Origin of the sequence: Terrimesophilobacter mesophilus (genome assembly GCF_014200375.1) — a bacterium.
In the GTDB taxonomy this organism is placed as follows: domain Bacteria; phylum Actinomycetota; class Actinomycetes; order Actinomycetales; family Microbacteriaceae; genus Terrimesophilobacter; species Terrimesophilobacter mesophilus.
Window position 1 is genome coordinate 1 of the sequence record NZ_JACHBP010000001.1, and the last position, 57671, is coordinate 57671.

The 57671-nt window shown below is 66.7% G+C and carries 50 protein-coding genes, 1 tRNA gene and 1 other RNA gene (1 of these 52 running past the window's edge); 25 read left to right on the forward strand and 27 right to left on the reverse strand.

The window, feature by feature from the left end:
• The coding region (locus BKA04_RS00005) for an ATP-binding domain-containing protein (protein ID WP_183320688.1) at positions 1-502 on the forward strand (502 nt) is incomplete at its 5' end.
• Here BKA04_RS00005 and BKA04_RS00010 read toward each other — a convergent pair.
• A complete protein-coding gene (locus tag BKA04_RS00010; protein WP_104094576.1) occupies positions 499-1551 on the reverse strand; it encodes a hypothetical protein in 1053 nt (350 codons plus the stop codon). The two genes, BKA04_RS00005 and BKA04_RS00010, sit on opposite strands and share 4 nt — an antisense overlap.
• Positions 1552-1623: 72 nt before the next feature.
• On the opposite strand from BKA04_RS00010, the gene BKA04_RS00015 reads away from it, so the two are divergent.
• Together BKA04_RS00015 and BKA04_RS00020 are read left to right on the forward strand one after the other, a co-directional pair.
• Positions 1624-2769, forward strand: coding sequence for an acyl-CoA dehydrogenase family protein (locus tag BKA04_RS00015; protein ID WP_104094577.1), 1146 nt, complete (start codon positions 1624-1626; stop codon positions 2767-2769).
• 261 nt (positions 2770-3030) lie between these two features.
• Positions 3031-3885 (forward strand): NERD domain-containing protein, encoded by an 855-nt coding sequence (locus BKA04_RS00020; protein ID WP_104094578.1) that lies wholly within the window; start codon positions 3031-3033, stop codon positions 3883-3885.
• Positions 3886-3901: 16 nt separating this feature from the next.
• On the opposite strand, the gene BKA04_RS00025 is transcribed toward BKA04_RS00020, so the two are convergent.
• Positions 3902-4237, reverse strand: coding sequence for a hypothetical protein (locus BKA04_RS00025; protein ID WP_134542204.1), 336 nt, complete (start codon positions 4235-4237; stop codon positions 3902-3904).
• Positions 4238-4690: 453 nt separating this feature from the next.
• Here BKA04_RS00025 and BKA04_RS00030 point away from each other — a divergent pair, with 453 nt between their 5' ends.
• The 3 genes from BKA04_RS00030 (at position 4691) to BKA04_RS00040 (ending at position 7680) form a co-directional block, all read left to right on the forward strand.
• Positions 4691-4894: a cold-shock protein gene (locus BKA04_RS00030; RefSeq protein ID WP_104094580.1), complete on the forward strand. Its 204-nt coding sequence runs from the start codon at positions 4691-4693 to the stop codon at positions 4892-4894.
• 183 nt (positions 4895-5077) lie between these two features.
• Positions 5078-5917: a DUF1684 domain-containing protein gene (locus BKA04_RS00035; RefSeq protein ID WP_104094581.1), complete on the forward strand. Its 840-nt coding sequence runs from the start codon at positions 5078-5080 to the stop codon at positions 5915-5917.
• Between the two features lie 41 nt (positions 5918-5958).
• A complete protein-coding gene (locus BKA04_RS00040; RefSeq protein WP_104094582.1) occupies positions 5959-7680 on the forward strand; it encodes a bifunctional 3'-5' exonuclease/DNA polymerase in 1722 nt (573 codons plus the stop codon).
• 13 nt (positions 7681-7693) lie between these two features.
• Here the strand turns inward: BKA04_RS00040 and BKA04_RS00045 are convergent, their stop codons facing one another.
• A complete protein-coding gene (locus BKA04_RS00045) occupies positions 7694-8311 on the reverse strand; it encodes a PadR family transcriptional regulator (protein WP_104094583.1) in 618 nt (205 codons plus the stop codon).
• A gap of 208 nt (positions 8312-8519) precedes the next feature.
• Between BKA04_RS00045 and BKA04_RS00050 the strand changes: the two genes are divergently transcribed.
• Positions 8520-9023, forward strand: coding sequence for a DUF3145 domain-containing protein (locus tag BKA04_RS00050; protein WP_104094584.1), 504 nt, complete (start codon positions 8520-8522; stop codon positions 9021-9023).
• Here BKA04_RS00050 and BKA04_RS00055 read toward each other — a convergent pair.
• The 8 genes from BKA04_RS00055 to BKA04_RS00090 all read right to left on the reverse strand — a co-directional run bounded on the left by BKA04_RS00055 (position 9006) and on the right by BKA04_RS00090 (position 17791).
• Positions 9006-9575, reverse strand: a complete 570-nt coding sequence (locus BKA04_RS00055; protein WP_104094585.1) for a dihydrofolate reductase family protein — start codon at positions 9573-9575, stop codon at positions 9006-9008. The genes BKA04_RS00050 and BKA04_RS00055 overlap by 18 nt on opposite strands.
• Positions 9576-9605: 30 nt before the next feature.
• Complete coding sequence (locus BKA04_RS00060; protein WP_104094586.1) at positions 9606-10844, reverse strand: beta-ketoacyl-[acyl-carrier-protein] synthase family protein; 1239 nt, start codon at positions 10842-10844, stop codon at positions 9606-9608.
• A 91-nt stretch (positions 10845-10935) separates the two neighbouring features.
• Positions 10936-11184, reverse strand: a complete 249-nt coding sequence (locus tag BKA04_RS00065; RefSeq protein ID WP_104094587.1) for an acyl carrier protein — start codon at positions 11182-11184, stop codon at positions 10936-10938.
• Between the two features lie 38 nt (positions 11185-11222).
• A complete protein-coding gene (locus tag BKA04_RS00070) occupies positions 11223-12227 on the reverse strand; it encodes a beta-ketoacyl-ACP synthase III (protein WP_104094588.1) in 1005 nt (334 codons plus the stop codon).
• Entirely contained in the window at positions 12224-13138 is a 915-nt protein-coding gene (locus BKA04_RS00075) for an ACP S-malonyltransferase (RefSeq protein WP_104094589.1), read from the reverse strand. Before BKA04_RS00075 ends, BKA04_RS00070 begins: the two co-directional genes overlap by 4 nt.
• 129 nt (positions 13139-13267) lie before the next feature.
• Entirely contained in the window at positions 13268-14479 is a 1212-nt protein-coding gene (locus BKA04_RS00080; protein WP_104094590.1) for a PucR family transcriptional regulator, read from the reverse strand.
• A gap of 13 nt (positions 14480-14492) precedes the next feature.
• On the reverse strand, positions 14493-17219 hold the full coding sequence (gene aceE / locus BKA04_RS00085) for a pyruvate dehydrogenase (acetyl-transferring), homodimeric type (protein WP_104096531.1): 2727 nt from the start codon (positions 17217-17219) through the stop codon (positions 14493-14495).
• 131 nt (positions 17220-17350) lie between these two features.
• Positions 17351-17791: a DUF1003 domain-containing protein gene (locus BKA04_RS00090; protein ID WP_104094591.1), complete on the reverse strand. Its 441-nt coding sequence runs from the start codon at positions 17789-17791 to the stop codon at positions 17351-17353.
• 69 nt (positions 17792-17860) lie between these two features.
• On the opposite strand from BKA04_RS00090, the gene BKA04_RS00095 reads away from it, so the two are divergent.
• The 5 genes from BKA04_RS00095 to BKA04_RS00115 all read left to right on the forward strand — a co-directional run bounded on the left by BKA04_RS00095 (position 17861) and on the right by BKA04_RS00115 (position 22782).
• Positions 17861-17933: transfer RNA gene (locus tag BKA04_RS00095), tRNA-Val, on the forward strand.
• Positions 17934-18008: 75 nt separating this feature from the next.
• Positions 18009-20726, forward strand: a complete 2718-nt coding sequence (locus BKA04_RS00100) for a purine-cytosine permease family protein (protein WP_134542205.1) — start codon at positions 18009-18011, stop codon at positions 20724-20726.
• Positions 20727-20761: 35 nt separating this feature from the next.
• A complete protein-coding gene (locus tag BKA04_RS00105; RefSeq protein ID WP_104094593.1) occupies positions 20762-21598 on the forward strand; it encodes a Nif3-like dinuclear metal center hexameric protein in 837 nt (278 codons plus the stop codon).
• A 24-nt stretch (positions 21599-21622) separates the two neighbouring features.
• Positions 21623-22363: a zinc ribbon domain-containing protein gene (locus tag BKA04_RS00110; protein WP_232841904.1), complete on the forward strand. Its 741-nt coding sequence runs from the start codon at positions 21623-21625 to the stop codon at positions 22361-22363.
• Positions 22363-22782 carry a reverse transcriptase-like protein gene (locus BKA04_RS00115; protein WP_104094594.1) on the forward strand — a complete coding sequence of 140 codons (420 nt, stop codon included), beginning with the start codon at positions 22363-22365 and terminating at the stop codon, positions 22780-22782. The genes BKA04_RS00110 and BKA04_RS00115 overlap by 1 nt, the downstream gene beginning before the upstream one ends.
• A 35-nt stretch (positions 22783-22817) precedes the next feature.
• Here BKA04_RS00115 and BKA04_RS00120 read toward each other — a convergent pair whose 3' ends face one another.
• On the reverse strand, positions 22818-23552 hold the full coding sequence (locus BKA04_RS00120; protein WP_104094595.1) for a VIT1/CCC1 transporter family protein: 735 nt from the start codon (positions 23550-23552) through the stop codon (positions 22818-22820).
• Positions 23553-23706: 154 nt separating this feature from the next.
• Between BKA04_RS00120 and BKA04_RS00125 the strand changes: the two genes are divergently transcribed.
• Positions 23707-25596 (forward strand): FAD-binding monooxygenase, encoded by a 1890-nt coding sequence (locus BKA04_RS00125; protein ID WP_104094596.1) that lies wholly within the window; start codon positions 23707-23709, stop codon positions 25594-25596.
• Positions 25597-25620: 24 nt separating this feature from the next.
• Positions 25621-25985: RNase P RNA component class A (rnpB, locus tag BKA04_RS00130), an RNA gene on the forward strand.
• Between the two features lie 7 nt (positions 25986-25992).
• Here rnpB and ppgK read toward each other — a convergent pair.
• Both ppgK and map read right to left on the reverse strand, forming a co-directional pair.
• Entirely contained in the window at positions 25993-26739 is a 747-nt protein-coding gene (gene ppgK / locus BKA04_RS00135) for a polyphosphate--glucose phosphotransferase (RefSeq protein ID WP_104094597.1), read from the reverse strand.
• Complete coding sequence (gene map / locus BKA04_RS00140) at positions 26736-27611, reverse strand: type I methionyl aminopeptidase (protein WP_104094598.1); 876 nt, start codon at positions 27609-27611, stop codon at positions 26736-26738. The genes ppgK and map overlap by 4 nt, the downstream gene beginning before the upstream one ends.
• 32 nt (positions 27612-27643) lie before the next feature.
• Between map and BKA04_RS00145 the strand changes: the two genes are divergently transcribed.
• Positions 27644-27814, forward strand: a complete 171-nt coding sequence (locus BKA04_RS00145; RefSeq protein WP_104094599.1) for a methionine aminopeptidase — start codon at positions 27644-27646, stop codon at positions 27812-27814.
• A 50-nt stretch (positions 27815-27864) separates the two neighbouring features.
• On the opposite strand, the gene gdhA is transcribed toward BKA04_RS00145, so the two are convergent.
• Both gdhA and panB read right to left on the reverse strand, forming a co-directional pair.
• Positions 27865-29214, reverse strand: coding sequence for an NADP-specific glutamate dehydrogenase (gene gdhA / locus BKA04_RS00150; RefSeq protein WP_408646420.1), 1350 nt, complete (start codon positions 29212-29214; stop codon positions 27865-27867).
• Between the two features lie 72 nt (positions 29215-29286).
• Positions 29287-30120: a 3-methyl-2-oxobutanoate hydroxymethyltransferase gene (gene panB, locus BKA04_RS00155; protein WP_104094601.1), complete on the reverse strand. Its 834-nt coding sequence runs from the start codon at positions 30118-30120 to the stop codon at positions 29287-29289.
• Between the two features lie 73 nt (positions 30121-30193).
• Here panB and BKA04_RS00160 point away from each other — a divergent pair, with 73 nt between their 5' ends.
• On the forward strand, positions 30194-31534 hold the full coding sequence (locus BKA04_RS00160; protein ID WP_104096533.1) for a glutamine synthetase family protein: 1341 nt from the start codon (positions 30194-30196) through the stop codon (positions 31532-31534).
• A gap of 5 nt (positions 31535-31539) precedes the next feature.
• Complete coding sequence (locus BKA04_RS00165) at positions 31540-34527, forward strand: bifunctional [glutamine synthetase] adenylyltransferase/[glutamine synthetase]-adenylyl-L-tyrosine phosphorylase (protein WP_104094602.1); 2988 nt, start codon at positions 31540-31542, stop codon at positions 34525-34527.
• On the opposite strand, the gene glnA is transcribed toward BKA04_RS00165, so the two are convergent.
• Positions 34515-35939: a type I glutamate--ammonia ligase gene (glnA, locus tag BKA04_RS00170; RefSeq protein WP_104094603.1), complete on the reverse strand. Its 1425-nt coding sequence runs from the start codon at positions 35937-35939 to the stop codon at positions 34515-34517. The genes BKA04_RS00165 and glnA overlap by 13 nt on opposite strands.
• Before the next feature lie 142 nt (positions 35940-36081).
• Here glnA and BKA04_RS00175 point away from each other — a divergent pair, with 142 nt between their 5' ends.
• Positions 36082-36498, forward strand: a complete 417-nt coding sequence (locus BKA04_RS00175; RefSeq protein ID WP_104094604.1) for an RDD family protein — start codon at positions 36082-36084, stop codon at positions 36496-36498.
• Between the two features lie 18 nt (positions 36499-36516).
• Here BKA04_RS00175 and BKA04_RS00180 read toward each other — a convergent pair whose 3' ends face one another.
• Positions 36517-37242, reverse strand: a complete 726-nt coding sequence (locus BKA04_RS00180; RefSeq protein WP_104094605.1) for a DUF4191 domain-containing protein — start codon at positions 37240-37242, stop codon at positions 36517-36519.
• A gap of 109 nt (positions 37243-37351) precedes the next feature.
• Between BKA04_RS00180 and BKA04_RS00185 the strand changes: the two genes are divergently transcribed.
• The gene (locus tag BKA04_RS00185) at positions 37352-38905 is read left to right on the forward strand and encodes a protein kinase domain-containing protein (protein ID WP_167309621.1); all 1554 of its coding nucleotides are present in this window, start codon (positions 37352-37354) and stop codon (positions 38903-38905) included.
• Here the strand turns inward: BKA04_RS00185 and sucB are convergent.
• The 3 genes from sucB to BKA04_RS00200 all read right to left on the reverse strand — a co-directional run bounded on the left by sucB (position 38902) and on the right by BKA04_RS00200 (position 43484).
• Positions 38902-40458: a 2-oxoglutarate dehydrogenase, E2 component, dihydrolipoamide succinyltransferase gene (gene sucB / locus BKA04_RS00190; protein WP_104094607.1), complete on the reverse strand. Its 1557-nt coding sequence runs from the start codon at positions 40456-40458 to the stop codon at positions 38902-38904. The two genes, BKA04_RS00185 and sucB, sit on opposite strands and share 4 nt — an antisense overlap.
• Before the next feature lie 56 nt (positions 40459-40514).
• Positions 40515-41888, reverse strand: coding sequence for a dihydrolipoyl dehydrogenase (gene lpdA / locus BKA04_RS00195; RefSeq protein WP_104094608.1), 1374 nt, complete (start codon positions 41886-41888; stop codon positions 40515-40517).
• A 96-nt stretch (positions 41889-41984) separates the two neighbouring features.
• Positions 41985-43484 carry a leucyl aminopeptidase gene (locus BKA04_RS00200; protein WP_104094609.1) on the reverse strand — a complete coding sequence of 500 codons (1500 nt, stop codon included), beginning with the start codon at positions 43482-43484 and terminating at the stop codon, positions 41985-41987.
• Positions 43485-43608: 124 nt separating this feature from the next.
• Between BKA04_RS00200 and BKA04_RS00205 the strand changes: the two genes are divergently transcribed.
• Positions 43609-44544: a proteasome assembly chaperone family protein gene (locus BKA04_RS00205; protein ID WP_104094610.1), complete on the forward strand. Its 936-nt coding sequence runs from the start codon at positions 43609-43611 to the stop codon at positions 44542-44544.
• Between the two features lie 139 nt (positions 44545-44683).
• On the opposite strand, the gene BKA04_RS11890 is transcribed toward BKA04_RS00205, so the two are convergent.
• The gene (locus BKA04_RS11890; RefSeq protein WP_198413278.1) at positions 44684-45088 is read right to left on the reverse strand and encodes a hypothetical protein; all 405 of its coding nucleotides are present in this window, start codon (positions 45086-45088) and stop codon (positions 44684-44686) included.
• Here BKA04_RS11890 and BKA04_RS00210 point away from each other — a divergent pair.
• Both BKA04_RS00210 and BKA04_RS00215 read left to right on the forward strand, forming a co-directional pair.
• A complete protein-coding gene (locus tag BKA04_RS00210; protein WP_198413279.1) occupies positions 45057-46832 on the forward strand; it encodes an RNA polymerase sigma factor in 1776 nt (591 codons plus the stop codon). The two genes, BKA04_RS11890 and BKA04_RS00210, sit on opposite strands and share 32 nt — an antisense overlap.
• 6 nt (positions 46833-46838) lie before the next feature.
• Positions 46839-47537: a coenzyme F420-0:L-glutamate ligase gene (locus BKA04_RS00215; protein ID WP_104094613.1), complete on the forward strand. Its 699-nt coding sequence runs from the start codon at positions 46839-46841 to the stop codon at positions 47535-47537.
• 39 nt (positions 47538-47576) lie between these two features.
• On the opposite strand, the gene BKA04_RS00220 is transcribed toward BKA04_RS00215, so the two are convergent.
• Positions 47577-48602, reverse strand: coding sequence for a sugar-transfer associated ATP-grasp domain-containing protein (locus tag BKA04_RS00220; RefSeq protein WP_232841905.1), 1026 nt, complete (start codon positions 48600-48602; stop codon positions 47577-47579).
• Entirely contained in the window at positions 48603-48830 is a 228-nt protein-coding gene (locus BKA04_RS00225; protein ID WP_104096535.1) for a DUF7455 domain-containing protein, read from the reverse strand.
• 200 nt (positions 48831-49030) lie between these two features.
• Here BKA04_RS00225 and BKA04_RS00230 point away from each other — a divergent pair, with 200 nt between their 5' ends.
• Both BKA04_RS00230 and BKA04_RS00235 read left to right on the forward strand, forming a co-directional pair.
• Entirely contained in the window at positions 49031-51112 is a 2082-nt protein-coding gene (locus tag BKA04_RS00230; protein WP_104094614.1) for a DNA gyrase/topoisomerase IV subunit B, read from the forward strand.
• An 86-nt stretch (positions 51113-51198) separates the two neighbouring features.
• On the forward strand, positions 51199-52491 hold the full coding sequence (locus BKA04_RS00235) for an HNH endonuclease signature motif containing protein (protein ID WP_104094615.1): 1293 nt from the start codon (positions 51199-51201) through the stop codon (positions 52489-52491).
• On the opposite strand, the gene BKA04_RS00240 is transcribed toward BKA04_RS00235, so the two are convergent.
• Together BKA04_RS00240 and BKA04_RS00245 are read right to left on the reverse strand one after the other, a co-directional pair.
• Positions 52481-52921 (reverse strand): NUDIX hydrolase, encoded by a 441-nt coding sequence (locus tag BKA04_RS00240; protein ID WP_104094616.1) that lies wholly within the window; start codon positions 52919-52921, stop codon positions 52481-52483. The two genes, BKA04_RS00235 and BKA04_RS00240, sit on opposite strands and share 11 nt — an antisense overlap.
• 7 nt (positions 52922-52928) lie before the next feature.
• Positions 52929-55421, reverse strand: a complete 2493-nt coding sequence (locus BKA04_RS00245; RefSeq protein ID WP_104094617.1) for a DNA gyrase/topoisomerase IV subunit A — start codon at positions 55419-55421, stop codon at positions 52929-52931.
• 12 nt (positions 55422-55433) lie between these two features.
• On the opposite strand from BKA04_RS00245, the gene BKA04_RS00250 reads away from it, so the two are divergent.
• Positions 55434-56582 carry an alkaline phosphatase family protein gene (locus tag BKA04_RS00250; RefSeq protein WP_104094618.1) on the forward strand — a complete coding sequence of 383 codons (1149 nt, stop codon included), beginning with the start codon at positions 55434-55436 and terminating at the stop codon, positions 56580-56582.
• Positions 56583-56590: 8 nt separating this feature from the next.
• Here the strand turns inward: BKA04_RS00250 and sepH are convergent, their stop codons facing one another.
• Positions 56591-57671, reverse strand: partial view of a septation protein SepH gene (gene sepH / locus BKA04_RS00255; protein WP_104096536.1) — the 3' portion only. It continues 11 nt past the right edge of the window; 1081 of the gene's 1092 nt are visible here — the last part of the coding sequence; its start codon lies beyond the right edge, outside the window — the gene reads right to left on this strand; the stop codon is at positions 56591-56593.

The following is a 57671-nucleotide window of genomic DNA, read 5'->3' on the forward strand; positions in this document are numbered from 1 at the left end:
CATCGGCCACCGCGCGGAGGGAGACCGTTGGCGTCGTGAAGAGCTCACCGTCAACTACCGCACCCCCTCGCAGATCGCCGCAGCCGCGGAGTCGATGGCGATCGCGCACGGCCTGCCGGTCACGAAATCCGTGGCGGTGCGGGAGAGCGAATGGCCGATCGACACCGTCGCGGATGTCGTCGACGCGGTTCGACTGGCCCAGGAGACCCGCGGGACCGTGGCCGTGATCGCGACCGACGACCGTGCGCCCGTTCTGCTGGATACACTCGACAGCGCATTCCCCGGCGAAGTGGGGATCGGAGCGGAGGGGCTGGACTCCGCGATCACCGTCCTCGGAGCACACGACGCCAAGGGCCTCGAGTTCGACGCCGTCGTCATCGTCGATCCTGCGGCGATCGTCCACGCGACAGAGCGCGGTGCCGCGGCGTTGTTCGTGGCGATGACCCGGCCCACTCAGCGTCTGGTGTTCGCGGATGCCGAGGTCCTGCCGGCCGGCCTCTAGAGCCTGGAGAACAGCGGCGCGAAGTTCGCGATCCAGATGACGGCGATCGCGGCGACCAGGAGAACGCCCGCGATCGGCAATCCACGCTGCAGTCGCCTGCCGGGCCCGGCGACCACGTTGTGCGACATCCGCGCTGTCAACGGGGACGACGCGGGCGTGCTGTCGCCGACCCTCGAGTCCGCATAGCGCTCCGTGCGGTCGAGTGTTCTCGTGCCCACGGTGTCCACGATCCTGAAGATGCGCGCAAGCGTCGCCGGCTCCGCCAGGTCGAACGGCGATTCGGAGTAGAGGAACATCCAGTCGTCGACGATCTCCACATCGAGCGTGGCCGCCTCGTCGACGAGACGCGCCATGAGGTCCGGTGTGAACACGTAGAGCGCATCCGCCTCGTACTCCCTGGGGCAGTACAGCGTGAAATAGCGATCGAAATCGCCTTCCAGGCTGAGCTTCTGGTCGCGGGAGAACGTCACAGGAAGGTTGGTTCCCAGGAAGTTGTTCGAGGTCGCGTCCAGGACCATCTGCGGAAGCATCCGATCCAGGCGGATGGCGATGTAACCCCAATTGTGGACCTTGCGGTTCTTCCCGGAGCCCGTCGTGTATCGAAGATCTCCCACGTCGACCGTCGGCTTCGTGGCACGGGACAACCGTTCGGGGATGCTTCTGGCCGACCCGATCCCGAAGATCGCACCGGGGTAGTCGGGAACTCCCGCATTCACCGAATAGGCGAAGCCATTGGCCGCGGCGAATCGGCTCATCCGCACGAGGCGGATCGACAACGCCCGCCGGGTGATGAAGAAGAGCGCAACGACCGCCGCGGCGGCGATCGCGACCACGATGAGGATGGCCGGCGACGGCCCAGAGTCGGTAACGACGCTGGAGACCGCGGACATGACGAAGCTCACCATGAGCCCACCGACGACGAGGATCACGACCGCGGCGATGATCGTGGGAATGAGGGATGTCGGCGCCGGTCCTCCGGCCGCCCGGTGCTCACGGATGTCCTGAGTCGTCACGGAGGCGTTGAGCGCCGAGAAATCGAGCGTGGTCACCGAACCACCTTACGGCGGGCGCAGGGCGGATCCGCGCAGCGGCGGCCCTGCACCCCGTGAGACTCTAGAGGGGTGAGCATTCTGAGCGAATCGCTGCTGCAGTCCATCCACGACCGCGCGGCCGGATACGACCGTGACAATGCATTCGTCGCCGAGGATCTCGCAGAGCTTCGCTCGAGCGGATACCTCACCGCGCTGGTTCCGACGAGCATGGGCGGACTCGGGCTGTCCCTCCAGGACGTGGTCCACGAGCAGATGAACCTCGCGGCGGCTGCTCCGGCGACGGCACTCGCGGTCAACATGCATCTCGTCTGGACGGGTGTTGCGAAGACCATGCTGGATCGGGGCGATGACGCGCTCGAGTTCGTGCTGCGCGAAGCCGCGGAGGGGGAGTTGTTCGCCCTGGCCATCAGTGAGGCGGGCAACGACCTGGTCCTGTTCGGAAGCGCCACGGACGCTGCTCCTGTGCCGGACGGCGGGTACGAGTTCACCGGGACGAAGATCTTCACGAGCCTGTCCCCGGCCTGGACTCGGCTCGGACTCTTCGGCCTCGACACGACATCGCCCGATGCGCCCAAACTCGTTCACGCCGTCGTGGCGCGGGACGCGGCCGGCATCACCATCCTCGACGACTGGGACACCCTGGGGATGCGCGCGTCCCAGAGCAGCAGCACGCGGCTCGAGGGGGTGCGTGCTGAACCTCAGCGCGTCTTCCGTCGCCTCGACCCCGGCCCGAGCCCGGATCTGCTGATCTTCTCGATCTTCTCGAACTTCGAGACGCTCTTGTCGGCCGTATACACGGGGATCGCCAGGCGCGCACTCGAACTCGGCGTCGAGAACGCGATGCGGCGCAAGTCCGCGAAGAACGCCGGTGAAGCGAAGTCCCTCGACCCGGACATCCGGTGGAAGCTCGCGGACGCGGCCATCGCGTACGACGCGATCCTGCCGCAGTTGGATGCCGTGGCGGCGGACATCGACGCAGGAGTCGACCGCGGGGACCAGTGGTTCCGAGCTCTCGTCGGCCTGAAGCTGCGCGCGACCGATACCGCGAAGTTCGTGGTGGACCAGGCGATTCGGGTCTCCGGAGGTGGGAGCTACTTCTCCGGAAACGAATTGGGCCGCCTCTACCGCGACGTGCTGGCGGGCGGCTTCCATCCGAGCAATGAGGATTCGGCCCACGCGACGGTGGCGAGCGCGTTGCTCGGTCCGCTGCCCTGACGGCGGTCCGCCGGACAGACTCATCGCCCGGTGCGGCACTGAGTGCGGCTCTTCCGGGCGATGAGTTGTTCTTCCTCCAGACTGCGCCCAAATCCGCCGAAGTGCAACCCCATTTTTCCTCTGTCCCCGAACTCGCGGGCGGTTCTGCCCCCGGAATGGCCACATCCGAAAGGGGGGTCTCGATCCGAGTGAGGAATCGGTAACGTCGAAACGGTGGCGCCAGGGTCGGGATCAGGTGCCGATTCGAGGTCGACACAGCCGATGTCGACACACACGAACTTGATCGACGAGGGGGACGCGGCGTTGAAGAACGACGCACTGGCCACGCACGTGCAGAACATCACTCGAGCTCCATCCAGCGTGTGCGAGTTCGTCGACGAGATCGACGTTGCTCCACCGCAGCGGTTTCTCGCGCGCCTCTTCGGTCGCAATCCGATCCCGCCCGGGCTCCGCACGGCGTATCGCGAGGCCAGCGGCGATGTCGCGGTCATGGATGCTCTCGCGCAACTCGGGGGAGAGTGGATGGTGCTCCGCTCCGTGCCGGCTGGCGCCGACGCCCACGAGGTCGCCCATCTCGTGATCGGGCCGGCCGGCGTTTTCTCCATCGCCATTCGCCATCACCCCGGCGGTGTGATCTGGATCGACGGGAAGGTCTTCCTCGTCGACGGAGAACGGGTCTCACACGTGCGGGACTCCGAGTGGGAAGCGGTGCGCGTCACCCAGTTGCTGTCGGATGCGGTCGGCGTCCGGGTGGCCGTGACGCCGTGCGTCGTCGTCGTCGGGGCGCGCAGCCTCACGGTGGCCAGGCCTCCTCGTCGAGTCGCCGTTCTCACTCCCCGGGACGTGAGGGCATGGCTGAAGAGCATGCCGAGGGTCAATTCGCAGGAGGATCTCAAGGCGTTTCGGGTCGCAGCATCCGGGCAGCCGGACTGGAACGACGCCGAGTCACCGTCGCTGGAGTTCGCGCAGGATATCGAACGATTCCGGCGCGCGCAGTCTGCGGTCAGTCAGGCCAGGCATCTCCGGCTCACCTGGGTCACCGGGGTCCTGGTGCTCGGGTGGCTCATCGCCGTTGTGGGGCTCGGTGGAGTGACCACGAGCCTCCTCTTCAACTAGGAGCGGCCCCGAAGGCTCAGTGAGTCAGAAGCGAGACGATCCCGACGGCGGCAACGGATGCCGCCGCCAGAAAAGCGATGAGCCCGCCGATGAGCAGAAGGCGGGACTGGTCCATCCGCTGCATGGTGGTCGAGCTGTTCTTCTCATCGAGTCGGTCACGGGCTTCGGAGAGTGTCCGGAAGGAGCCGACCTTGCGGCCGCGCCTGTCGGTCGCGAGGTACTTCCCGCGTGGGGTGCGGTCGATCGCGCCGGCGACTTCGCCGTCATATTCTGCGACCCAGCGGGTCGGGAGGATGGGAACCCACTTCGGGTCCTCGTAGGGCACGATTGCCTTGTCGGTGATGGTGGTCATCTCACCTGCCTTTCTGGCCCATCCGATGTGGATGTCCATATTCAGGTCCGACGCGAACGCTCTGAGTTGATGCTCTGGGCCTGATTCCCGTGGGTGAACACGAGCTGTCCGCGGCGACCGGACGAGTATACCGGCCGAAACTGGCCGAATCCGGCAGCGCCGACCCACTTTCAGCGAACTTCGAGGCTCGATTCGCGATCCGGGGGAGCGGAATCCCCGCGAGGCCTGACCACATTTCGGTAAGTAACAATTCGAACCGACCTTGTGCATTCTCTGTATCTCCGTGGGGAAGTGCACTACTGTCTATATCGCAGTTGCAGTACCTCGCACATCTTGATTGCCAGGGAGCCAGTGATGGCGATCTGATCCTTTCGGGAGCGGACGATGAACACCGCGACGTGCGGCCTCGAAGGTCGGGGCCGCCGAGCAGGACTCCTGAAGGAGAAGAAGAAAATGGCAGTAGGCACCGTTAAGTGGTTCAACGCGGAAAAGGGCTTTGGATTCATCGCCCCCGAGGACGGAAGTCCCGACGTGTTCGCCCACTACTCGGCAATCGCCGGTAGCGGCTACAAGTCGCTCGACGAGAACCAGAAGGTCGAGTTCGACCTCGCACAGGGTCCCAAGGGCCCGCAGGCGGAGAACATCCGCCCGCTGTAGTCACAGCTTGAGCCGGCCCCGCGTCTTCGGATGCGGGGCCGGCTTTTTTGTTGCGACGACGGACCGGGCCGTGTGCGTCCCTGCGGCGCGATTGCGCCCGTTCGTCCGGGCGCAATCGCGCCAAACGGGAACAGTGGTGTGTCCTGACCGGTTACTGTCAGTGACCTCGACAAGGATGGAACGATGACCGACACCGCCACCACGACCCCAGACGCCCACAGTCCAGAAGGGCAGTTCGCGACCTTCCGCGAGCGTCGCGAACAGGCCGTTGTGCAGCCGAAGGGCAACCTCGCGCTCGTCAACACGCAATGGATCGACTCCGAGCAGACCGTGTGGAATGCGCCGGGGACCTGGGCGCCACTGCCCGCAGGCGAGTCCGGGTTGCAGCTGACGGCGAGTGCTTCCGATGGCATCCGCCTGAATGGCGAGGTCGTCGACGGCACGGTCATCGTCAGGGGCAAGGATTCCGATGAACCGGGCGACATCGTGTTCAGCGACACCGTGACGGGCTTCGTGATCGCCGGCGCGACGGGTGGCTACGCGCTGCGGGTGTGGGATGCCGATTCGGATGCCATCCAGAACTTCGGCGGCATCGACGCCTACCCCTACAACCCCGACTGGGTCGTCGAGGCGAAGTTCACCGAACTTCCCGGTGCCACGATGCCGTTCGAGCACACGAGGGACGAAGGCAGGACGCGGGAGGTCGAACTTCCTGGCGAGATCTCGTTCAGCAAGGACGGCGTCGACTACTCGCTCGCGGCGATCGAGTCCGGGCGCGCACTGCAGATCGTGTTCTCCGACGCGACGAGCGGGGTCGACACCTACAGCGTCGGCCGGTTCCTGTACGTTGCTCCGGATGCCTCCGGTCGCGTCACGCTGGACTTCAACCGCGCTGTGCTGCCACCGTGCGGCTTCTCGTATGCCTTCAACTGCCCCATGCCCCCGATGCAGAACCGATTCGCCGTTCCCATCGAGGCGGGCGAGAAGAACGTGCTCGCGAAGGACGGGTCGCTCCTGCACTGAAGGGGCGCCCGGATGTCCCGGGCACCGGGCAGACTGGTCACGTGTTCATCGCCCTGGCCTCGCACCCCGACGGCGTCCTTCTCTCGCCGCTCGACGATGCCGGGGAACCAGCGGGCGAGGCGACCGTCCTGGCACGCGCCGCTATGCCCGCCGAGGTCGCGCGCCGCGAGTTCACGGCTGCTGCTGCCGATCGTCCCCGCTGGGTCTGGGACGACACGACCACCTGGTACCCGCTTCTCCTGTCCGCGGGTGTTCGCGTCGAGCGCTGCGTCGACCTGAGGCTCTCGCACGCGATCCTGCGCAACTCGGAGCTGACGGCCCGGACCGCGCTTGCGCGCGCGGCTCGGAACGGCTGGGACGAGCCGACACCCGAGGACCGGGCGCACAGGCGGGAGGGTCACCGCGCGGCCAGCGATGGGCTGTTCGAACTGGAGCCGGACGCCGGAAGCGCAAGTGCCGTCGGGCCGCCCGACCCGGTCGCCGAGTTCCGGTTGCAGCGGGAAGCTGTCGCGGCATCCGCCGACCCCGCGCGCATCGGCCTGCTGCTCGCCGCCGAGTCGGCGGGCGCACTCGTCGCCGCTGAGATGCAGTTCGCTGGGTTGCCGTGGCGCGCCGAGTTGCACGACCAGTTGCTCACCGAGTTGCTCGGCCCCCGCCCCAAACCCGGTGAGCGCCCGGCGAAGCTCACCGCCGTTCTCGAACGCGTGCGCGATGCCCTCGACGCGCCCGAGCTCAACCCGGATTCCCCGGTCGAGCTCGTGAAGACCCTTCAGCGCGCGGGGCTCATGATCACTTCGACCCGGTCCTGGGACATCAAGAAGCTGCGGCATCCGGTCGTCGAGCCGTTGCTCGAATACAAGAAGCTCGCACGGCTGCTGAGCGCGAACGGTTGGCACTGGCTCGACGCGAACGTGCGCGACGGCCGGTTCCGTCCCGACTACGTGGTGGGCGGTGTCGTGACTGGGCGCTGGGCGAGCAAGGGCGGCGGAGGCGCGTTGCAGCTGCCGAAACAGGTGCGTGGTGCGGTCGTCGCCGATCCGGGTTTCAAACTCGTCGTCGCGGACGCCTCCCAGCTCGAGCCGCGCATCCTCGCCGCGCTCTCCGGCGACGCCGCGATGGCCGAGGCCGGCCGCGCGAAGGACATGTATGCGGCGATCGTGGCGCGCGGCGCGGTGAAGACCCGGGATCACGCGAAGGTCGCGATGCTCGGCGCGATGTACGGCGCGACGACGGGCGAGAGCGGGCGGCTTATGCCCGCGCTCGCGAAGGCGTATCCTCGCGCGATCGGGCTCGTCGAGAGCGCGGCGCGGGCGGGGGAGCGCGGCGAGGTCGTGACGACGCGGCTCGGACGAAGTTCGCCCAGACCCGGTGCGAACTGGCGCGAACTGCAGGCCGCGGCCTATGGAGAGAGTTCGACGGATGCCGACGCGAGCAAGGCGCGGGGCCAGGCGCGCTCCTGGGGCCGGTTCACGCGCAACTTCGTCGTACAGGGGACGGCGGCCGAGTGGGCGCTGTGCTGGATGGCGACGCTGCGTGGCGCGTTGCATGAACTCGGTGGCTCGGCCTGGCTCACGGACGCCCCGCACCTCGTGTTCTTCCTCCACGACGAGCTCGTCGTGCATTCGCCTGCGGCGATGACGGATGCCGTGGTCGCCGCGATCGAGTCCGCCGCGGTCGAGGCGGGTCGCCTGCTCTTCGGTGCCACCCCGGTCGAATTCCCCCTGAGCATCGCCGTCGTGGACAGCTACGCCGACGCGAAGTAGCCGCCGGGTCCGCTCATCGGGCGACCACCTTCGCCGGACGACCGCGTTTGGGCACCTCGGTGCTGAGCGGCAGGGGAGAGGCGAGGCCGGCGGCGGATGCGCGAGCCAGTCTCGCCTCCGAATGGTCGAGCCAGCGCACCTCCGCCTCCGCCTGGAAGATCATCGAGTCCACGACGAGCAGCCAGGCGAGTTCCTCGGAGGACTCCGGGTCTCCCGAGGCGTTCTTCGTCTTCGTGAGTTCCTGCAGCGTGCGCAGCGTCGCGGTGCGCTGCACCTGGATGACCTGAGCGATATCCACGCCCGGCAGGGTCACGGCGATCGCAAGCTTGATCGCGAGCTCGTCACGCGTGGCAGCGGACCGCTCGACGGGGGAGCCGAGCCAGCCTGCCACCTCGGCGCTGCCGGCATCCGTGATGCGGTAGTAGATCTGGCCGGAGCTGTCGGGGTCCGACCCCTCGACGTCGGTCTTCTCGACGAGGCCGTCGCGCTCGAGCCGGTCGAGCGTGTTGTAGATCTGGCCGACGTTGAGCGGCCACGTCGAGCCGGTGCGTCGGTCGAACTCGCTGCGCAGCTGGTAGCCGTAGCACGGCCCCTGGTCGAGGATGGCGAGGAGGCTCTGGCGGACGGACATGGTGGCCTTTCGGTAAAGAATTACCCGGTATGTATCAGCCGAGTATAGCTATACCGAGTATCTAGAACACAAGGTCGCCCGCGTGTCGGGAATCACACACTTGTCATTTGCCAGCTTCGTCGGTCATAATGCAAGGGAAACTTCATACGTTACGAATCTCGTTCCACAGGTCGATGGGGAAGTCGCACCTAACGGAAATGGAGATATCGTGACTGCTGCACCAGCGCGCGGAGTGCTGTACGTCCACTCATCGCCGAAAGCGCTCTGCCCCCACGTCGAGTGGGCGGCGGGAGGCGCACTCGATCGCGCCGTCAACTTCAACTGGGACGTCCAGCCCGTGCTCAAGGGCGCCATGCGCGCCGAGTACTACTGGGAAGGCGTCCAGGGGACCGGAGCGCGCCTCGCATCCGCCCTGCGCGGCTGGGAGCACCTCCGCTTCGAGGTCACCGAGGATCCGACTCCGGGCAGCGATGGCGGCCGCTGGCTGCACACCCCCGACCTCGGCATCTTCTACGCGCAGACCGACACCGTCGGCAACCTCGTGATCCCGGAGGATCGCATCCGGTACGCCATGGAGGTCGCCGGGTCGGATGCCTTCGAACTGCACCGCGAACTCCGGCTCGCCCTCGGGCAGGCCTGGGACGACGAGCTCGAGGCCTTCCGCCACGCGAGCGACGACAACCAGGTGGTGTGGCTACACAAGGTCGGCTGAGACCCGATACCCCAGGTGCACGAAGCCGCTTGCGAATCGGCGCTCCTCCGCGAGCTCCAGCTTTTGGGTGACCCCCTCGGGCAGCGCACGCTTCCCGCCGCCGACGAGGATGGGTGCGATGAGCAGGTGCACGTCGTCGACGAGGCCGGCGCGCAGGGCCAGCCCGGCGAGTTCGGCGCCGCCGATCGACAGGTCGGCATCCGCTTCGGCCTTCCAACGTCGGACGAGCTCGGGGTCGAAGTCCCGCACAAGACGCGTCCGCTCGCTCGATACTGCAGGGAGGCTCCGCGAGAACACGACCTTCTCGTTGGCGCGCCAGAGCTCGCCGTACTCGAGCACGAAGTCGGGCCCGCCGGCGAGGTTGGCCGGATCCTCCCAGAACACCATCGTCTCGTAGAGTCGGCGGCCGTAGAGGCAGAGCCCCACGGATCGCTCGAGGTCGTTGGCGAAGCGGTGCACCTCCTCGTCCGGCATGGCCCAGTCGAAGGAGCCCGCGGCATCCTCGATGTAGCCGTCGAGAGAGCAGATCGCGGTGTAGACGAGGCGTGCCATCGCCACACTCTACGCCGTGCCGATGGCGCGCTACACGCTCCGGAACGCCACCACCGCGTTGTGCCCGCCGAACCCGAACGAGTTGCTGATGGCGAGCTGTGGGCCGTCGCCGAGCGGCCGCGGCGCCGTCACGACGTCGAGCGGGATGGCCGGGTCCTGATCGTCGAGGTTGATCGTCGGCGGAGCCATCCGTTCGTGCACGGCGAGGATCGTGAAGATCGCCTCGAGCGCGCCGGTTCCGCCGAGCAGGTGACCGGTCGCCGCCTTCGTGGCCGACACCGGGATGTCGTGCAGCCGGTCGCCGAAGATGCGAAGGAGGGCATGGTACTCGGCGATGTCGCCGACCGGGGTGCTCGTGGCGTGCGCGTTGATGTGGGTGACATCCTCGATGGAGCCGCCGGCGTGTTCGACAGCCATGCGCATGGCGCGGGCGGCCGCATTGCCGTCCGGGTCCGGCGCCGTGATGTGGTACGCGTCGCTCGTCACCGATCCTCCGGCCAGCTCGGCGTAGATCCTCGCTCCTCGGGCGAGCGCGTGCTCCTCGGTCTCGAGCACGATCGAGCCTGCACCCTCGCCCAGCACGAAACCGTCTCGGTTGAGGTCGTAGGGGCGGGATGCCGCCGCCGGGTCGTCATTCCGCTTGGAGAGCGCCTGCATGGCTGCGAACGCCGCGATGGGCAGCGGGTGGATCGCCGCCTCGGCTCCGCCCGCGATGATGACGTCGGCGAGGCCGGCCTGAAGGTGGTCGTAGGCGTTGGTGATCGACTCCGTGCCGGATGCGCAGGCCGAGACCACCGTCCGTGCTCCGCCGCGTGCGGACAGGTCCATGCTGATGGCCGCGGCGGGCCCGTTGGGCATGAGCATCGGAACCGTCATCGGAAGGACGCGACGGGGGCCGCGCTCACGCAGGGTCTCCCAAGCGTCGACAAGGGTCCAGATGCCGCCGATTCCCGTGGCGTAGTCGACGGCGATGCGCAGCGGGTCGATGTCGGGGGAGCCGGCATCCGCCCAGGCTTCGCGCGCGGAGATGAGGGCGTGCTGGCTCGAAGGGTCGAGTCGCTTCGTCTCGACGCGCTCGAGCACGTCGGCGGGCGCCACCTTCGCCTGGGCGGCGAACGTCACCGGAAGCTCGTACTGCTCCACCCAGTCGGCCTCAATGGTGCGCACGCCGGATTCGCCCGCGAGAAGGGCGTTCCAGGAGTCGCGGGCGGTGCCACCGAGCGGGGAGCTCGCACCGATACCGGTGACCACGATCTTCTTGAGCGTCATTGGGGCATCCTTACTGCTGTTCTCTGCTCACACACTGCGCACGCTCTCGGCCGCCCGCATTCTCATCCGGACGGCCGAGAGAGGGACAACACTAGTTCTGGGCGTTGACGATGAAGCTCACGGCGTCGCCGACGGTCTTCAGGTTCTTGACCTCGTCATCCGGGATCTTCACGTCGAACTTCTCCTCGGCGTTGACCACAATGGTCATCATCGAGATCGAGTCGATGTCGAGATCGTCGGTGAACGACTTGTCCAGCTCGACCGTGTCAGTCGCGATGCCGGTTTCGTCGTTGATGAGCTCGGCGAGGCCGGCCAGAACTTCTTCGGTGGACAATGCCATTGTTAATCTCCTTGGGGTATTGATGACCGGGGACAAGTTTAGGGCAGGACGACGACCTGTGCCCCATAGACGAGCCCGGCGCCGAATCCGATCTGGAGAGCGAGCCCACCGGAGAGCTCAGGATGCTCCTGGAGCAGTCGGTGGGTGGCGAGCGGGATGGACGCCGCAGAGGTGTTGCCCGTCGTGGCGATGTCCCGGGCGATGACGACGGACTCCGGCAGCTTCAACTGCTTGGCGAACTCGTCGATGATGCGCATGTTCGCCTGGTGGGGGATGAACGCGGCGAGGTCGTCGGCGGTGATGCCGGCATCCGCGAGCGCCTTTTTGGCGACCTTGGCCATGTCCCAGACGGCCCAGCGGAACACGGTCTGGCCGTCCTGGCGAAGTGTCGGCCAGTTCGCGTCGCCCTCCCGGTAGTCGATGAGGGTCGCGTTCATGCCGACGGCGGATGCTTTGGATCCGTCCGAACCCCACACCGCCGGCGAGATGCCGGGGAAGTCACTCGGACCGACGACGACCGCGCCGGCGCCGTCCCCGAGCAGGAAGGAGATCGAGCGATCGGTGGGATCGACGACATCCGACAACTTCTCCGCACCGATGACGAGGGCGTAGTGGGCGGCACCGGAACGGATGAGGGCGTCCGCCTGGGTGAGCGCGTAGGAGTATCCGGCGCACGCTGCGTTCGCGTCGTAGGCAGCAGCAGGGTTCGCTCCCACACGATCGGCGACGACGGCCGCCATCGACGGGGTCTGCTGCACGTTGCTGATGGTGGCGATGATGACGAGATCGATGTCGGCGGCATCGACGCCGGAGACCGCGATGGCCTCCTTCGCAGCCTCTGTCGCCAGGTCGACGGCGAGTAGGCCGGTGGATGCACGGGTGCGTGTGACGATGCCCGTGCGCTGCTGGATCCACTCATCGCTCGAATCGATCGGCCCGATGAGGTCGTCATTCGGCACGATGCGGTCGCCGCGCGCGGCCCCGAATCCGTACAGGCGCGTGTACTTCGCCCCGGTGGACTGCTTCAGTTTCGGAGTGCTCATGAGTTCTCAATCATCTCGATGGCCGACTGGATGTCTTCTGGAGTCTTCACGGCGACCGAGGGCACTCCCTTGAGCCCTCGTTTCGCGAGCCCCACGAGTGCGCCGGCAGGGGCCACCTCGACGACGCCGGTCACGCCGGCCTCCGCGAAGGATTCCATGCAGCGGTCCCAGCGCACCGGGGAGGAGACCTGCCCGACGAGAAGGTCGAGGTATTCGCTTCCGCTCGAGACCCGATGCCCGTCCCGGTTCGTCCAGATCGGCAGGGTCGGTGAGGCAGCGGAGAGACCGGATGCCGCGGCCTCCAGCCGCTCGACGGCGGGTGCCATGTAGCGGGTGTGGAATGCTCCGGCGACCTGGAGCGGGATGACGCGGGCCCCCGCGGGAGGGGTCTCCCTGAGCTTCTCCAGGGCGTCGAGCGCACCCGCGACGACGATCTGCCCTCCGCCATTGAAGTTGGCCGGTTCGAGCCCGAGGTCGTGGAGTGCGGAGAGCAGCTCCGTCTCATCGGCGCCGATGACGGCGCTCATGCCGGTGGGGGTCAGGGCTGCGGCATCCGCCATCGCGCGTCCGCGCTCCGCGACGAGCGACATGGCCTCGGTCTCGGTCAGGATGCCGGCGGCGGCAGCCGCGGTGAGCTCGCCCACGGAATGGCCTGCGATGCCGCCGATCTGGTCGCGGCGACCCTGCAGGAGCACATAGAGGGTCAGAAGTCCGGCCGCGACGATGAGCGGCTGGGCGACCTTCGTGTCGCGGATGGTGTCGGCGTCGGAGACGGTTCCGTGGGTGGCGAGATCGATGCCGGCCGCATCCGAGTACCCTGCCAGCCGTTCCTCGAGGCCGGGGACTTCGAGCCACGGGGTGAGGAATCCGGGAGTTTGAGACCCCTGACCGGGGCAGACGACGACGATCACTTCTCTAGTCTTCCAATCCTCGGCGCGTTTGCACTGTGACAACTCCACCAACAATAGTCAAGACCTTTGTCGGTTGGCGCAGCCATCGCCCGGCCACAGCGGATTCGGCGGGATGGACGCAGCGACGAGTCAGCGGCGCCGAGTCGAGCCGTCGGGTTCGGCGATGGAGCCGATGATGAGCGCCGACTGCAGGATGAGCGACTCCCGCGCACCCGTGGCGTCGTAGCCGATGACCTCCGAGACGCGCTTCAACCGGTACCGGACGGTGTTCGGATGCACGAAGAGTTCGCGCGCTGTCGCCTCGAGCGAGCGGCCGTTGTCGAGGTAGGCCCACAGGGTCGTCAGCAGTTCGCTCGCGTGGGCCTGCAGCGGGCGGTAGATGCGGTTGGTGAGAGTGGAGCGTGCGAGCGGGTCGCCGGCGAGGGCGCGCTCCGGCAGCAGGTCATCGGCGAGCGCGGGCCGCGGAGCGTTGCGCCACGATCGGGCGACGGCGAACCCCGCAAGGGCCGCCTTGGCGCTGCGATTCGCGTCGACAAGGGTGGGGACCTCGTGGCCGAGCACGAGATAGCCCTCACCGAAACCGGGCTCGAGTGCGTTCGCGATCTCCAGGAAGGCGAGCGGTGGTTCCGAGTGGTCATCCTCGCCGCTGGGGGCGGGTAGCGCCCGGCCGATCACGAGGACGAGGCGCGAACCCTGCACCCCGATGAGCACGTCCGCGTCGAGGTGGCGGGCGGTGCGCCGCAGCATGTCGACATCCAGTTGCTTGGGCGCGGTGCCGACGAGCACGGACACCTCGCCGTGCCCGTGCCAGCCGAGTGCGGCGATCCGGCTCGGCAGCTCGTCGTCGTACTCTCCGCTCAGGATGCTGTCGACGACGAGCGCTTCGAGCCTCGCGTCCCAGAGCCCTCTGGCCTCTGCCGCGCGCGCATAGACATCGGCCGCACCGAACGCGATCTCTCGCGAATACAGCAGGATGGCTTCGCGCAGCGACTCGTCGCGCCCCTTGACGCGGTCCTCGACGACCTCGACCGTGACCTTGATGAGCTGGAGGGTCTGCGTGAGGCTCACCGAGCGCAGGAGCTCGCGGGGTGCGACTCCGAAGACATCCGCGGCGACCCAGGGGGTCGAGGTCGGGTCGTCGTACCACTGGATGAACGAGGTGATGCCGGCCTGGGCGACCATGCCGACGGCCGAGCGGCGCCCGGGTGGCATTTCCCGATACCACGGGAGAGTGTCCTCGAGTCGCTTGAGCGTCGCCGTCGCGAACTCGCCGGACACCGTCTTCAGCCACGCGAGCGTCTGAGCCTTCGTCTTCGGCGCGGGTGTTGAGGCGGTGGGCATCGGTGTCGGCCGATCAGCTCTCGCCGCCGGCGCTGCCCGTCGTTCCGGCCGTCACATCGTGAAGCGCGTACTTGTCGATGGCCTGTTGCGCGAGGGCCGGGTCGAGCCGTCCCTGCCGCGCGAGCGCCTCGAGCGTGCGCACGACGATGGACGGCCCGTCGATCTTGAAGAATCGGCGGGCGGCGGCGCGCGTGTCCGAGAACCCGTAGTCGTCGGCTCCGAGCGTCGCGAAGTCGCCGGGCACGTAGCGGCGGATCTGGTCCGGCACGGCGTGCATGTAATCGCTCACCGCCACGAAGGGCCCCTCCGCTCCCGTGAGCTTCTGCGTGATGTACGGCATCCGCCCGCCCTCGTTCGGATGCAGGAAGTTCCACTCGTCCGCCTCGAGGCCCTCGCGGCGCAGCTCCGTCCACGACGTGACCGACCAGACATCCGCGGCGACGCCCCAGTCGCGGGCGAGCAGGTCCTGCGCTTCGAGGATCCACGGCACGGCGACGCCGGAGGCGAGCAGCTGCGCGCGCGGACCGCCGGCATCCGACCTCTTCAGCAGGTAGATGCCCTTCAGCAGCCCCTCGAGATCGAGGTGCTCCGGCTCGGCGGGCTGCACGAGCGGCTCGTTGTAGATCGTGATGTAGTACATGACATCGGGGTGCGGATGCTGCCCGCCATACATGCGCTCGAGGCCCGCCTTGACGATGTGGCCGAGCTCGTAGCCGTACGCAGGGTCGTAGGAGACCACGGACGGGTTCGTGGATGCGAGCAGGTGCGAGTGGCCGTCCGCGTGCTGCAGTCCTTCGCCGGTGAGCGTCGTACGACCCGCTGTCGCCCCCATGATGAAACCACGCGCCATCTGGTCGCCGGCCGCCCACATGCTGTCGCCCGTGCGCTGGAAGCCGAACATCGAGTAGAAGACGTAGATCGGGATGAGCGGCTCGCCGTGGGTCGCGTAGGAGCTTCCGACGGCGGTGAAGGCCGAGAACGCGCCGGCCTCGTTGATTCCGACGTGCAGGATCTGGCCCTGCTCGCTCTCCTTGTATGCGAGCAGCTGGTCGCGGTCGACCGAGGTGTAGTGCATCCCGTTGGGGTTGTAGATCTTCGCGGTGGGGAAGTACGCGTCCATACCGAACGTGCGCGCCTCATCGGGGATGATCGGGACGATGCGGTGCCCGAAGTCCGGCGATTTCAGGAGATCCTTGAGCAGGCGGGCGAAGGCCATGGTGGTCGCGATCTCCTGCTTGCCGGAGCCGCGGCGGGCGACCTCGTATGCGCTGTCGTCCGGGAGGGAGAGCGGCGTGTACTTGACGCGGCGCTCGGGAACGAAGCCGCCGAGGGCGCGACGGCGCTCGAGCAGGTACTGAATGGCGGGGTCGTCTTCGCCCGGGTGGTAGAACGGCGGAAGATACGGGTTCTCCTCGAGCACGGCATCCGTGATCGGGATCTGCATCGCGTCGCGGAAGTCCTTGAGGTTGTCGAGGGTGAGCTTCTTCATCTGGTGGGTCGCGTTGCGCCCCTCGAATGACGGGCCGAGCCCGTAGCCCTTGATGGTCTTGGCGAGGATGACGGTCGGCTGACCCTTGTGCTCCGTCGCCGACTTGAAAGCGGCGTAGACCTTGCGGTAGTCGTGGCCGCCGCGCTTGAGCTTCCACAACTGGTCGTCGGTGTAGTCCTTGACCATCTCGGCGACGCGCGGGTCACGACCGAAGAAGTTCTCGCGAACGTACGCGCCGCTCTCCGCCTTGTAGGTCTGATAGTCGCCATCCGGCGTCTGGTTCATGAGGTTGACGAGTGCGCCCTCGGTGTCCTTCGCGAGCAGCGCATCCCATTCCCTGCCCCAGATGACCTTGATCACGTTCCAGCCGGCGCCGCGGAAGAAGCTCTCGAGCTCCTGGATGATCTTGCCGTTGCCGCGCACCGGGCCGTCGAGCCGCTGCAGGTTGCAGTTGATGACGAAGGTCAGATTGTCGAGGTTGTGGTTGGCGGCCCACTGCAGTGCTCCTCGGCTCTCGACCTCGTCCATCTCGCCGTCGCCGAGGAAGGCCCAGACGTGGCTGTCGGAAAGATCTTTGATGCCGCGATTGGTGAGGTAGCGGTTCGTCTCCGCTTGCCAGATCGCATTGAGCGGTCCCAGTCCCATCGAGACGGTCGGGAACTCCCAGAAGTCGGGCATGAGGTGCGGATGCGGGTACGAGCTCAGTCCGTTCGGGGCCTTCGACTTCTCCTGGCGGAACCCGTCGAGCTGCGTTTCACTGATGCGCCCCTCGAGGAACGCGCGCGCATACATACCGGGGGATGCGTGGCCCTGGTAGAAGATCTGGTCGGCGCCGCCGGGGTTGTCGTGGCCGTGGAAGAAGTGATTGTGGCCGACCTCGTAGAGTGCGGCGGAGGAGGCGTAGGTGGAGATGTGCCCTCCGACGGCGATGCCAGGGCGCTGGGCGCGGTGCACCGTGATGGCGGCGTTCCAACGCAGCCAGGCGCGGTACTTGCGCTCGATCTCCTCGTCGCCGGGGAACTCGGGCTCATTCTCCGGAGCGATCGTGTTGATGTAGTCGGTCGTCGGCACCATGGGCACGCCGAGCTGGAGTTCCTTGGAGCGCTTGAGCAGGCTCAGCATGATGTCTCGGGCGCGCTCGCGACCGTGCGCCGCGACGATCCCGTCGAGCGACTCCTGCCACTCTGCGGTCTCCTCAGGGTCTGAGTCGATGTGGTTCATCGAGTAGGGATCCTGGTCGTTGACAGTCACGGTTGACCTCGCATGGTTCGTGTCCGACGCGGTGTTCGCATCGATCTCTGTGGCCAGCGCGCCGCTACGGACGGGTTTCGACCTGAGGGGCACGGATGCTGGGGCACGCCAATTCTAGTGAGTCCAGCTTGTCATGATTTCGCGGCAGGCGGCCCACCCTGGGCGTCCGCCGAGGCGCGCAGGAGCTCACGGAGTTCCTCGATGATGACGAGTTGCCTGCGGTTGATCTCCATGAGCTGCTCGATGTCGGCCTTTGCGGCGAGGTTCGTGTCGTAGTCGTGCTGCGCGAGGGCCGCGGCGATCGCATCCTGCCTCTTCGCTGCGATGAGCAGGATGGCGCCCTGCAAACCCGCGAGCATGCTCAGGAACAGGTTGAGAAGGATGAACGGGTACGGGTCCCACCTGGCGACGACGAGCAGGGTATTCAGGATCGCCCAGACGATCATGAACAGGACGAACAGGCCGACGAATATCCAGCTGCCCATGCCATTGCGCATGATGTCGGCCGCGCGCTGCCCTGCGCTCAGGCTCGCCTTCTGTTTCTGGTGCCAGGTGAGGTTCTTCTCGCTCATGCGGTCAGTGTACGACCGGGTGGTGGTGCTGGCCGGTAACATGGAGCGTTGATCCCGCTCGCGGGATGCGGGCCTTTAGCTCAGCTGGTAGAGCGCCACGTTTACACCGTGGATGTCGTCGGTTCGATCCCGGCAGGGCCCACTCTGCATTTTCACCAGTTCTGCCGACTCGGCACGCCGCAGTGGCGCAGGACAGGTGGGGCCGTATCATTTGGCCATGGTTGACCACGACAGCCCGGCTGATGGCGACCTCGAAACCGCAGCGCAGGGAGCGGGAGCGAGCGATCGACCGGGGCCGCGACGCTCGACGTGGACCCCGCCATCCACCGCGGGGATGACACCGCCGCTCATGAGCGATGACGATCTCGCGAGCGCCCTCGAGCACGATCTCGAGCGAGCCACACACTCGGGAACCATCCACACCATCGGCGCAGTCGAGCCGGAGCCCGAGCAGGAGCCCGAGCCGGAGTCGGCGCGCGAACCGGAGCCCATGCCGGAGCCCATGCCGGAGCCCGACTTCGCAATAGAGCCGGACTCCGAGTCGGAAGCGGGAAATGCACCACAACCGGAAGCGGCGTCGAAGCCGGCGATCGTGTGGGATCTGGATGCGGAACCGCTTGACGAGGTGGCGACGGAGGCTCCGGAGACTGGTGCGGTGATGGCACCGGTGCGACGTTCGCTGCCGACATCCGAACTCGCCGCGGCGCTCGCAGCGAAGGCCGAGGCCGGCGGCGACACCGACGAGATCATGGCGACCCTCGCAGAGCAATTGAGCCTGAGGGAGCAGGACGCGGCCGACTTCCGCCAGTGGCAGGAGTCCATGACGAGCGGGGCGACCCCCGAAGCGCTCGCCGAGGTCGAGTCGGCCAGGGATGGCTTCGGCGACATCCTCGACGATGGTCACACGACGGATGCCGCCGATGCTCCAGCGCCGCCACCCGCTGCGCCGGAGCCCACTCACACGTTCCGGATGGATGAAGTCCTCGACAGCGATTTGAGCAGCGCGCCGGCGCCCATGACGGCACCGATCTCGGACATCCCGCCTCCTCCCGGGCATGAGCTCATGCCGCCGCGCCCTCCTGCAGTGTTGCAGTCGGTGCCGCCTGCGACCCCGGCGATCCCGGATCTCGTCGAGCCGGCACCCGCTGCGTCGCACGAATCGTTCGACTTCGACGCACTCCTGAGCGGGGCGGTGACCGGGCAGGACGCCGACACCGAACCGACCGACAGCGATCTCGGAGATTCCGACCCGGCTGACACCGACCGGGCTGACACCGACCCGGCCGACACCGCCATCCCGGACCCCGACGTCGCCGACACCGACCGCGCGTTCGCGGACCTCACGGGACCGTTCCCCGTCACATCGGAGGGTGTTGCGATCCTCCCTGAGGCGCCGGGCGCCCCGATCGAACCGATCGCGAGCCCCCGGACCCCGGCGACGGAGCACGTCGTGATCGAGGCTGAGCCCGTGTCGCCTCCGGCGTTCCGCGTGGAGGAGAGTTCCGTTCAGCCGACGGCCATCGACCAGAGGGTGGGGCGGGCATCCCGCCTGTTCTGGCTCTGGTTCGCCGCGAACTCCTCCGTGGTGAGCGTCGCCTTCGGCGGCGCGGTGCTCGCGCTGGGAATGAGTCTTCGGCAGGCGATCGTCGCAACGCTCATCGGCGTCGCGGTCTCCTTCCTGCCCCTGGGTCTCGGAACGCTCGCAGGCAAGTGGAGCGGCCAGCCGACGATGATCGTCTCGCGCGCGACATTCGGGCATGTCGGAAACATCCTTCCCGCGGTCCTCGCCCTCGTCGTCCGGGTGTTCTGGGGAGCAGTCCTCCTCTGGTTCCTCGCGGCGGGCACGTCGCGCATCCTCGTCGGCGCCGAGCTCTCGGGATCGCTCGGCGAATCGCAGGTCACCATCATCGGGCTCGCACTGGGCTTCCTTCTCGCACTCGTGATCGCATTCTTCGGGTACGGACTGATCGCCAGGATTCAACTCACGTTCACGATCGTCTCCGCGATGCTCATCGTGGGGCTCATCCTCATCACCTGGCCGTCCGTCGACATCGCCACAGCGCTCACGGTGGGGGACGGCCCGTGGATCCTCGTGCTCACGGGCGCCGTGCTCGTCTTCAGCTTCGTGGGGCTCGTCTGGGCGGTCAGCAGTGCCGATCTCGCGCGCTACCAGCGGACGGGGAGCTCTGGCGCATCCTCCATGCTGTGGTCCACGTTCGGTGCGACGATCCCGGCTTTCGTTCTCATCGCCTACGGTGCGGTGCTCGCCGCATCGAATCCGGATGTCGCCACCGGCCTCGTCGACGCCCCGCTCGACACGATCGCCCTGCTCATTCCCACCTGGTATCCGATCCCGCTCATCGCGGCCCTGGCCCTGAGCCTCCTGTCGGGCGTTGTCATCTCCATCTACTCCGGCGGGTTCGCGCTGCAGGCCACCGGAGCGACGATGCGCAGGTCGGCCGCGGTCGTCGTCGTCGGCGTGGGGGTGGCCGCCGTCGCGGTCCTCATCGCCCTGTCGGTCGGCGACTTCACGATCATCGTGCGGGATGTCGCGACGAGTCTCGCCGTTCCCATTGCGGCCTGGGCGGGCATCTTCGGCGCGGAGATGATGATCCGCAATCGGAGTTTCGTCTCCGAGGCCCTGGTGAAACGCGGCGGCGTGTACCCGGATGTCAACTGGCCGAACGTCGCCATGCTCATCGTCTCCTCGATCGTCGGCTTCGGCCTCACAACGGCGAGCGTGTCCTGGCTCAACTGGCAGGGCTACCTGTTCCCGCTCCTCGGGGTCCCGCTGTCGAGTGACGTGGCGGCGAGCGATCTCGGAGTCTTCGTGGCTCTGGTACTGGGCATCCTCACCCCTATCGTCGCCGGGATCCCCGCGATCCGACGGCAGGAGGAGCTGGGCCCGGTCCGGATGCGCTCCCAGGCGGACTGACCACTGCCGCCAACCGTGCGACCTAGACTGGACGAATGTCTGAGAAGGCCGCCGGCGACATTACCGTCTCCGATCTCGTTCGGATCGCGGGGCAGCTCTGGCCGCTGTCCGGCGCAGAGCCCTGGGATTCCGTCGGGCTCGTCTCGGGTGACCTGCAGGCAGCGGTCACGGGCATCCATCTGACGGTCGACGCGGTGCCGGACACGGCGGATGAGGCGATCGAGCTCGGTGCCGAGGTCCTACTCGCACACCACCCATTGCTGCTGCGGGGGGTCACGAGCGTCGCGGAGGACCGATTCAAGGGAGCAGTGGTCTCCCGGCTGATCCGCGGCGGTTGTGCGCTCTATACGGCCCACACGAACGCGGATGTGGTCGAGAGCGGAACCTCAGCCGTCCTCGCCGGCCGGCTGGGCCTCACCGACATCGTCCCGATCGTCGAAGCGGCCGATGGCCATGGTGGCGTGGGGCGCGTGGGCACCCTCGCGAGGCCGATGACACTGGGCCGCCTGGCGCGCCGGCTCGCAGAGTTCCTCCCGCCCACGGCATCCGGGGTGCGGGTGTCCGGCGACTACGACGCGGAGATCAGCCGGGTCGCGGTGTGTGCCGGCGCGGGCGACAACTACCTCGATGAGGCCGAGGTCCAGGCATCCGACGTCTTCATCACGTCGGATCTTCGTCACCATCCGGCGTCGGCGTTCCGGGAGACGGCGAGGCTCACCGGGGGCCCAGCCCTCATCGACGTGTCGCACTGGGCGAGCGAGTGGCTGTGGCTAGACTCGGCGGCCGCAGAACTGCGCACGGCGCTGCCCGGTGTTACGGTGACGGTCAGCGAACTCCGCACCGACCCGTGGGACTTCGTGATTGTCCAGTAGCGACGAGAGATTGGTTTCCCCGCAATGCCGCTGAAAGCAAGCCCCGAGGACCAGGCAGTCCTCCTCGACGTCCAGGCGATCGACACGAAGCTGCAGCAGCTCGCCCACCAGGCGGGATCACTCCCCGAGCTGGCCACGATCGTATCGTTGACCGCCGAATCCGAGGAGGCTCGACTGTCCGGTGTGACCGACAGCGGTGCTCTCGAGGACGCCCGCACAGAGCTCAAACGGGTCGAATCGGATGTCGCCGTCGTCGAGGCGCGCATCAAGCGCGACACGGAGCGTCTGGAGTCGACATCGTCGGTCAAGGACGTCGCCGGGCTCGAAGCCGAGCTGTCGTCCCTGCGCAAGCGTCAATCGGACCTCGAGGACATCGAGCTCGCCGTCATGGAACGGATCGAAGAACTCGAGTTGGCCTCCTCGAACACGGCCTCAGCGTACGAGGAGCTCGCGGTGCGACTGGCCCAGGCGGAAGCGGCACGGGATGCCGCGCTCGCGACCATCGGCGAGGAACGAGATCACGCCCTGGCCAACCGTGTGGAGCTCGTCGGCAGGCTTCCCTCGGAGCTCGTGTCGCTCTACGAGCGCCAGCGGGAGCGCTACGGCACGGGCGCATCGCTTCTGCAAGGCGGTGTCTCCCGAGCGAGCGGCGTGAAGCTCAACGAGAGCGACATGGCGGCCATTCGGGCTGCTGCGCCGGACGACGTGGTGCTCTGCCCCGACAGCAACGCGATCCTCGTGCGCACGGCAGAGTCGGGCATCTGATGGCGCGCCGGCTCATCATCGAGGCCGACGGCGGCTCGCGGGGCAACCCCGGCCTGGCCGGAAGCGGCTCGATCGTCATCGACCCGGTGACCGGTGAGGTGCTGGCAGAGGTCGGTCGCTACCTCGGAGTCGTCTCGAACAATGTCGCAGAGTACACCGCGCTCATCGAGGGGGTGCGGCGTGCACTCGCGATAGATCCGGATGCCGAGCTGCACATCCGCATGGATTCCAAGCTCGTCGTCGAGCAGATGTCCGGGCGCTGGAAGATCAAACATCCGGACATGGCCGAGCTCGCCGCCGTCGCCCGTCAGCTCCTCACCGGGACACCGGTGCGATTCGAGTGGATCCCGCGGCTGCAGAACTCCCGTGCCGATGCTGCAGCGAACCGCGCCATGGACCGCCGCGCCGACTTCGACTGACCAACCGGCCAGCCCGGGGTCGCGGTTTCTCCGGCCTAGACGATACCGGTCGTCCCGAGCAGCCACCCGATCGCGAAAGTGACGATGAGGGCGAGCGCACCACCGACGAGAATCCGCACGGTCGGCCGCAGCATCGGGCTGCCACCGATCTTCGCACCGACGCTTCCGGTCACGGCCAGCGTCACGAGAACCGCAGCGAACGTGACCGGGATCCGCGCCGGCTCCGAGGGAAGCACGATCGCGACAAGGGGGAGAATCGCCCCCAGGATGAATGCGATGGCGGAGGCGATCGCCGCGTTCCACGGGCTCACGATCTCGTCTTCGGAGATCTGGAGTTCGACTTCGAGGTGCGCGGCGAGCGCGTCATGTTCCGTGCGCTCGACCGCGACGAGTCTGGCCGTAACGGGGGAGAGTCCCTTCGCCTCATAGAGGCCGACGAGTTCTTCGAGCTCGGCCTCGGGCGAGTCCACCAGCTCCTGGCGCTCCTTGGCGATGAGGGCGCGCTGGCTGTCCCGCTGGCTGCTCACCGAGACGTACTCTCCGAGCGCCATGGAGATCGCCCCGCCCACGAGAGCGGCGATTCCCGCGGTGAAGATCGCTTCGACGGCTGAGGTGGCACCCGCGACGCCGACGACGACGGCCGCAACGGACACGATGCCGTCGTTCGCGCCCAGGACTCCGGCTCGCAGCCAGTTGAGCCTGCCCGAGATCCCGGCACCATGGGGCTCGCGCGGATGCTGGCCGGCCGGCGGTTCGTCTTCGGTGGACATGCCAGAAGTCAATCACGCCGTGCCTGTGTGAGGTCAAGGCGGTTGGAGGTGCTTTGCCCGCCGCGGCGCGCTGGAATACTCTGGGGACAGGAACCGCGCGTTCAATAGTGGACAGGCGTGTTCGAATAGAGAACAACTCGGGAGAACAGCGACGATGCAGTTTCACCACCACGGATACGTCTCGGGCGACCCCCGCATCCTTCCCGCCGCAGGCACCGGCCGCGACCGCCCCAGCGAGCTCCCGGATCGCATGGATGTCATGATCGTGGGCTCAGGACCCGCCGGAATGCTCCTGGCCGCCCAGCTGTCGCAGTATCCGTCGATCATGACGCGCGTCGTCGAGCGGCGGCCAGGTCGGCTCGAGATCGGACAGGCCGACGGAATCCAGGCACGCAGCGTCGAGACGTTCCAGGCCTTCGGCTTCGCCGAACGGATCGTCGCGGAGGCTTTCCACCTGACGGCGATGAACTTCTGGGGGCCCGACCCTGCAGACCCGTCGAAGATCATCCGCAACCAGCGCGAGAAGGACGACCCGAGGGGCGTCAGCGAGTTCCCCCACCTCATCGTCAACCAGGCGAGGGTCCTGGACTACTTCGCCGAGTCCGCGGTCAACGGTCCTGCGCGCATCCGTCCGGACTTCGGCTACGAGTTCCTGGGTCTTGAGATTGCCGAGGATGGCGAATACCCGGTCACGGTCAGGCTGCGACACACGGCGGGAGAACACGACGGCGAGGAGCGCACCGTCCTCGCGAAGTACGTGGTCGGATGCGATGGCGCGCACAGCGCGGTGCGGGAGTCGATCGGATGCAAGCACGTCGGCGACAAGTCCTTCCACGCCTGGGGGGTCATGGACGTGCTCACGGTCACCGACTTCCCCGACATTCGCACCAAGTGCGCGATCCAGTCGCACTCGGAAGGCAGCATCCTGCACATACCCCGAGAGGGAGGGTTCCTGTTCCGGATGTACGTCGACCTCGGTGAACTCACTCCGGAGACGCACGACACCATCCGGGCCACGACGCTCGATCACATCATCGCCAAGGCGAACCGGATCATGAACCCGTACACGGTCGAGGTGAAGAACGTCGCGTGGTGGAGCGTGTATGAGGTGGGCCACCGGGTCACCGACAAGTTCGACAACGTGCCGGCGGAACTCACCGGCGACCAGCTGCCGCGGGTGTTCATCGCGGGGGATGCCTGCCATACGCACAGTGCGAAGGCGGGCCAGGGGATGAACGTCTCGATGCAGGACGGCTTCAACCTGGGCTGGAAGCTCGGCCAGGTGCTCGAGGGTCGGAGCCCGGCATCCCTGCTCGACACCTACTCCGGAGAGCGTCAGGTCATCGCCCAGAACCTCATCGACTTCGACCGCGAATGGGCGGCGATGATGGCGAAGAAGCCGGAGGAGTTCGCGAGTCCGACCGAGCTCGCCGAGTTCTACACGGCGACGGCGGAGTTCCCCGCCGGGTTCATGACCCAGTACACCCCGTCGATGATCACGGGCGACGCGACTAACCAGCACCTCGCGACGGGCTTCACGATCGGCAAGCGGTTCAAATCGGCGCACGCGATGCGGGTCGCGGATGCCAACCCAGTGCATCTCGGCCACCACGCGAGAGCGGACGGCCGCTGGCGGCTTTACGCCTTCGCCGATGCTCCGGCAGCCGGTGAGGACTCTGCCCTGGCCGACTGGGCGGAGTGGTTGGCGTCACCCGAGTCGCCGGTGGCGCTCTTCACGCCGCGGGGATCCGACCTCGACAATGTCTTCGACGCCAAAGTCGTTTATCAACAGCGCTACCAGGATGTCGAGCTCGGTGTCGTGCCGAAGATCTTCCTCCCGAGGGTGGGACCGTTCGGACTCATCGACTACCAGAAGGTCTACTGCGTCGATCCGGACCAGGAGGACTTCTTCGAGGCACGCGGCATCGACCGCGAAGGATGCGTCGTCGTCGTCCGCCCGGACCAGTACGTCGCGCACATCCTGCCGCTGTCGGCGCGCGACGAGCTCGTGGATTTCTTCGCCACCGGCATGCTGCCGCAGTAGCACCCGGCTATACTCGCACTCGAATGGGTCGGCAAGACGGTCGCGTCGATTGGCAACAGTCGCCGAGGAACGTCCGGGCTCCACAGGGCAGGGCGGTGGGTAACACCCACCCGGAGCAATCCGCGAGAAAGTGCAACAGAAAGCAGACCGCCGCTGGCTTCGGCCAGGGGTAAGGGTGAAACGGTGGTGTAAGAGACCACCAGCGGCCCGAGTGATCGGGTCGGCTGGGTAAACCTCGTCCGGAGCAAGATCAACAGGGAACGCCAAGGCTGCCCGCCGAGTTCCCGGGTGGATCGCTGGAGGGCTGCGGCAACGCAGTCCCGAGAGAGATGGCCGTCGATGGTGCTCACGCACCGGAACAGAACCCGGCGTATCAGCCGGCCCATTCACCCCCCGCTAGGCGACCGCGAGCGCTGCAGCCCCGACGATTCCGGCATTGTTGCGCAGCATCGCCGGTTTGATGGGCGTTCGCAGTTTCAGCAGGGGGAGGAATTCGTCTGAGCTCTTGGAAATGCCGCCTCCGACAAGGAGGAGATCGGGCGAGAACACGAATTCCAGATGCTCGTAGTAGCGCTGCAGCCGCTTCGCCCACTCCGTCCAGCTGAGGTCGTCCTTCTCCTTCGCCGAGGTCGATGCGAGGTGTTCCGCGTCGTGCCCGTCGAGTTCGAGGTGGCCGAGTTCCGAGTTCGGGATGAGCACTCCATTGAACAGCATGGCGCTCCCGATGCCCGTCCCGAGCGTGGTGAGAATGGTGAGTCCCTTCGCCCCTACCGCCGCACCGTAGCGGGCCTCGGCGACGCCGGCGGCATCCGCGTCGTTGACGAAGTGGATGTCCCTGCCGAGCTTCTGCTCGAACAGCTTCTCCGCCTCGAGCCCGATCCACTTCTTCGAGACGTTCGCCGCCGACATCGTGCGGCCGTTCAGGATGATCGCCGGAAAGCACACGCCGACCGGGGCGTCGGCGCTCACATCGCCCAGTTCGTCGAAGAGTGCGAGCACGGTGTCGAGAATGTCGTCCGGCTTGCCGCCGTCGGGTGTCGCGAGTTTCTTGCGGTCGGTGAGCAGCTCGCCGGTGGCGACATCCACGATCGCTCCCTTGATGCCGGTTCCTCCGATATCGATGCCGACGGCAGTCGTTGTCATGCGGTTTCGCTTTCGCTCAAGGTCAGGATCTCGGTACCACTCTGCCTCACGACGATGGTGTGCTCGAACTGCGCTGTCATGCTCTTGTCCTTCGTGGTGACGGTCCAGTCGTCGCCCCAGAGGTCCCAGTCCTCACTTCCGAGCGTGAGCATGGGTTCGATCGTGAAGACCATGCCGTCTTCGATGACGTCGGTGAACGTCTCGGTGTCGTAGTGCGGGATGACGAGGCCGGAGTGGAAGGCCTCGCCGACTCCGTGACCGGTGAAGTCGCGCACGACCCCGTATCCGAAACGCTTCGCGTAGGACTCGATGGCCCGGCCGATGACGTTGACCTGCCGCCCGACGGCTGCAGCCCGAATGCCGCGCCGCAGGGCCTCCCGGGTGCGCTCGACGAGCGCCGCGGCATCCGGGGCCACGTCTCCGACCAGGAAGGTGCGATTCGTGTCGCCGTGCATGCCGTCCTTGTACGCGGTGATATCGATGTTGATGATGTCGCCGTCCTGCAGCACCGTGTCGTCGGGGATGCCGTGGCAGACGACCTCGTTGATCGAGGAGCACAGCGATTTGGGGAATCCGCGGTATCCGAGCGTAGAGGGATACGCGCCGTGGGCGACGATGAACTCGTGGCCGATGCGGTCGAGCTCGTCGGTTGTGACACCCGGACGGATGGCCTCCGCGACAGCGTCGATCGCTCTCGCAGCGATGCGGCCCGATTCGCGGATGCGGTCGATCTGCTCCTCGTCGTACACATCGTTACCCGAGAGTGTCGGCTCTGCCCTGCCCACGTACTCCGGACGTGGGATGTCGGTTGGCACCTGTCGATGAGGTGAGAGTCGTCCGGGGATGAGGTGTCCGCTGGAATCCCTGGGCATAGGATCGATTTTAGGCTGCCGAGGAGGTACCGATGACCGAGTGGTGGTTCAACACGAGGACGAACGAAGTCGAGGAGGGCCCGCAATCCCTCGCGCTCGATCGGCTCGGCCCCTTCGAGACGCGTGAGGATGCCGCCCGCGCCTGGCAGATCGTCGATGAGCGTGCCCGTCGCTGGGCCGAGGAGGACGCCGCCGACGACTGATCGGCTGTGACCGCTCCCTGAGGAGCGCGCGTCATCAAGGGAGTGGCCAGCTACACGAGCCCCTGGGCGAGCATCGCGTCGGCCACCCGCACGAAACCGGCAGCGTTGGCTCCGACGACGTAGTCGCCCGGATGCCCGTAGCGCTCGGCCGCAGCGAAGGCGGCCGCGTGGATGTCCGCCATGATCCCGCGCAGCCTCAGCTCGCTCTCCTCGAAGCTCCAGTGCTCACGAGCGGCATTCTGCGCCATCTCGAGTGCCGAGACCGCGACTCCTCCTGCGTTGGCGGCCTTGCCGGGAGCGAACAGGACGCCGGCCTGGGCGAACGCTTCGACAGCATCCGGCGTGCACGGCATGTTGGCGCCCTCCGCGACGGCGATGACACCATGGCGAACGAGCGCCGCTGCGTCATCCGAACCGAGTTCATTCTGGGTGGCGCACGGGATGACCAGCTGGCCAGGCACCTCCCACACGCGTCCAGAGCTGACGAACCTGGCGCTCGGGCGGCGACGGGCGTACGCGGAGATCCGCTCGCGGCCGGCCTCCTTGAGCTCTTTGAGCAGGTCGAGGTCGATGCCGGCCTCGTCGACGATGAAACCCGATGAGTCGGATGCCGTGATCGGCTTCGCTCCGAGCTGCTGCAGCTTCTCGATCGCGTAGATCGCGACATTCCCCGACCCGGAGACGATCGCGGTCTTGCCCTCCACGCTGTCCCCGCGCACGTCGAGCATCTCCTGCAGGAAGTACACGGCCCCGTAACCGGTCGCCTCCGTGCGCACCTGCGCGCCGCCCCAGCCGATGCCCTTCCCGGTCAGGACGCCGGACTGGTGCGCATTCGTCATCCTCCGGTACTGCCCGAACAGATAGCCGATCTCTCGGCCGCCGACGCCGATGTCGCCGGCCGGGACATCCGTCTGGTCGCCGATGTGGCGGTAGAGCTCCGTCATGAAGCTCTGGCAGAACCGCATGACCTCTGCGTCCGATCGACCGTGCGGGTCGAAGTCGCTTCCGCCCTTCGCTCCGCCGATCCCCTGACCGGTGAGCGCGTTCTTGAAGACCTGCTCGAATCCGAGGAACTTCATGATGCTGAGGTTCACACTCGGGTGGAACCGCAGTCCGCCCTTGAACGGTCCGAGCGCGGAGTTGAACTGCACGCGGTATCCGCGGTTGACGCGAGCAGCGCCATCGTCGTCCACCCACGGGACGCGGAACATGATCTGACGTTCCGGTTCGACCAGGCGCTCCAGGATGCCGGCCTCGACGTATTCCGGATGCCCCGCGACCACCGGGGCGATCGACTCCAGGACCTCGCTCACGGCCTGGTGGAACTCGGACTCCATGGGGCCGCGCGCGACGGCCGCGTCGTAGGCATCGGACAGGACGGTGGATGTGGACGGATGCACGATGCTCTTTCCCTCGAAACCAGAGCGCGCACTGCTGGAACCTGGCGCGGATGGCGCCGAACGGCTGCTGCGTTACTCGTAGTTGTGCTCAGGGGCCGGGTAGGCCCCGTTCGCAACGTCCGCCCGGTAGGCGTCGACGGCATCCGAGAGGATCCCCGAGAGGTTCGCGTACTGCTTCACGAACTTCGGGATCCGACCCGTGGTGAATCCGGCCCAGTCTGTCCAGACCATGAGCTGGCCATCGACATCCGGACCAGCGCCAACACCGATCGTCGGAATGCGCAACTCTCTGGTCACCTGTGCGGCGGCCGATGCCGGAACCATCTCCAGCACCACGGAGAACGCACCGGCATCTTCGACGGCGTGCGCGTCGGCGAGAAGCTGCTGGAGCCCTTCGCCGCGTCCCTGAATTATATGTCCGCCCAATCCGTGCTCGCTCTGGGGTGTGAATCCGATGTGCGCCATGACGGGGATTCCGGCGGAGACGATGCGACGGATCTGCTCTGCGCTGCGCGCCCCTCCCTCGAGCTTCACGGCGTGCGCGTGCGTCTCCTTCATGAATCGGAACGCGGTGTGGAGGGCCTCCTCAGGGCCGCTCTCATAGGAACCGAACGGCATGTCGGCGACGACGAATGCGCGGGACACGGCGCCGGCCACGGCACGGGTCAGGGGAATGAGCTCGTCGATCGTCACGGGAAGCGTCGTGTCGAAACCCAGAACGTTGTTGCCCGCAGAGTCTCCGACGAGCAGGAAATCGATCCCCGCCTTGTCGAAGATCGCGGCGCTCAGCTGGTCGTAGCTCGTGAGGCCGGTGATCTTGATTCCGTTCTCCTTGGCGGACTGGAAGTGCCGGGTACGCACCTTCTTCAGATTCGCCTGGGCGGCAACCGCTGCAGGATCAGTCATGCAGCGAGTCTAGCCACTAGCCTGATAGTCGGGCCGGAAACGGTCGTTCGCCCCTGTGACGGGAGAGGAGCTCATGGACAAGCAGCGTGACTTCGTTCTGCGCACCATCGAAGAGCGCGGCGTCAAGTTCGTGAGACTGTGGTTCACGGATGTCGTGGGAACCCTCAAATCCGTCGCCATCGCGCCGGCGGAGGTGGAGGGCGCGTTCGCGGAGGGCGTGGGCATCGACGGCTCGGCCATCGAGGGACTCACGCGGCTCTACGAGGCGGACGTTCTGCTGCATCCGGACCCCGCGACGTTCCAGATCCTCCCCTGGCGGGGGGAGATCGACCCGACAGCGAGGATGTTCTGCGACATCAGGACCCCGGATGGCGAGCCGGCCGTCGCCGATCCGCGAAACGTCCTGAAGCGCACGCTCGCCAAGGCCGCCGATCGCGGATTCACGTTCTACACGCATCCGGAGATCGAGTTCTACCTGCTGACGAGTTCGAAGCTCGACGACAAGGGGCGGCCCGTTCCGGTCGACTCCGCAGGGTACTTCGACAATGTGCCGGGCGGGACTGCGCACGACTTCCGCCGCCGTTCGGTGAGGATGCTCGAAGACCTCGGCATCTCCGTCGAGTTCAGCCACCACGAGGGCGGCCCGGGGCAGAACGAGATCGACCTGCGCTATGCGGATGGACTCACGACCGCCGACAACGTCATGACGTTCCGCACCGTCGTCAAGGAGGTGGCCATCGAGCAGGGCGTCTACGCGACGTTCATGCCTAAGCCGTTCTCCGAGCATCCGGGCTCTGGCATGCACACGCACATGTCACTCTTCGAGGGGGACACCAATGCATTCTTCGAAGCCGGTGCCCAATACCAGTTGTCGAAGGTGGGTCGCCAGTTCATCGCGGGGCTCCTGAGGCACGCACCGGAGATCACCGCCGTCACGAACCAGTTCGTGAACTCCTACAAGCGACTGTGGGGCGGCGGGGAGGCGCCGAGCTTCGTGTGCTGGGGCCACAACAACCGGTCGGCGCTCATCCGCGTTCCTCTTTACAAGCCCAGCAAAGGACAGAGCTCCCGCGTCGAGTACCGCGCGATCGATTCGGCGGCCAACCCCTACCTCGCATACTCGCTCATGCTCGCAGCAGGGCTCAAGGGCATCGAGGAGGGTTACGACCTCCCGGCAGAGGCCGAGGACAACGTCTGGAATCTCACCGACTCCGAGCGCAAGGCCCTCGGCTACAGTGCATTGCCGGCGAGCCTCGACCATGCGACGTCGATCATGGAGGGCTCGGAGCTCGTGGCCGAGACGCTCGGCGAGCAGGTGTTCAACTACGTGCTGCTCAACAAACAGCGGGAATGGAACGCCTACCGCTCCCAGGTCACACCGTTCGAGCTCGACAGCAACCTGGAGATGCTCTAGAGCGCATGGCCCGGTCCTTGTCTTCGGATGGGCGCGCGTCGCTCACTGAACTCGCGAGGCTCGGTTTCTCGGAACTCGCCGCCGCGGGTGCGAAGCTCGCCGCATTCGACCCGTCGCTCGTCGGGCTCTTCGCCGCGAGTGCGAACCCGGACCAGGCTCTCAACTATCTCGTTCACCTTCGAGACCAGTCGCCGGATCAACTGGCCCGGGCGCTCTCGACGCCGGATGCCGCGCAGCGGCTCATCCGCGTGCTCGGGGCATCCGCGGGGCTGGGGGAGTTCTTCCGGCGCCGGCCGTCGGAACTGGAATCCCTCGCCGACCCCCTGACGGGCTTGCCGCCGCTCGAGACGATGCGGAGCTCGCTCGTGAGCGCGGTGGAGGACGCGCTGTCCCGTGCCACCGGACCGTCGGCGAACGGCGTGGACGACGCCATCGTCGCGCTGCGGGTTCGCTATCGCAGCATCCTGGCCCGCATCGCCGCGTTCGACCTGGAGCAGATCGACCAGCTGTCCGGGGTGGAGGCGGTCGCCGGATGCCTCTCCGACCTCGCGGCCGCCGTCATCGACGCCGCGCTCGAGCTCGCACGTCGGCACGTGCCGTTCGCGGAGCGGGAAGTCGAGGCAACGCGGTTGAGCGTCATCGGGATGGGTAAGGCGGGTGCACACGAGCTCAACTACCTGAGCGACGTCGACGTCATCTACGTCCTGGATGCCGACGCGAGCCTGTCACCACAGCGCGCTCTCGAGATCGGCACCCGGTTGGCGATCGAGCTCGCTCGGGCCATCCAGGGCCCGTCGTCCGAACCCGAGCTGTGGGAGGTGGATGCGAACCTTCGCCCGGAGGGGAAGGACGGCGCCCTCGTGCGCACGCTCGACTCCCACCTCGCCTACTACGACCGGTGGGCGAAGGCGTGGGAGTTCCAGGCGCTACTCAAGGCCCGGCCGCTCGCCGGCGACCGGGAACTGGGCGATCGCTATGTTGCGGCGATCTCCCCGCTCGTCTGGACGAGTGCGGGTCGTGCCAACTTCGTCGAGTCCGTGCAGCACATGCGCGAGCGCGTCACGGAACACATCCCGCCGGATGAGCGGGACGTGCAGTTGAAGCTCGGCCGCGGCGGATTGAGGGATGTGGAGTTCACCATCCAGTTGCTGCAGCTGGTCCACGGGCAGGTCGATGACGGAGTGCGCCAGGCCGGCACCCTTCCCGCCCTCGTTGCCCTGGCCGAGCGCGGCTACATCGGGCGTGAGGAGGCCGCGACGTTCGCGCGTGATTACCGGTTCCTGCGACTGCTCGAACACCGCATCCAGCTGTCGACGCTCAAGCGATCGCACCTCATGCCCCGGGACGAGGGCGCGTTGCGCGTACTCGCGAGGGGCAGTGGCCTCGCATCGAGCGCAGCCGATCTGCTCGACCAGTGGCAGGCGGTCAAGACGGAGGTGCGGACACTGCACGAGCGGCTGTTCTACCGCCCGCTGCTGTCCGCCGTTGCAGGCCTTCCTGAGGAGGGGTTCGCGCTCACGAGCGAGCAGGCTTCCGCCCGCCTGGCGGCCATCGGCTTCACAGACCCCGACGGCGCGCTGCGGCACATCGGCGCCCTCACTGCGGGCCTCTCCCGCAGGGCGACCATCCAACGCAACCTGCTGCCGATCCTGCTGCAGTGGTTCGCGGAGGGCACCGATCCGGATCACGGCCTGCTGGTGTTCCGGCGATTGAGCGACGCACTGGGGGAGTCCCACTGGTACCTTCGGATGCTGCGCGATTCGTCGGGTGCCGCTCATCGGCTCACCCAGGTGCTCTCCGGCTCACGATTCGTGGGCGACCTGTTCGAGAAGATCCCGGAGTCCGTCGCCTGGCTGGAGGATGACGACGATCTCGCCCCGCGCCCGATCGGGGTCCTGCTCGAGGAGGGCGAGGCGATCATCGCGCGCCACTCCGACGACCCGGATGCCGCAGCGCAGGCGGTGCGGACCGCGCGTCGACGCGAGATCCTGCGCCTGGCCCTTGCGAGCATCCTCGGACTGGTCAGCGTGCAGCAGCTCGGCCGGGCGCTGACCGACGTGACCACCTCGACCATCCGCACGGCGCTGGCGATCGCCCGCCGCCGGCGGCAGGACGAGATCCCCGCCGGGATGGAGTTTGCCGTCATCGGCATGGGGCGGTTCGGCGGGCAGGAACTCGGATTCGGGTCCGACGCCGATGTGATCTACGTCTACCGGGCCCCGGAGGGTGACGGGGAGGCGGCCCAGAAGGCGGCTGAGCGCCTCGTCGCCGACCTGAACGCGCTCACCGAGGACGTGCAGGTCCCGCTCGAGCTCGACATCGATCTCAGGCCGGAGGGCAAGAACGGTCCGGTGGCGCGTTCCCTGGATTCCTACTCCGCCTACTACGCCCGCTGGTCGCTCACCTGGGAGGCGCAGGCTCTCCTGCGAGCGCACGGGGTGGCCGGGGACGAGACGCTCATCACGGGCTTCCAGAGCCTGGCCGATGGGGTGCGATACCCGGCATCCATTTCGGACTCGGACCTTCGCGAGGTCAAGCGCATCAAGGCGAGGGTGGAATCGGAGCGCCTGCCCCAGGGTGCGGAGCCTTCGCGTCACCTGAAGCTCGGGCGCGGCTCCCTCAGCGACGTCGAGTGGCTCGTGCAGCTGCTGCAGCTGAGGCATGGTGCCGCGATCGAGGGGCTGCGCACGACGTCGACACTCGACGCGCTCGCCGTCGCCCAGGAGTCTGACCTGCTCACGGCATCCGAGGCCCGGATGCTGCGCGAAGCGTGGATCTTCGCCTCGCGCACGCGATCGGCCCTCACGCTCTGGACGTCGAAGACGACTGATGTGCTGCCGAACGACCGCGCACAGCTCGACGGCGTTGCCCGGCTCATGGGTTATCCGCCCGGCTCAGCGAGCCGACTGGAGGACGACTATCTGCGCGTCACGCGGCGCGCCCGCAAGGTCTTCGAGGAGCGTTTCTACGGAAAGACCGGTCACACCCCGTAGTACAACTCGTACTCGTACGGGTGCGGGCGCAGCGACATCGGGGCGAGTTCCTTCTCGCGCTTGTAGGCGATCCAGGTGTCGATGAGGTCCTGCGTGAAGACGCCCCCCTCGAGCAGGAAGTCGTGGTCGGCCTCGAGGGCCAGCAGCACGGCGTCGAGCGTCACCGGGAGTTGCGGGATGTTCTTGGCCTCCTCTGGCGGCAGCTCGTAGAGGTCCTTGTCGATCGGGTCTAGCGGCTCGATCTTGTTGCGGATACCGTCGAGCCCCGCCATGAGCTGAGCGGCGAAACCGAGATAGGGGTTGCCGGATGCATCAGGGCAGCGGAACTCGATGCGCTTCGCCTTCGGGTTCGTTCCGGTGATCGGGATCCGGATGGCCGCAGACCTGTTGCCGGCCGAGTACACGAGGTTGATGGGGGCCTCGTAGCCCTTGACGAGCCTGCGATAGCTGTTGATAGTCGGGTTCGTGAACGCGAGCACCGCCGGGGCGTGCTTGAGCAGCCCTCCGATGTACCAGCGAGCGAGATCGGAGAGTCCGCCGTATCCGCTCTCGTCGTAGAACAGCGGCTTGCCGTCGTTCCAGAGCGACTGGTGCGTGTGCATCCCCGAGCCGTTGTCGCCGAAGAGCGGTTTCGGCATGAAGGTGGCCGTCTTGCCCCACAGTTCTGCCGTGTTCTTGACGATGTACTTGAACTTCAGGATGTCGTCGGCGGCGTGCACCATCGTGTCGAAGCGGTAGTTGATCTCCGCCTGGCCACCGGAGCCGACCTCGTGGTGGGCGCGTTCGAGGATGAGTCCGGCGTCGATGAGCTTGAGGCTGATGTCGTCGCGCAGGTCCGCCTGTTTGTCGACGGGGCTCACCGGGAAGTAGCCGCCCTTGAACGGCGTCTTGTTGCCGAGGTTTCCGCCCTCTTCGATCCGTCCGGTGTTCCAGGCGCCCTCTTCAGAGTCGACCGCGAAAAAGCTCGCGTTCTGCTTCACCTCGTAGCGAACGTCATCGAAGATGTAGAACTCTGCCTCAGGGGCGAAGAACGCCGTATCCGCGATACCCGTCGAGCTCAGGTACTTCTCGGCCTTGCGAGCCACCTGGCGCGGATCCCGGCTGTAGATCTCGCCGTTGCGGGGGTTGTAGATGTCGAAGAGCATGACCAGGGTGCGCTCGGCGCGGAACGGGTCGACGAACGCCGTCGTCACATCCGGGATCAGCTGCATGTCGGACTCGTGGATGGACGCGAACCCGCGGATCGAGGAGCCGTCGAAGAGCTGACCCACGGTGAAGAATTCGTCGTCGACGGAGGCCGCAGGGATGTTGAAGTGCTGCTGCACCCCCGGGAGATCGGTGAATCGCACATCCAGGAATTTGACGTCGGTGTCCTTGATGAACGCCAGGACTTCGGATGGATCACTGAACATGGAAGGTCTCCTTGGCCTCGTTACGGTCGGTGGTTGGCGCGTGCAACCAGTGGGACTCTACGCGCCGCCAATTTCGTGACGGTATCACGAGTGTTTCGCCCATGTTTCGAGGTGTGAAGAGCGGCTCGCATAGGATCGAAGCGTGTCCGCCGCGAATCCTGCCCTGCCCCCCGCCGAGCAGCGCTGGCCCGGCGAACGACTGGGACTTCCGGACAGCGGTGCGCGATCGATCGGACGGCCCGGACGCCGGATCGGGGCACTCGCGGTCGACTGGGGGCTGAGCGTTCTCGTGTCCGTGGCGTTCTTCCAATACGACGGGTTCGCGACGCTCGGGATCTTCGCCGTCACCCAGATCGTGTTCATCGCGTTCGTGAGCGGAAGCATCGGGCACGTGGTGTTCCGGATGCGGGTCGTCCCGCTGAAGGGCGGCTGGATCGGCGCGTGGCGCCCCATCCTGCGGACGCTCCTCCTGTGCCTCGTCATCCCGGCGCTCATCTGGGACCGCGACCAGCGCGGCCTGCACGACAAAGCCGCAGGAACGGTCCTCGTCGTCCGCTAGCGCCGCGTGCACGCGCGTTCAGGCGCGTCGCTGGGCGCGGGCCTTCATCGGGTCGATGCCCTTGGGGATCGGCAGGTTCGGTCCCTTGTGCAGGGAGCTCACGCGGTTGCTGACGGCGTAGATCTCGGCCTTGTTGAGCACCTTCTTGAAGCGCCCGAGCCGCCGCGCCAGCTTGTGCAGCGGAATCGCATCCTCATCCGGGCCCACCTGGAGCACGTTCACGGGAACGTTCGGAAGGATGCGGGAGATCTTGCGGCGCTCATCGTCGACCATCTTGTGCGTGCGGGATGCCGGACCCTCGCCGATGAGCACGACGCCGCCCTTGCCGACCGCGCGGTACACGGCATCCTGGGTCTTCGGGCTGATGGCGATGGGCATCTCGCTTCCGGTCCAGCCTCGCGGCAGAGAGCTCTTCAAGACCGCTCCGACCGCGCCCGGTTGTCCCTCGATCTGCGAGTATGCCGCGCGCTCCGCCTTGCGGCCGAGGATCACCAGGAACGCGAGGAGACCACCGAGCACGCCGGCGACCACCCAGAGGATGATGCCGGGCACATTGTCGCCGGAGAGGATGATGCCGAGAAGGATGCCGACGAGCACAGGAAGTGCGAAGCCGAGCGCCATCCACCAGATCGCCGTCGAGTCGTAGCGCCGGGTCATCTGGAAGACCTGGTACATCTGCTTGAGTCGACCGGGTTCCTTGGCCACCTTGAGGGCCTTCGGCTTTGCTGTGCTGGTTCGTGCCATGACTCCAACGATACCGGCTCCACTCCTGCACCGGCGCTCCCCGTCGTCGTTCGGCACCGCCGCCGATCGAAACGCAGGCACCGCATCGGGAACGCCTCAGGATGTGGTCGTGGAATCACTCGGCGGCTATCGGCTTGTTCGGAGACTGGGCGCCGGCGCGAACAGCGAAGTATGGCTGGGAAGCGATGGCGCGGAGACCGTCGCGGTGAAGGTGTATCGCGCCGAGGCGGACGGCGCGCGAATCGACGCGGAGATCGAAGCCCTCGGGCGCGCATCGCACCGCCACATCCTCAGGCTCGAGGATCTCGCCATGGGGCCGGGCGGGAATCCGTGCCTCGTACTCCAGCGGCTCTCCTCACTGAGTCTCGCGGGGTTGCTCGCGCGGTCGGCGCCCACCCCGGGGGAGGCCGTCACGATTCTTGTCCCCCTGGTGCGCGCTGTCGCCGAACTGCATCGCGTCGGTGTAGCCCATGGGGCGCTGAGGGCGTCCGCCGTACTGTTCGACGATTCAGGGGCTGCCGTGCTCGCCGGCCTCGGAAGGGCGATCCTCTTCGGAGACTTTCCCGCGGACAGCGGTGCGAGTCTTCCCCCGGCGCGGATGGCGGTGGAGTCCTCCGTGGCGCACGACCTCGCCGGCCTTGTCTCGATCTGCACAGCGACGGCGACACGCGACGAAGAACTCTCCCGGTGGCTCTCGTCTTGCTCTCCGCGCGACGGGCACGACTTTGCCGAGGAGTTGGTCGAACGGCTGTACTCGAGCGCGGATCCCACTCCCGTTCGCCTGGGCCTCCTGCGTGGTCATCGCGAGTTGGAGAGTCGCGCCGGTCCCGGCAGCATCCCGGAGCGCATCGGCGGGATGGGCCGGCCCGCCGCGGAGCCCGTGGCGCCGCTGCCGGCCACCGACCCCGCGGCCACCGACCCGGCGACCACCGACCCGGCGACCACTGGGCTGGCGTCCACCGAGCTGGCGTCACTGCTGCACCTGCCGGACGACGCGGCGAATTCGTTGATGCGGTGGATGGGCGCACTCCTCGAGCGCGGCCCGATTGCGACGGTCAAGGCCAGGGTCGGGGAGGTGCTGCGGCCCGTCCGGAAAGCGGTGTGGATCGTCGCGGGCCTGGTCGCTGTCGTCGTCGTGGCAGTCACGGCCGTGCTGCCGCCCGGTGCCTCCGGCCGGGACGACCCGCCCGTCGCGGTGCCGGTCGAGACGACGGCGACGCCCGCTGCCCTGGGCCCCGCAGTGTCCGCCGCCATCGGTGGCGACGACCCCGCGCTCGCCGCGATCGCGCTCCTGGACGCGCGCGCCGGCTGTTTCAGCGCATTGTCGGTCCTCTGCCTCGATGCTGTCGATCAGCAGGGGTCAGCGGCCATGAGTGCGGATGCCGCGCAGATCCGTCTGCTTCAGGCGGGTGGGGTCGCGGAAGGTTCGACGGGCGTGCCTCCGCACTCGTTGCAGGCGGAGTCGTCGCCGACGACATCCGACCGATTGACTGCAAAGGTCGTGGAGCGTCTCGGCGACAGCGTGCTCCTGGCCGTGACGGTCACAGACTCGACGGGCACAGACGCGACGGGCACCCCGTCCGGCTTCTCGGTTCTCCTCATCCGGATCGACGGGGAGTGGCGCATCCGCGACGTCCTCGCGACCGGAGGGCCCGCGGGCTAGATTCCGAGATCCGCCTGGAAGTCTCCGGCTTCGAGACGCTCCTTGACGGCCACCAGGAATCGGGCGGCATCCGCACCATCAACGATGCGGTGATCGTAGGACAGGACGAGGAACGCCATCGAACGAATGGCGATCGCATCGAGGCCGTTGTCGGTCACGACGACGGGCTTCTTCGTCACGACTCCGGTTCCGAGGATCGCCGATTGCGGCAGGAACACGACGGGCGTATCGAACAGTGCGCCGCGCGAGCCGGTGTTGGTCACCGTGAAGGTTCCTCCCGCGAGCTCGTCCGGCTTCAACTGGTTGTTCCTCGTGCGATCGGCCAGGTCCGCGATCTCTCCGGCGATCCCCGCGATGTTGAGGTCGCCGGCATTGCGGATCACCGGGGTGAGGAGGCCGCGCTCGGTGTCCACAGCGATGGAGATGTTCTCCTGGCCGGGGTAGACGATGTTCTCACCGTCGATCGTCGCGTTGATGATCGGGTACGCCTTGAGCGCCTCGGCGGCGGCCAGGGTGAAGAACGGGAGGAAGGTCAGCTTGTGGCCGGTCTTCTCCTGGAACCGTGCCTTGACCTCGTCCCGGAACGAGGAGACGGCCGTCACGTCGACTTCCACGACGGTGGTGAGTTGTGCCGATGACTGCATCGACACGACGGCGCGCTCAGCGACGACCTTCCGCAATCGAGACATGGGAACCGTCGTGCCGCGCAACGGAGAGGTTTCGAGGCTCGTGCGGGCGGCCGCCTTGGCCGGCGCAGCACCGGATGCTGCAGTGCCGGATGCCGCGGAGAGGACATCCTGCTTGCGGATGCGGCCTCCGATGCCCGACCCGTTGATGGTCGAGAGATCGATCCCGCTCTCGTTTGCGAGTTTGCGCACCAGTGGGGTCACGTAGCCCGCGTTCGCGTTGGGTGCGGCGGATGCAGAGTCCTCGGCGGGCACTGCGGCCGGTGCTGCGGGAGCCGGTGCTGCGTGCGCGGGCGCAGCCGGGGCTGCAGGAGCGGGCGGAGCAGCCGGTGCAGGCTCGGCAGGAGCAGCTGGTGCCGCGGCAGCAGGGACCGGCTCGGCGGCAGGGGCCGGCTCGGGAGCAGGGACCGGCTCGGGCTCAGCAGCGGGCGCTGGTGCCGGCGCCGCGGGAGGCTCTGGGGCTGCCGGGGCAGCGGGAACCGGCGCAGCTTCCGCCGGTGCGGCGGCGGGTGCGGCGGGTGCCGGCTCGGCTGGAGCGGCCGTCGCCGTCGCTGCCTCTGCCGGCGCGACCTCTTCGGGAGCCGGCGCGACCTCTGCAACGGGCGCCTCGGGAGCGGGCGCGCTTCCCGATCCGTCTCCGACGGTTGCGAGTGGTGTTCCGACCTCGACGGTCTCGTCCTCCTGGACCAGGATCGCCTCGAGGACGCCGGCGACGGGGGAGGGGATCTCGGTGTCGACCTTGTCGGTCGATACCTCGACCAGCGGTTCGTCGACTTCGACGCGGTCGCCGACCTTCTTCAACCAACGGGTCACCGTTCCTTCGGTGACACTCTCTCCGAGTGCCGGGAGGTTGACGGATTCGCTCATCAGTGGTGCTCCTTCAAGACCGTGGTTGTCCCCTCAAGCATAGTTCGCCCTTCGCGCTAGATCGCGTGGAGCGGCTTTCCCGCGAGGGCGAGGAACGCCTCACCGAGTGCTTCGCTCTGGGTCGGGTGAGCGTGGATGAGCGGGGCGATGTCCTCCGGGTATGCCTCCCAGTTGACCGCCAGCTGAGCCTCACCGATGAGTTCGCCGACGCGCGCTCCGATCATGTGGACGCCGACGACCGGGCCATCGTTGACCCGTACGACCTTGATCGACCCCGACGTCCCGATGATGTGGCTCTTGCCGTTCCCGGCGAGGTTGTAGTCGTACGCCGTGACCTTCTCGTCGCCGTACTGCTCCCTGGCCTTCGCCTCCGAGAGCCCGATGGAGGCGACTTCCGGATCCGAGTAGGTGATCTTCGGGATGTTGACGTCGGAGATCACGATGGGGTTCAGCCCGGCAATCTCCTCGGCCACGAAGATGCCCTGCTGGAAGCCGCGGTGGGCGAGCTGAAGGCCGGGGACGATGTCGCCGACGGCGTAGACGCCGGGCACGTTGGTCGCGAGTCGCTCATTCGTGAGCACGAAACCACGGTCCATCGCCACACCGACCTCCTCGTATCCGAGGTTGTTCGTGGACGGGCCACGACCGACCGCGACGAGGAGCAGCTCGGCCTCGACGGTCTCGCCGTTCTCGAGCGTGACGACGACGCCGGACTCGTTCTGCGTCACGCTCTGGAAGCGCACACCCAGCTTGAACTCGATCCCGCGCTTGCGGAACGCGCGCTCGAACTGCTTGCTGACGGTTTCGTCTTCATTGGGGACCAGGTGCGGCAGTGCCTCGACGATGGTGACCTCTGCACCCCAGGAGCGCCAGACGCTGGAGAACTCCACCCCGATGACGCCTCCGCCGAGTACCGCGACCTTGCGCGGTACGAACGGGAGTTCGAGGGCCTGCTCCGAGGTGATGACCCTGCCGCCGATCTCGAGCCCCGGAAGAGACCTGGAGTATGAGCCGGTCGCCAGCACAACGTTCTTGCCGGTGATCCTGTCTTCGCCGACCTGGACCGTCGTGGGGGAGACGAGCCTGCCCTCTCCCTCGATCACGGTGATCCCGCGGCCTTTGATGAGGCCCTGGAGCCCCTTGTACTTGCTCGCGACGATTTCCTCGCGGTAGGCGGTCACGCCGGCGATGTCGATGCCCTCGAACGCGGTCGTGACGCCGTACTTCGCGGACTCGCGCGAGACATCCGCGACCTCCGCCGAGTGCAGCAGCGCCTTCGTGGGGATGCAGCCCACGTGCAGGCAGGTGCCGCCCAGTTTGCCCTTTTCGACGAGAGCGACGCTCATCCCGAGTTCGGTCGCCCTGAGCGCTGCGGCGTATCCGCCACTGCCTGCTCCGAGCACGACAAGGTCAAAGTTTTGTTCCGACACCGGGCGACTCCCTTGAGTTTCAGCCTGTGCTCGCACCGAGCGCACGGGGCGCAACGAGACTTCGAGCCGGCAGGTCTTCCCGCCACTTCGACTTTACTACGCGCGCGAAATTCGCTCAGCCAGTGCGAGGAGGGTCCTCACCGTGACAGCGGTCGGCCCTTTGCCGGTGTAACCGAATCCTGCCCCGTCGTTGTGGGCGGGTCCGGCGATGTCGAGGTGCGCCCAGGGGATGCGGGAGCCGTTCTCGGCCTTGCCGACGAACTCCTGAAGGAAGACGCCGGCGAGCAGCATGCCGGCCGCCGTACTGCCGATCTTGGCGTTGGCGATGTCGGCGACGTCGGAGTTCAGGAGTGTGCGGAGTTCTGCGGGCAGCGGCATGGGCCAGAAGCTCTCACCCACGGACTTCGCCGTGTCGACGACCTCGGTCACGAGCGTGTCGTCACCCATGACCCCCACGTACCGATCGCCCAGCGCAACGCGCGCAGCTCCCGTGAGCGTCGCGACGTCGATGATCGCATCCGGGTGCTCCTCGCTCGCCGCGACGAGTCCGTCGGCGAGAACGAGGCGTCCTTCGGCATCCGTATTGAGGACCTCGACCGTCTTGCCTCCGCGGATGGTGAGCACGTCGTTCGGGCGGATGGCCGACCCCGACGGGAGGTTCTCTGCGATGCAGAGCCACGCCGTCACCTTGATGTCGAGCCCGAGGCGAGCCGCCCCGATGGCCACGGCGAGGACCGTTGCAGCCCCCGTCATGTCGTACTTCATTCCGACCATGGATGCCGCAGGCTTGAGGGAGAGGCCGCCGGAGTCGAACGTGATGCCCTTGCCGACGAGCGCGAGATGCCGATGCGCCCCCTCGGGCGAGTATTCGACCTTGACGAGTCTCGGCGACCTCGTGGAACCCTGCCCCACGCCGATGATGCCGCCGAATCCTCCCGACGCGAGCTCCGCATCCGCGAGGACCGTGACCGTGACCGGTGCGCCGACCGCGAGCTCCTGGGCCGCGGCGGCGAATGTCTCGGGGTAGAGGTCGAGCGGCGGCGTGTTCACGAGATCGCGCACGGAGTGGATGACACCAGCGACGATCCGGGCGCGGTCGACGGCGCCGGACCCGTTCGAGACCGCGGAGATCACGGTGATGTCGCTCGCCGGGAGCTTCGACGCGTCCTTCGGCTGGGAACGGTAACGAGTGAACGAGTATGACCCGATCGCAGCACCCTCGAGGATCGCGAGCACGTCCTCCTCGCTCGTCGCGGGAAGCGCGATCGACATCGAAGCGGCTCCCAAGACCTGGCGGGCCGCCGAACCGGCCGCCCTCCGAAGCACATGGGGAGTCACCGGCGAGGTACCCAGACCGATGAGAGCGATGCTCCGCGGTGCGCCGGATGGCGCACTCGACGGTGTGGCGAGTCGTCTGAGTTCGTCCTCAGCGCCCGTGACACCGAGGGCGGCGAGGGATGCTGCGAGTTCCTGCAGTGCAGGCTCGGACGACTGCAATGTCGGTCCGGAATCGGAACTCGTGACGCCCAGCACGAGAACGTCGGATGCGACGGAGAGGACGGAATCGGAGGAGAGATGAAGTGCGGCGACAGTCATTCGGCCATGCTATCCGGCGCAACCGGGTGGCGGATGCCAGTCCGGCTCCTCCTGTTCGCTCAGGGCTTGAGCCCACGCCGCCGTTCTGACAGCACCCCCGATTCGGCGCGGTTAGAGTTGAGGGATGGAAGACCCCGAGGGCCTCTACACGCTCAGTCCGGACGTCGTCGACGTCCCGGCCGGGCTGCCGCTCGTCGCGGGTTTGACCGGTTTCGCGGATGCCGGAGGGGCAGTCAGCCTGTTCACGACCAACCTTCGTGAGACGCTGCCGTCGACCGTGATCGCCACATTCGACAACGACGCGCTCCTCGACTACCGTGCGCGCCGCCCCACGATCTACTTCGAGCAGGATCACCTGACGAACTATCAGCCGGCCTCGCTCGAGCTGCGCCTCGCAACGGACGAGATCGGCCAGCAGTTCCTGCTCCTCAGCGGGTACGAGCCCGACTTCCAGTGGGAGCGTTTCACGTCGGCGGTGTTGGGGCTCGTCGCACGGTTCCAGGTGAAGTCGACGACCTGGGTTCACGCGATCCCCATGCCGGTACCGCACACCCGGCCCATCGGAGTCACGGTCAGCGGCAATCGGTCCGAACTCATCGAGACGTTCTCGGTGTGGAAGCCGCACACCCAGGTGCTCGCCAACGCCCTGCACCTCGTCGAATACCGACTGCAGGAACTCGATCACCCGATCGCCGGATTCGTGCTCCTCATCCCGCACTACCTCTCCGACACCGAGTTCCCGGATGCCGCATTCAAGGCGCTCGAATCCGTCAGTTCCGCGACCGGGCTCATCTTCTCGACTGCGACTCTCCGCGAAGAGGGCAGGGAGTTCGTCGAAAAGATCGACAAGCAGGTCGAGGGCAACCCGGAGCTCGCGAGGCTCGTCGGCACGCTTGAGGAACGTCACGACTCCTACATGGCGGGAAACCCGCTGAGATCGCCGCTCATCGACGAGGATGGCGAACTGCCGACGGCGGATGAGATCGCTGCAGAGCTGGAGATCTTTCTCGCGCTGCGGCACAACGGTGACGACGACCAGACGAATCCACGCCCGGAGTAGTCGAGGACGGAATAGCCGGAGAGCAGGCCCTGTTGTCCCTGGTGAAGCCCGATCGCTGAGGGGTGCTGTCGGAGCATTGTCCGATTCCGTGCAATAATTGAGCACGGACCCGTTCAGGTCGTCACGTGTTGTGAAAGGCTCACGCCTCACAGTTCAGGGACTTGACATGGGTCCTCGTACTGCCCAAAAACGGTCGACGCGGACCCCCGTGGCCGTCGACCGCCGACAGCACGAGGGTTCTTCTGACGAAAGGTGACCTCATGGCAGCCAGGAGCAAGGCCACCGCCTCCACAGAGACCGAGAAGGCGTCATCATCCGCAGGAGTGAATTCGGACGCCAGGCCGACGGGCAGGATGATGGCCGCGGCCAAGGCCCTGGCGTCACGGGCGCGCAAGGGGCGGGGTTCGGCCGAGGTGCCGACGGCCGCGGATGAGCCGTCAACGTCTCCATCATCGAAAGCGAGCGCGGCGTCACGCGCAACATCAACCATGAAAGCTGCGACAACAAAAGCAATGACCACACCAGCAACGACGAAGACTTCCACGAAAACGACGTCGACGAAACCGGCGACAGCGAAGGCGTCGCCGGCCGCGAAGTCGACGGCGAGCAAGACCAGCGCGACCAAGACCACGGCGACCAAGACCACGGCGGCCAAGACGGCGCCGACCAGGACGGCGGCAGCGTCGAAGGCCACGGCTGAGAAGACTGCGGCGAAGGCGACAGCGAAGGCTGCGCCGAAGGCGACAGCGAAGGCTGCGCCGAAGGCGGAAACGGCGTCGGCGAGCAAGGCCAAGGCCTCGGCAACCAAGACTTCGGCCGCCAAGACTCCGGCCACCACGACGGCCGCGGCCAAGGCGGCGCCCACGAAGGCAGCGTCGACCAGGACAGTGAAGTCGGCATCGAGTGCAACCGCAGGCACGAAGGCTGCGGCATCAAAGGCTGGTACGAAGGCTGCAGCGTCAAAGACCGGCACGAAGGCTGCCCCGAAGCCCGCCGCCAAGCCCGCCACCACGCCGGCGACGAAGTCCTCAGGGAAGTCCTCGGCGAAGAAGGCGTCCGGCACCGGTGAGGTCGACGTGAGCGATCTCGAGGCCGAGGTCGGCGAAGACGAGGAGATCGAGGACATCGTCGCTGACGACGATGACGAGGTCGTGGACGACGACTCGACCGATGAGGTGGAGGCAGAGGATGCGGACGAGCCGGTGGCGGAGGCCAAGGCCGGCGCCGCGGCATCCAAAGAGGACGGCGAGGACGCCGGCGATGACGACTCCGACGAGGAAGAGGGCACCTCAGAACCCCTGCCGACCGGTGCCCTTCGCCTATCCCTCGTGGACGATGAGGACGAGGTTCCCGTCTACTCCGCGGCCATCACGGGTGCCACGGCCGACCCGGTCAAGGACTACCTGAAGCAGATCGGAAAGGTCGCGCTTCTCAATGCCGCCGAAGAGGTCGAACTCGCCATGCGGATCGAGGCGGGCCTGTTCGCCGAGGACAAGCTCGCGAACGGCAAGGGCAAGATGACGAAGGAGCTCGAGCGTGAGCTGCGGTGGGTCGCGAAGGATGGCCAGCGCGCAAAGTCACACCTTCTCGGCGCGAACCTGCGCCTCGTCGTGAGCCTTGCCAAGCGCTACACCGGCCGCGGAATGCAGTTCCTCGACCTCATCCAGGAGGGAAACCTGGGCCTCATCCGTGCCGTCGAGAAGTTCGACTACACGAAGGGCTTCAAGTTCTCCACCTATGCGACCTGGTGGATCCGTCAGGCGATCACTCGCGCGATGGCCGACCAGGCTCGCACGATCCGCATCCCCGTGCACATGGTCGAGGTCATCAACAAGCTCGCCCGCGTGCAGCGTCAAATGCTGCAGGACCTGGGCCGTGAGCCCACGCCGGAGGAGCTGAGCCGCGAGCTCGACATGACGCCGGAGAAGGTCGTCGAGGTGCAGAAGTACGGTAGAGAGCCGATTTCGCTTCACACCCCTCTCGGCGAGGACGGCGACAGCGAGTTCGGTGACCTCATCGAGGACACCGAGGCGGTCGTCCCGGCGGACGCCGTGGGCTTCACGATGCTGCAGAAGCAGCTCGAGAGTCTGCTCGATTCGCTCTCGGAGCGTGAAGCCGGCGTCATCCGGATGCGGTTCGGCCTCGGCGACGGGATGCCGAAGACGCTCGACCAGATCGGTGACACCTTCGGCGTGACGCGCGAACGCATCCGCCAAATCGAGTCGAAGACCATGGCGAAGCTTCGCCACCCGTCACGCTCGCAGTCGCTGCGCGATTACCTCGAGTAAAAGACCATGGCCGCGAAAGCGAATGAGGGCAAGGCCCTCGAGGTCGAGGTCGACGGTGTCCGGTTCCTGCGGATTCCGATCACGACGCGTCTCGTCGGCCCGCAAGACGACATCGTCGAGATCGTCACGACGTATGCGCCGGGGCAACTCGAGGCGGGGGACCGGCTCTTCATCACCGAGAAGATCGTGGCGATCACCCAGGGCCGCGCATACCCGGTCGACTCGATAACGCCGCGTCCGCTCGCCGTGAGGCTCTCGAAGTACGTGACGAAGACGCCGGGCGGCATCGGTCTCGGGATGCCGGAGACCATGGAAATGGCTCTGCGGGAGTGCGGTACGGTTCGCATCCTGTTCGCAGCGGCCGTCGCCGCCGTCACGAAGCTGTTCGGTGCGCGCGGTGCATTCTACGTGGTGGCCGGACCGAAGGCGCGCGGCATCGACGGGCCGACGAGCGGGACGATCCCGCCATACAACTCCCACGTCGTTCTCGCGCCGGACAAGCCGGGCGAGGTTGCGCGCCGGCTCAAGTCAGCGCTGCGGCCCGATATCGACGTGCTCATCGTCGATATCAACGATTTCGGGGGTAACGTCCTCGGTTCGACCCTCCGTTCGAGCGACAACAGGCTCGTCGAACGGGTGCTGGCCGACAACCCTCTCGGGCAGGGGCGGCAGAGCACGCCGCTCGGCATCATCCGTCGCGCCTGAGACGCGATCGACCCGCACCCCGAACTTTCGCGGCCCTCTTCAGAAGCCGATGACCTCGCTGTAGAGCGGGAGCAGTCCGGTCCTGGTGCCTGTGAGACTCGGTTTCGCCTGGAAGACGCCGGTGTTGTAGTTGCCTTCGATGACGACCGGCCGATCGGGGGAGATCGCGATGTCCCAGCCGACGTAGGGGATCTCCGGAACGATGCGGGCCACCTCGTCGACGAGCGCGAGCACCTCCCGGTAGAGGGGAACCTGGAATCCTGGAATCCGGATCCCCGAGAGGGGGTGGATCTCGTAGGCATCGCCCTCGATGTCGAACGCGGCGTGGAGGGCGACCCCGGATTCGTCGAGCATCGTGTACATGCCGCCGTGTGCGAAGTTGTCGATGACGCCGCCGTTGCCCATCTTGAGCACCCTGGCGAGGACGTGGACCTCCGTGCCGTCGAAATAGGTGATGATGCGGAGCGAGTTGACACTGCTCGGATTGAGCGCTGTCATGGCCGGATGCTGCGGGATGATCTGCTCCACGAGGAACTGCCTGTGCGCGAGCAACTCGGAGCGGAAGGCGTCGAAGTCCGGGATGTCGGCGGCTTCCCGCCGCTCGATCCCCTGCCCCCCGTCGCTGTCGGTGACCTTGACGATGACCGAGCCGTGACGGCGAACGAACGACTCGAGCTCCGCACTCGTGGCGGCTCGCACATCGAGCGATTCGCGGCCGGTGTATGCGGCGAATTTCTGCACGAACTCCGACTTGTCGGCGAAGAAGTGCCGGAACGGCTTCTGGTTCACGAGCTGTGCGATGTGATTGGACTTCGGATGCGTCATGTAGGTGATGCGCTCACGGTGCTTGAGGAGGTGGAAGTCCCAGTCCTGATAGTCGGTGAAACCGGTCTCGTGAGCCGCTGCAGACCAGATCATGTCCGCCGCGATCCAGAGCATGGGCTTACCGGATGATGCGCTCAGCTTTCGCGCAATCCGGAACAGGTTCGTCGTGTCGACGTTCGATGCGCGCCAGAAGAAGTACTTGATGCGCCGCCACAGGCCAAGGGAGCGGCGTTCGCCCACTTAGCGGTCCTCGTGCAGCCGGTCAGACTCGTCGTGCCAGTCCGTGGCGACGGCCTCGAGCTTCTCCTGGTGGCGCCGACCGTGGTGCGCGCAGAACAGGAGCTCGCTCTCGCCGATCATGACGCGGATGTACGCCTGCGCTCCACAGCTGTCGCAGCGGTCGAGTGCCGTGAGCTGGTAGGAGTCGCGCTCGATTGTTGCCGTGTTCTCGGCGGTGACCTGAGACATGTTGACTCCCATCGCTGTTGTCTGCCTCTATACAAACACGCCGCCGGCGTTTTCGTCGGCTCGTCGACGGGTATTTCGCTGTACGCGTAGCCACGCGTGAGGAGGGGGGTGTCGGATGCAGGCGAGGGTACCGGCGCTCATTAGGGTTGAAGACGGCCCCGGGACATCCTGCGGCTCCAGGCGATGCACGGAGGTTCTCAGTGGCGGGATCCGACTACTCTGCGCGGCACTTGTCCGTGCTCGAAGGTCTTGAGGCCGTCCGCAAGCGCCCGGGCATGTACATCGGGTCGACCGACTCGCGCGGACTCATGCACTGCCTGTGGGAGATCATCGACAACTCGGTGGATGAGGCGCTCGGAGGTTTCGGCGACGAGATCGACGTCATCCTGCACGCGGATGACAGTGTCGAGGTTCGTGACCGGGCGAGGGGCATCCCCGTCGACATCGAACCGAAGACCGGGCTCTCCGGTGTGGAGGTCGTGTTCACCAAGCTGCACGCCGGCGGCAAATTCGGGTCGGGTTCCTACACCTCGTCGGGCGGCCTGCACGGTGTCGGTGCATCCGTTGTCAACGCCCTCTCAGAGCGGCTCGACGTCGAGGTTGATCGTGACGGCAAGACGTGGGCGATGTCGTTCCATCGCGGAGAGCCCGGGACGTTCGCTGACTCCGGTGCTCCGAGACCGGATGCCCCGTTCACCGCGTTCGTCTCGGGAAGCGAACTACGGGTGGTCGGAAAGGTCGCCAAGGGTGTGACCGGTACGCGAGTGCGGTACTGGGCGGATCCGCAGATCTTCACCCGCGGAGCGACGTTCCAGACCGAGGAGCTCCTGGGCAGGGCTCGCCAGACCGCCTTCCTCGTCAAGGGTGTCGGCATCCGGGTCGAGGACCTCAGGGGCGATGAACCGATCAGGGAGAACTTCCGATACGCGGGCGGGATCGTCGAGTACGTCGACTTCCTGTCGAAGGATTCGGCGGTGACGTCGACCTGGCTCATCCAGGGAACCGGATCGTTCACCGAGACCGTCCCCGTCCTCGACGACAAAGGGCACATGGCTCCCACCGAGCTCGAGCGCGAGTGCGAGGTCGAGGTCGCCATGAGGTGGGGCACGGGTTACGACACCGAGGTTCGCAGCTACGTCAACATCATCTCGACCCCCAAGGGTGGAACGCACCTGACCGGCTTCGAGCAGGGACTGATGAAGTTCCTTCGCGCCCAGGTGGAGCAGAACGCGCGCCGGCTCAAGGCGGGCAACGACAAACTGGAGAAGGACGACATCCTCGCCGGGCTCACCGCGGTTCTCACCGTACGGTTGCCAGAGCCGCAGTTCGAAGGCCAGACGAAGGAAGTGCTGGGGACGCCGGCCGTGCGCAACATCGTCGCGAACGTGATCGCGAAGGGGCTGGGAGAGCGATTCTCCTCCTCGAAGCGTGACGACAAGAACCAGGCCGGTCTCGTGCTCGACAAGATCGTCGCCGAGATGAAGGCCCGGGTCTCCGCCAGGGCGCACAAGGAGACCCAGCGGCGCAAGAACGCTCTCGAGAGCTCGTCCCTCCCCGCCAAACTCGTGGACTGCCGCAGCAATGATGTCGCCAACAGCGAGTTGTTCATCGTGGAGGGCGACTCCGCCCTCGGTACGGCCAAGCTCGCCCGTGACAGCGAATACCAGGCGCTCCTGCCGATCCGCGGCAAGATCCTCAACGTGCAGAAGGCTTCGTTGCCCGACATGCTCTCCAACGCCGAGTGCGCCTCGATCATTCAGGTCATCGGGGCGGGGTCGGGGCGCAGCTTCGACCTGTCGAGCGCCCGATACGGCAAGGTCATCATCATGAGCGATGCGGATGTCGATGGCGCGCACATCCGGACCCTCCTGCTCACGCTCTTCCACCGCTACATGCCCGCCATGATCGAGGACGGCCGGGTGTACGCCGCCGTACCACCGCTGCACCGGGTCATCGTGCAGAATCCCGGAACGAAGCCGAACGAGACGATCTACACCTACTCGGAGGCTGAGCTGAACGGCGTGCTGGCCGGCCTCAAGAAGGCGGGCAAGCGGTACCAGGATCCGATCCAGCGCTACAAGGGTCTCGGAGAGATGGATGCCGACCAACTCTCATCGACGACGATGGATCGCCGGTACCGCACGCTGCGGCGGGTGCGGATCCCGGATGCCCAGGCTGCCGAGAAGGTCTTCGAGTTGCTCATGGGGAACGACGTCGCCCCGCGCAAGGAGTTCATCGTGGCGGGGGCCGCGGGCCTCAGTCGCGACCGCATCGACGTGTGAACGTTTATTCGAATATAGTTGCTAATATCGATCGAACACTGTAGGCTCGTCCTATCATATTGCTCGAACAAACATCCTACGAATCGGTGTCGATCCCGATTGATCCGCAGGCAGCGGACGTGGATCTCGTGTTCGAACTGATGGTCGCCGAGTTGTCGGGGATCAACCCCTTCCGAGAAAGCCTCGACCGGCTCGGGGCGATCGAAAGAGCCCGTTCTGCGCTGTTCGCTGAGGAGGCGCTCGAGCTCATGGGGATGGTTCGCATGGCCGTCGCGGAGGCCGGCCCCCGAGCGGACGTCGATCTCGTCGTCCGCTCCGTGACGGCGGAGATCGCGGTCGCCCGGCACCTCTCGGACCGTACGATGCAGTCGCGAGTCTCCGAGGCCTGGCGTCTCGTCGAGGATTTCCCGTTCACGTTGCACGCGCTTGAGGGGGGCCGGGTCAGTGTCGCTCACGCGCGGGTTCTGATGGCAGAAGGCATGACCATTCAGGATCCCCAGCGGCGTGTCGACTACGAATCGGCCGTTCTCGAGCGGGTCGACTCCGTGACGCCCGGTCGCCTTCGCCGGCTCGCGAGGGCTGCTGCCTCTTCGATCGCGGAGGTCTCCTGTGAAGACCGTCATGCGAAGGCGATGGAGGACCGCTCGGTTTCCTGCACCGAACGCGACAATGGGATGTCGGAGATTGTGGCAGTGATTCCCACAATTCTTGCCGCCGGTATCGTGGACCGACTCACCCAGCTGGGCAAGGCTGTGAAGGCAGCGCGGATCGCCGACCCGCACACGCCCGATACGTCCCCGGTGGATGCGCGCACCCTGGATCAGTTGCGCGCCGACCTGTTCTGCGACCTTCTGTTGACCGCCGAGCCGAGCGGGCATCCGCACGCGGCGGTCGATGCCATTCGTGCCGAAGTTGCCATCCTGATTCCCGCTCTGACCTTGCTGGGCGAGAGTGACGAACCGGCGACGATCCTGGGGCGCGGGCCGATCGGTCTCGACGACGCCCTGCGGATGGCGGCGAATGCCCCATCGCTCGTCCGGGTGATCACCGATCCGGTCACGGACATGGTTCTGGCCACAGACAACTATCGAACCACTAAGAAACTTCGACGCTATCTGCGAAGGCGGGATGGCCGTTGCCGATGTCCTTCCTGTAACCGGTCGGCATGGCGCAGCGACATCGACCACACGATCCCATTCTCCGATGGTGGACCCACCGAGCCAGGCAACCTCGCGTGCTTGTGCCCCGGGCACCACACCATCAAACATCTGCCCGGATGGAGCCTGCGCCAACTCGAGCCCGGAGTTCTGGAGTGGACTACTCCGCACGGCATCGTCGCGGTCGACCGCCCAGACACTCCAGTTCGGTTCACCGCTTGATTTGCACCCTCACCAGTTCGGCGAGAGCCTCGGGGTTAATCGTCTCGGTGGTCGACTCCAGCTCGTCGAGGGACCACCAGCGCGACTCGAGCATGCTGCGCTTTTCGAGGTCCGTCCACCCGTGCGGGTCAATGACAAACTCATTCACCCGCGCCACGAAGAACTGCTCGTACCGGTGCAGCTGGACATCCTCGAAAGCGAAATCGATCTCCTGCTCGTACACGGGACCGCTCACCGAGGCCAATGTGAGCCCGGTTTCTTCCCTCACCTCGCGCAGGGCTGCTTCGTGCGGGCTCTCGCCAGGGTCAAGACCGCCGCCGGGGGTGAACCACCAGGATCCACGATCCGGCGCAGACGAGTCCCTGCCGCGAAACAGCAGCACCCGGCTGTGCTCGTCGAACAGGATCACCCTGGCCGCTCGGCGGTTCACGGAGGCCTCATGACGACGATGAAGCGGAGGCTCCGATCGAACCGATCACGGCGTCGAGGGGCGACCCGGACGCGTCCCGCTTCGCACCGACATCCGGAAGCTCCCGTGCTGCGCCATCCGTCCCCACGGCGAGGGCGGGCTCGGGGCCGGCCCAGGCGAGCGCGAGCGCATCCTCGCCCTTGAGGAACGCGTGGCAGCGCACCCCGCCGGTTCCGCGGCCCTTACCGGGGAACTCGTCGAACCGGGAGACCTTGGCGCGACCGGGGTCGGTGCCGGCGATCGTGCCGGCGTTCGTCGAGACCGAAGCGACCACGACATTCGCCGCGGGGTCGACCGAACCGAAGTGGATGACCGACGCACTCGTCGAGAGGCGGATGCCGGCCATGCCTGCTGCGCTTCTGCCCTGCGGGCGCACCGACTCGGCGGGGAAGTGCAGCAATTGCGCATCCGAGGTCACGAAGACGAGCTCCTCAGCGTCGGCGCCGTCCGCAGATAGGCCTTGTGATGTGCCGACGACCTCATCGCCATCCTTGAGCGCGATGACCTCGAAATCGGGGCGGCCGGGGTAGTCGCCGGGGGAGAGTCGCTTGACGACGCCCTGCTTGGTCCCGAGTGCGATGGGCGCGTCCGAGTCGAGGGAGACGAGCGCGATGACATGCTCCTTCTTCGCATCCAGGGCAAGATACTCGGCGACCTTCGCACCAGCGGCGAGCTGGATCGAGTTCTCCGGTACCTGCGGCAGGTCGACGGGGGAGAGCCGCACGAGCCGGCCGAGATTCGTCACGGCGCCGATCTCCGTGCGACTCGTCGTCACGACCGACGAACGGATGGCGTCGTGCTTGCTGCGCCGAACGGCCCGCGCCGGCACATCCGACATGCCATCGCCAATGTCGACCCGGATGACTCTGCCCGTCGTCGAGAGCAGCACGCGGCACGGGGTGTCGGCGATCTCGAGGGATGTCGCCGCCGCGGGCGCGGTGGCCGTCGTCGTGAACGCGGCGGAGGGGCGCGCTTCGGTCAGGAGGGTCCTGCGCGGCGTCCCGAACTCCTCGGCAACGGCCTCCAACTCATCGGAGACGAGCTGGCGGATGCGTGCCGGGTCGGCCAGCAGCAGTTCGAGCTCGGCGATCTCGGCCCTCAGCTTGTCGCGTTCGGTCTCGAGCTCGATCCGGGAGAATTTCGTGAGCCTGCGCAACCGCAGCTCGAGGATGTACTCCGCCTGCACCTCGCTCAGGTCGAAGACGCCCATGAGTCGCTTGCGTGCGGCGTCCGAATCGTCACTGGCGCGAATGACCTGGATGACCTCGTCGATGTCGAGGATCGCGATGAGCAGCCCGTCGACGAGATGCAGCCGCTCCCTGCGGCGTGCGAGCCGGAATGACGTGCGCCGCGTCGTGACCGAGACCCGGTGGTCGAGGTAGACCTGCAGCAGTTCCCGAAGTCCGAGTGTCCGGGGCCCACCGTCGACGAGTGTCACGTTGTTGATGTTGAACTGGTCCTCGAGCGGCGTGTGCTTGTAGAGCTGCTCGAGGACGGCCTGCGGGTTGAATCCAGTCTTGATGCCGATGACGAGCCGCAGCCCGTGCTTTCGGTCGGTGAGGTCGGTGACGTCGGAGATGCCGGCCAGCTTCTTCGAATTGACGCCATCCTTGATCTTCTCGATGACCTTCTCGGTGCCGACCATGTAGGGCAGTTCCGTCACAACGAGTCCGGTCTTGCGCGCCGTGACGGATTCGATCGAGACCCGCGCCCTGGTCTTGAAACTTCCGCGGCCGCTCTCGTAGGCGTCCCGGATTCCGTCGAGCCCCACGATGGTCCCGCCTGTGGGGAGGTCCGGGCCGGGGATGTAGGACATGAGCTCGTCGAGACTCGCATCCGGATGCGCGAGAAGATGCCGGGCGCCTCCGACGACCTCGATGAGATTGTGCGGGGCCATGTTCGTGGCCATGCCCACAGCGATGCCGGATGCGCCGTTCACGAGCAGGTTCGGGAAGGCCGCGGGAAGAACGTCCGGCTGCGTGAGCTGGTTGTCGTAATTCGGTACGAAGTCGACGACATCCTCGTCGAGGTCCGAAACCATGGCCATGGCTGCCGCGGCGAGGCGGGCCTCGGTGTACCGGGGCGCGGCAGGACCGTCGTCGAGGGAACCGAAGTTTCCATGGCCGTCGACGAGGGGTACCCGCAGAATGAACGCCTGCGCCAGTCGCACCATGGCGTCATAGATGGAGGCGTCACCGTGCGGGTGCAGCTTGCCCATGACATCCCCCACGACGCGCGAGGACTTGACGTGTCCGCGGTCGGGGCGAAGCCCCATCTCGCTCATCTGGTACAGGATGCGGCGCTGCACGGGTTTCAGCCCGTCGCGGGCATCCGGGAGGGCGCGAGAGTAGATGACGGAGTACGCATACTCGAGGTACGACCCCTCCATCTCGGTCGATACGTCGATGTCGTCGATGCGCTCGCCTTCGGGGCGGGCAGGGGTGTCAGCGGTGGTAGTCATAGGATTGCGACCATGCTACCGGCCACGAATTCCGCGCGGCCGAGCCTTGCCGATGTTCTGACGAGTTGTCTTGATGCGATCCTCGGTCGAGGAAATACGCTGGGGCTCCCGCCCGCCGACCGGGCGATCGTTCTGCTCGTGGACGGCCTTGGTGCTTCCTCACTGCGGGCGAGGGCGGGCCACGCGAGAGTCATGGCCCGAGCATTTCAGAAGTCCTCCGTCGCGACCGCGGGGTTCCCCACCACGACTGCCGTGAACCTCGCGACGCTCACGACGGGCGCGCAGCCCGGCGTTCATGGACTCGTCGGATACACCGTGCTCGACGGCGCACACGATCGGATCGTGAACCAGCTGAACGGCTGGGATGACGGCCTGGATCCAGCCAGCTGGCAGCGTTCGCGCACGGTCTTCGAGCGGGCGGCGGATGCCGGGATCCCGAGTGTCGTCGTCGCCCAGGAACGCTACCGTGACTCCGGTTTCACCCACGCGGTGCTGCGGGGTGCCGGATACGTATCGGGCAGAACGGTTCCGGAACGGTTCGCAGCCGCCCGCCGCGTTCTGGATTCGGTCGAGAAGGGCATCGTCTATCTCTACGTCTCCGAACTCGACCAGGCCGCGCACGCCCGCGGTTGGGAATCCGGCGAGTGGACGGACGCGCTCGAAGCGGTCGACGCGGAGCTGGGCCTATTGGCCGCCTCTCTCGGTCGCTCCGAGGGGCTGATCGTCACGGCGGATCACGGCGTGCTGGATGTGCCGGCAACCTCCCACGTGCTCTTCGGCGACGGCGCCGCACTGGTCGACGGCATCCGATTCGTCGCCGGGGAGCCGCGGTGCCTGCAGTTGCACTTCGAGCCCGATGTGAGCGAGGCGTTGCGTGCGGCGGTCGTCGACCGCTGGAAGGCGGCTGAGGGAGACCGCGCATGGGTCGTCACGCGCGAGGAGGCGATCGCGGACGGATGGTTCGGACCGGTCGTCGACGACGCCGTTGCGCCCAGGATCGGCGACATCCTCGTGGCAGCGCGAAAAGCGATCGCCTACTACGACCTTCGAGCGGAATCGCAGGCGGGCAGGCACATGATCGGCCAGCACGGCTCGTTCTCTCCCGAGGAGTCCGCCGTTCCCCTTCTGAGGTTCGGCGCGTTCAGTACCGCAGGGCGCTGAGTCGCCTGCTACGCCGGGTCATCGTCGGACCGGGCACCGAAGACGATCTCGTCCCAGCTCGGCATGGTCGCCCTTCCGCGTTTCGACGACTTCGCCGACAGGTGGTGCAGCGATCCGGATTGCGATCCCGATGGTGACCCCGGTTGCGAGCCGGATGCGGAGGGCTCGTCCTCGAAATCGGGCAGCGGCACATCCACGAGCCGGATGCTGCCGGTCGACGGGTGGTCGGCCATGGCATCCTCGAGGTCGTCGAATTGGGCGCTCTCACGCTCGCCGCGTCGCCGCCGCAGGGCCTCGAGCAGGTCAGCGGTCTGGTTGCTCGGCACGGTCTCGCCCTCGGCGTCGTCGTCGTCCAGCGCGCCATAAGGCACAGAGGCGAGATGCGGAAGCGTGTCCTTCAACGACGAGTCGTCGACGACTGATGGCGCCGTCGCCATCTCCGCGAGTTCGCCGTCTACGAACGCGCCGCTGTCGAAGCGCGAGCTGTCGGCCACTCGCTCGCGCCCGTCCACCGCGCGAAGTCGCGGAATCAGCTTGCCGGTCAGCTCGCCCTGGCGCGAGAGCGTCTCCGCCTCGTTGTTGAGCGGGGCGAGCGAGGAGCGCTTCGGGTCGAACCGCCAGCGCGCATCGTGATCGATCTGCTCGGACGTGAAGGAGAGCTTGATGACCCAGCCGCTGCCCTCTTCCTTCCAGCTCGCCCAGCGCTCGCCCGTCGCATCCAGTTCGTGCAGGCGCGCGAGGATCGCGGAACCGAAGGTCGCATGGTGGTCGCCGAACTCCGTGTCCATGGCCGTGTGGACCGGGACGGCGAGGGCGGACTCGATGACGTATTCGCGCTCTGCGATGATCGGACCCTCGAAGCGCTGGATGTATTCGAGCGGAACACCCGTGATCGAGGCCACATCCTGGGCAGACATCCCGGACCGGATGTGCGCCTGGATGTCCTTCGGCGCGAGCCGTCGCCCGGACCCCGGATCGGACACCGCCTGCCGGATCTTCGAGGTCAGTACGTCGTCAATGGCGATGCGGTATCGCTCCCCGGTGTCCGAGGTGACGAGAAGTGCGCCATCCTCGACGCCGATGACTCTC

Bases quoted from the DNA above. Each gene is read 5' to 3' on its own strand.
- map (WP_104094598.1), bottom strand. From the start codon at position 27,611: ATGCCCAGGGATTCCAGCGGACACCTCATCCCCGGACGACTCTCACCT.
- BKA04_RS00045 (WP_104094583.1), bottom strand. From the start codon at position 8,311: ATGTCCGTCCGCCAGAGCCTCCTCGCCATCCTCGACCAGGGGCCGTGC.
- BKA04_RS00070 (WP_104094588.1), bottom strand. From the start codon at position 12,227: ATGAGCACTCCGAAACTGAAGCAGTCCACCGGGGCGAAGTACACGCGC.
- BKA04_RS00055 (WP_104094585.1), bottom strand. From the start codon at position 9,575: ATGGCACGCCTCGTCTACACCGCGATCTGCTCTCTCGACGGCTACATC.
- BKA04_RS00145 (WP_104094599.1), top strand. From the start codon at position 27,644: ATGACCGAGTGGTGGTTCAACACGAGGACGAACGAAGTCGAGGAGGGC.
- sucB (WP_104094607.1), bottom strand. From the start codon at position 40,458: ATGAGCGAATCCGTCAACCTCCCGGCACTCGGAGAGAGTGTCACCGAA.
- BKA04_RS00115 (WP_104094594.1), top strand. From the start codon at position 22,363: ATGGCGCGCCGGCTCATCATCGAGGCCGACGGCGGCTCGCGGGGCAAC.
- BKA04_RS00120 (WP_104094595.1), bottom strand. From the start codon at position 23,552: ATGTCCACCGAAGACGAACCGCCGGCCGGCCAGCATCCGCGCGAGCCC.
- BKA04_RS00200 (WP_104094609.1), bottom strand. From the start codon at position 43,484: ATGACTGTCGCCGCACTTCATCTCTCCTCCGATTCCGTCCTCTCCGTC.
- BKA04_RS00210 (WP_198413279.1), top strand. From the start codon at position 45,057: ATGACCACACCAGCAACGACGAAGACTTCCACGAAAACGACGTCGACG.
- panB (WP_104094601.1), bottom strand. From the start codon at position 30,120: ATGACTGATCCTGCAGCGGTTGCCGCCCAGGCGAATCTGAAGAAGGTG.
- BKA04_RS00060 (WP_104094586.1), bottom strand. From the start codon at position 10,844: ATGACGCTCAAGAAGATCGTGGTCACCGGTATCGGTGCGAGCTCCCCG.
- BKA04_RS00105 (WP_104094593.1), top strand. From the start codon at position 20,762: ATGTCTGAGAAGGCCGCCGGCGACATTACCGTCTCCGATCTCGTTCGG.
- BKA04_RS00065 (WP_104094587.1), bottom strand. From the start codon at position 11,184: ATGGCATTGTCCACCGAAGAAGTTCTGGCCGGCCTCGCCGAGCTCATC.
- BKA04_RS00225 (WP_104096535.1), bottom strand. From the start codon at position 48,830: ATGTCTCAGGTCACCGCCGAGAACACGGCAACAATCGAGCGCGACTCC.
- BKA04_RS00110 (WP_232841904.1), top strand. From the start codon at position 21,623: ATGCCGCTGAAAGCAAGCCCCGAGGACCAGGCAGTCCTCCTCGACGTC.
- BKA04_RS00160 (WP_104096533.1), top strand. From the start codon at position 30,194: ATGGACAAGCAGCGTGACTTCGTTCTGCGCACCATCGAAGAGCGCGGC.
- BKA04_RS00250 (WP_104094618.1), top strand. From the start codon at position 55,434: ATGCTACCGGCCACGAATTCCGCGCGGCCGAGCCTTGCCGATGTTCTG.
- BKA04_RS00215 (WP_104094613.1), top strand. From the start codon at position 46,839: ATGGCCGCGAAAGCGAATGAGGGCAAGGCCCTCGAGGTCGAGGTCGAC.
- BKA04_RS00025 (WP_134542204.1), bottom strand. From the start codon at position 4,237: ATGACCACCATCACCGACAAGGCAATCGTGCCCTACGAGGACCCGAAG.
- BKA04_RS00125 (WP_104094596.1), top strand. From the start codon at position 23,707: ATGCAGTTTCACCACCACGGATACGTCTCGGGCGACCCCCGCATCCTT.
- BKA04_RS00020 (WP_104094578.1), top strand. From the start codon at position 3,031: ATGTCGACACACACGAACTTGATCGACGAGGGGGACGCGGCGTTGAAG.
- BKA04_RS00205 (WP_104094610.1), top strand. From the start codon at position 43,609: ATGGAAGACCCCGAGGGCCTCTACACGCTCAGTCCGGACGTCGTCGAC.
- BKA04_RS00080 (WP_104094590.1), bottom strand. From the start codon at position 14,479: ATGCCCACCGCCTCAACACCCGCGCCGAAGACGAAGGCTCAGACGCTC.
- BKA04_RS00035 (WP_104094581.1), top strand. From the start codon at position 5,078: ATGACCGACACCGCCACCACGACCCCAGACGCCCACAGTCCAGAAGGG.
- BKA04_RS00180 (WP_104094605.1), bottom strand. From the start codon at position 37,242: ATGGCACGAACCAGCACAGCAAAGCCGAAGGCCCTCAAGGTGGCCAAG.
- BKA04_RS00100 (WP_134542205.1), top strand. From the start codon at position 18,009: ATGGTTGACCACGACAGCCCGGCTGATGGCGACCTCGAAACCGCAGCG.
- ppgK (WP_104094597.1), bottom strand. From the start codon at position 26,739: ATGACAACGACTGCCGTCGGCATCGATATCGGAGGAACCGGCATCAAG.
- BKA04_RS00245 (WP_104094617.1), bottom strand. From the start codon at position 55,421: ATGACTACCACCGCTGACACCCCTGCCCGCCCCGAAGGCGAGCGCATC.
- BKA04_RS00090 (WP_104094591.1), bottom strand. From the start codon at position 17,791: ATGAGCGAGAAGAACCTCACCTGGCACCAGAAACAGAAGGCGAGCCTG.
- BKA04_RS00030 (WP_104094580.1), top strand. From the start codon at position 4,691: ATGGCAGTAGGCACCGTTAAGTGGTTCAACGCGGAAAAGGGCTTTGGA.
- BKA04_RS00165 (WP_104094602.1), top strand. From the start codon at position 31,540: ATGGCCCGGTCCTTGTCTTCGGATGGGCGCGCGTCGCTCACTGAACTC.
- glnA (WP_104094603.1), bottom strand. From the start codon at position 35,939: ATGTTCAGTGATCCATCCGAAGTCCTGGCGTTCATCAAGGACACCGAC.